This window comes from Enterococcus sp. AZ128, assembly GCF_051714485.1.
In the GTDB taxonomy this organism is placed as follows: Bacteria; Bacillota; Bacilli; order Lactobacillales; family Enterococcaceae; genus Enterococcus_A.
In genome coordinates, this window is the sequence record NZ_JBIORZ010000002.1 from 1,437,169 (window position 1) to 1,478,036 (window position 40,868).

Here is a 40,868-nt window from a genome sequence, read left to right on the forward strand (position 1 = left end):
TTGCCAATACTATTCGCAAATTCAGCGTCTAATGTAATAGTTTCTTCCATTTTTTACTTTCCCTTCTTTTTATTTTTTCACTCCTTCCTTAAAAACCGTCATGATCCTACTAATCCTGCTAACGGTTTTTTGATGAATTGTGTATATAGTCTTTCAAGCTTTTCAGCGATATATGTTTTTACTGGGAATAATTTAAGCGATAATAAACGCCACTCCTTTTTCTCAAAGTACTCAGCGAAATATAAATAATAGCGACGCAACGCAGAGTTTGATCTCGTTTTCAAGAATATATGTTGGACTAACTCCTTAAGCATAAAAGAAAAATCGGCTTCACATAATTCTTCCCGCACCTGAAGGGTGATCAACATTTCGATGGCGGCCTTTCCATCATTTGTTTCAGAAAAAAAATTACGGATACGCTTTTCCAAAGTTCGTCGTGTTAATCCAAATAATTGTTCCCTGCTTAATCCATACTCTTTCAATGTCTTTTCTCCTTTCAATTTTGATTTTATTCATTCTTATTTGAGATATCTACAACAACAAAATACCTCTTTTGTCACCACATTCACACTCCAAATAATTTATATTAAATTAAGCATAATGATTTTCGGAGGATGTTTGCGATCATACCAACGATTATCCGGTCATTAAATAATGAATACCCTTTCAAAAAGTTTGATATATTCTATTTTTTTATTGATCCGAAATGTACTCATCATTTTTTTATAGAGTGAAAGTACTCTAGTTTTAATATGAGACCATATTTGTAAAGTGCTTCGTGAGTGTATGACAAGGTGTTTTCAGAAACGAGTGTTATAATTAAGCTAAAATATAGTCATTAATGGAGGATGTTATGAAAAATAAGTGTTTTAGGTTGTTCGGTATACTCATATCTGTCCTATTTTTCTTTTTTATTGCTGGTTCAGCAACTGTATTTGCTGCGGATGATCCCTTTCAATATGAATCAACGAATGCTGGTAATTATGTGAATAATGGGATTGCTAACGGCGATACTTACAATTATGGGTACGCCAATACAGCAAACATACCGGTGGATTCAGAAGGATTCATCAATTATCAAGATCAAGCCTACCTTAAGAAAACGGTCAAAGCCGATTCGCAAAAGCAAGGCTTGTTCGATGTTACTCTGGATATCAAGGGAAATCAGCTTCCTCACCCGCCTTTAGATATTGTTCTAGTGATCGACTATTCTTCATCAATGCAGGGTGAAAAATTGACTAATACATTGGAAGGGTTAAAGGATTTTGGTACAGAATTGGGTGATTCCTTGTCTAATGGCGTTGTTCAAATCGGTATCGTTGCCTATAACAGAAATGTTTATACCACAAATGGTTTAACTAACGATATAACTCAATTACAGGATTTCTTAACCAACACGGCTGAAAGTCATTCAGGTACATTTGTCCAAAAAGGTCTGATTGCTGGTCAAGATCTTCTAACAACTCATGGACGACCAGATGCCGAGAAAATCTTGATTCATATTGGCGATGGCAGTGCAAACCGCAGCTACTTGCCTGCTGAAAATGCGCAAACTTATCAAAATAATGGTGAAATTACGGACTACAATGGTCTTCATACCGCTGTTTATAACAAAGATTTTCAAACGACTTCAGAAAAATTTAATACGAGTGATACGATTTCTGACCCGAATGCTACCAAGGTTGATAAAACGGTTGTCACTGACGCTACACTGGGAACAATCGTCGCATTAAAGGAAACGAACATTGCTACCTACTCCATCGGAACGGCTCCCACAGATAGAGGAGAATATATCGCACGAAATATTGCGGACAAAGAGAGTCATTACCGTTCCATCGATGAAAATCTCCTTGGATTAGGTGATGCGCTAAAACTCATTATCAACTCGGTTACTAAGACTATTCCAAACGGACTCGTAACAGATCCAATGGGAAATGATATTCTGCTGCAAGGCAGCGGAAACTTTTCTGACGCCTACTATACATTGTCTGGTTGGAGAAAGAATTCTGAGGGTAACTGGGAACCCGCCAAGGATTTAGTAAATAGTTTGAGCGTCTCTGAGCAAAATCAAGTAATCACCCTTTCAAATTTCGTATTAGGTGAGAACGAACGAATTACTTTGACTTATCAGATTCGCTTGAATACTGAAGCTACTGATTTTAGAGGGGAATTTTGGTATTTATGTAATCAACAAACCACTCTAGATCCGGCAAGTGAGAATTCACTGCTAGATTTTCCAATTCCGTCTATCAAGGCTCCGACAGTGAATCTTAGCCTAGAGAAGCAATGGAAAAATGCCCCCGAATCGGTAATTCCAGATAAGGTAGATTATCAGGTTAACAGAACACCTTTAGTCAATCCGAATTCGTGGACAACCTCAGATACCTTGTCATTAACCAAGGAAAAGAACTTCAAGGCTACTGTATCGACAGTTCCAGTATTGGGCGTCAATAATGATTTGCCTTTGTACAATAATGCCGGAGATACCATCATTTATCGTGTCAATGAAGTAGCTATTCCAGCGGATTTTGATTTTTCAGTTAGTCAGGAAAACAATTACTTTACCTTGATCAACACGTATAAAAAGACAGCGCCTAGCAGTACAGATTCAACAAGTTCTCAAAGTACAACAGAAAGTTCAACCAGCACTACACAATCAAGAAGTTCTCAGAACTCAACAGAAAGTTCAACAACAGATTCAACTACGATTGAAACAAGTAGTTCGTCACAGAAGCAGACAATTATAAAGAGTGCCAGTTCTCCAAATAAACGTTATCCAAAAACAAATGACAAGCAAAGTAGCGCCATTTGGCTTCTTTTGGGAACAAGTCTATTCAGTTTTTCAATCTATCTTTTGAAGAAAATGAACTAAGTAAAAACGTCCAATCAATCGATTGGACGTTTTTTATGCGTTGATCATGAAGCGTCAGTCTTTTTCTGTGTCGCTTTTTTCTTCCAACCAAGCAATCAACCGTTGTGCCACCTGTTGATTTTGATCGTCGATCTCAGATTTGCCATCGCCCTTTTGTGGACCATAGGAACCAAAGCCAGCGTGATTTCCACCCGCTATTTCTTGATAATCCGTATTTTTTGGTAAATCTTGTTTGGCTTTCTGATAAGCCGCTTTGTTCAACACTTGATCATTACCCGCCGTCAGAGACAAGACGGGAACATTTTTATTCGCCAAGCTTCCCTTTTCGTCTGGATAACTAGCCAAGAAAAAGACACCTTTCAGATTTTCTCCATGTTTTTGCGCAAAACGACTAGCCATTACGCCGCCTAAAGAATGCCCGCCAATGATATATTTACGATTCGGCAGTTGAGAAAGAACTTTCTCTGCCTGATTCGGTGCCAAAACTGCTAAATCCAAAGGCATTTTCATTATATAAACGGGGTACCCAGCTGTTGCTACAATTTGTGCCCACGAGCTATAGCTTTCTGGTTCAACGAGTGCTCCAGGATAAAAAATAATTACTGGCTTTGATTTATCTTCGGAAGGAAAATAGAGCGAATCATTGCTATTTTTCGCTTTATCAGCAATCTGCTGCGCGTTATTTGTAGGCGAATAGGTTTGAGTTTTTAAATAGGCGAATCCGCCAGCAAATACAACAGCAAGTCCGATAACAACCATCAGAAGGATTTTTTTCCATTTTTTCACTTCAATCGTTCCTTTCTTTCGTTGCTATCATACCATTTTCTTCATAGTAGGAAAAACATCGCAGCTTTTTTTACACCGGCACCTTCCACCTTTCATCGTTCCCTACTCCTTTTGCAGCGTGTGCTTCAATTCCTGTATAAAATATTCCGCCAGCTGCGTTTGTTTACGCATCCTGTTGGTAATTACTACTAAAGAATGAATATCAGCATCTTTCAACGGACGCAGAACGATCCGATCTTTCGTTAGGCCTTTAATAATTCCCAAGCCAGATGCGTAAGCGTCTGTTCCCGCAAGTAAATTCATCAAGGTTCCTCGGTCATTTGTATAGTAATTGGCCTGTTCCTTAGAAATGCCGATGGGGTCTTCATCTAAATAGCTCGCACCATGATCCTCTTGAATAAACCGGACTTGCGGATAAACAGACAGCTCTTCTTTTGATATATTCTCTCTTGCAGCAAGCGGATGATGCGCGCCTAAATAGATGTGTGTCGAGAAATTACCCAACACTTCAAAATTCAAACTTTCTTGGCTGAAATACCGTTCAAGCATCCGCTTGCTTTGGGGATTCAGGTAGATAATCCCTAGTTCGCTTTCAAAGTCTCGAATACTTTCAAGTATTCTTTTTGTCGTTGTTTCATTTAAATAAAAATTTTGACAAACGCCTTGGAATTTTTCCGTGACCTTCATAAAAGGCTCGTAAAGAAAATCATAATGTTGAGAACTTACAGTAAAGCTCTTTTTAGTTCCCAGCAAAAAATGTTTCTCCATCTCCTCCACCTGCGTTAAGATTCTTTTAGCATAAATCAAGAAGTCGCTGCCGGCTTCGGTTAGACAGGTTCCAGATTTTGATCGATGGAAAAGCTGAACATCCAGTTCATTTTCCAGCTCCTTAATCGAACTGGAAAGACTTGGTTGCGTAACGAAAAGCTCTTTGGCCGCCTGACTGAAGCTTCCGATCTTAGCAATAGTTTGAACATAACGATATTGCTGTAAGTTCATGTTCCTTCCTCCTTTAATTCAGTGAGCGCTTTTAGCTTTGCTAAATCCTTGTGCTAAATCCGTCAACAAGTCATCGCTATCCTCGATGCCGATGGAAAGGCGCAGCAAGTTATCCGTCAACCCATAAGATTCTCGAATGTTTCTAGGAATATCCGCATGTGTTTGGGTAGTTGGATAAGTGATCAGTGTTTCCACTCCGCCTAAACTTTCCGCAAACGTAATTAATTCTAGTTTTGATAAAAACTCGGGGATTTTAGTTGCGTCCTTAACATAAAAACTGATCATTCCCCCGATTCCAGGATAAAGTACTTTTTCGATCTCCGAGAATGCCTTTAATTTTTTTGCGAGCTCCTGTGCATTGCGTTCTTGCTGTTCAAAACGAAGCTTTAACGTTTTTAAACTGCGAATGAACAGCCAACTGTCAAAGCTGGATAATGTTGGACCGGTCGTATTACTTAACCAGGTTAATTGTTCGCCTAACTCGTGCTCTTTTGCCACAACAACGCCCGCTAATAAGTCATTGTGTCCGCTCAAAAATTTTGTGCCAGAATGAATGACGATGTCCGCGCCCTCCTTCAGTGGCTGTTGTCTTAAAGGAGTTAAAAAAGTATTATCCACGATTAGACAGGCGCCGTAGTTGTGGGCAAGGTTAGCCGTATCAGTGATTGAGACTTCCTGCATTAGAGGATTGGTTGGAGTTTCCAAAAATACCGCATCAATTTTTTCTGTCAGTTGATTTTCCAAACTTTCAAAATCATCAAAATAATGAAAAACAGATCCGTTTTGACGTTCCAGTTCTTAAAAATAGCGGTAGCTTCCACCATAAAGATCGCGAGAAACTAAAAATTCACTCGTTGCTGAAAAATAATTAAAGACTAGTTGGATCGCGCTCATTCCTGAACTAGTTACGATTCCTTGGCTTCCCCCTTCTAATTTTGCTAACGCCTCTTCTAAAATATCTCTTGTCGGATTTTTTGTTCGCGTATAGTCATAACCGGTACTCTGGCCCAATCCTGGATGAGAAAAAGTCGTTGATAAATAGATTGGTGCAGACACCGCTCCTGTTCGGTCATCTTGATGATTCCCGATTTGAGCCAATTCTGTCGCTGTATGATACCTCATGCTAATTTCCTCCTTTGATTTTATGGTCCAGTTCCAGTAACTGATTTATCGCTGTTTGAATATTTTCAGGCCTTGTTGCCAAATTGATCCGAATGAATCCCTTATTTTCAGGCGAGAACCACTCTCCATAGTCGATAGCTAGTCCTGCTTCGTCTTGAATAAAATGTTTCGTATCTAAACTGGGAAGCCACTCTCTTAAATCGAGCCAAGCTAAATAGGTTCCTTGAAGCTCACTGATTCTAATTTGAGGAATGTGCTGAATCAATTGCTGTTTTAGCAATTGATTATTTTCTGCCACAACGCCAAGTAATCCTTCTAACCACTCATCGCCAGTTTCATAGGCTGCTTGAGCGGCTATTTGTCCGATCAAACTATTTCCTGTATGATGGTGCTTGTTTTCCCAGCTTTGATATTTTTTTCGTAATTCCTCATTTGGCAGCCAAATATGCGCATTCAGTAAGGAGGCCAAGTTAAAACTTTTGGATGGTGCATTGCATACGATCAAATGATCCAAAAAGTTCAATTCGGCAGCGATCGTTATGGCCGAGACAAACGTATTTCCCGGTAAAATCAAATCAGAATGAATTTCATCTGAAATCACCAACACATCGTACCTTTGACATAGAGCCAGAACTTCCAGCAGTTCCTTACTTTTCCAGACTCGACCAACTGGATTATGCGGCGAACAAAGGATAAACAATTTGATATCATTTTCCATCAACTGCTGCTCAAAGTTTTTAATATCCATTTGATACCCTGTGGTGGTTTCAATCAGTTCAGAAGTAATCAATTGACGATTCTGATTCTTCACCACATCGAAAAAAGGATAGTAGACTGGCGGCTGAATAATGATTTGATCCCCTTCGTTTGTAAAGCAATGAATCAAATCATAGATTCCTTGAACCACTCCCGAGGTAAAATGCAGCCATTCTTCCTGAAACTTGGTCCGTTCATGGCGATTTTGCCAGTTTTGATACGTAGAAAAATAATTTTTAGGAGTTAATGAATACCCGAAGACACCATGAGCGATTCTTTCAGTAACTGTTGTTTGAACAGCTTCAGGTCCAGAAAAATCCATGTCCGCTACCCAAAGCGGCAATAAATATTTATCGCCATAGCGTTCTTGCAGGGCATCCCATTTTAAAGAATAGCTCCCTTTCCTTTTTCGATAATAATTTTGAATAAATTCTGCTGATTTCATCTGCTCACTCCTTCAATTCATTTCAGTTAAAACAAAAAAAGCCCCTTTGTCATTCGACAAAGGGACGGATCAGACCGTGTTACCACCCAAATTCGTATTAGAAATAATACCTCGACAGTTCCAAATGAAACTCGGTGAGGTAACGGTCACTGCCGTCTAACGAGCGTTAACCCATTAGAAAACTCAGAGCTCATCTTCATTGAGTTTGCGATGTCCTCTTTCTCACCAGCCGAGGTCTCTGTATCATGCAGCGTCAATTACTCTTCTCTTCAACGTTCTATTATTTAAATTAATCTAATTATAATCATTATGCCATCAATGTCAAATGATAAGTGGGAATTATCCCGCTTTGATTTCGCCATTCAATACATTCTTTGTATTGTGGCAGATATGCTTGGCCACCTCAGCATTGTTCATTGTATAAAGATGAATTCCGGAAACATCCTGTGTTGTCAAATCCACGATTTGGTCAATGGCATACGCTAATCCCGCCTCTCTAAGGGCGATTGGATCATGTTCGTATTTTTCTAAGATCGCCAGAAATTTTCGCGGCAGCTTAGTATTGGTGGTTTTAATCAAACGCAGTGCTTGATTGCGATTAATAATCGGCATGATTCCAGCTAAAATCGGAACTTTAATGTCTGCTAAATAGCAGGATTCTTGAAATTGGTAAAATAACTCGTTGTCAAAAAAAAGTTGGGTGATCAACTGTTCGCAACCAACAGCAACTTTATGTTTTAAATTTTTGATATCTTCTATTCGATTTCTTGATTCCGGATGTGTTTCAGGGTAACAAGCTCCACTAACATGAAAATGTGGGGCTTCTTTTTTGACATATTCAATCAGATCGCTGGCATAGACAAACTCTTTTTTAGGCGGCAGATCTGGAAGGATATCTCCTCGCAAAGCGAGGATTTGATCAATTCCGATTTTATCTAATTGTCTTACTAGATCAGCTAACTGTTCTCGACTCAAGTAAGTTGCTGGCAAGTGAGCGATCGTTGGAACATTTAGTTCTTTATGAATATAATCGGCCACTTTTAGTGTCGTTTCTTCGATCGATTGCCGATTATTGCTGCAGGTGACACTGATAAAATCAGGCTGCAGCTGTTGCAGTTCCTTCAAGGTTTTAAAAAGTTTTTCAGAGCCAATCTGTGTGTTTGGCGGAAAAACTTCAAAGGATAATGTACTGGACATAGGCTACAATTCCTTTCTGACTTGCTTCACCGCGTCTGTCATGTTGGTCAAACTTGCGGTTGTCTCAGGAATTCCTCGCGTTTTCAAACCACAATCGGGATTGATCCAAACTTTTTCTAAAGGGACTTTTGCTAAAATCTTACTGATCGTTTGCTTGATCTCGTTAACTGATGGAACCCGCGGTGAATGTATGTCATACACTCCAGGGCCGACAGCTGTTCGGAAATTTTTCTGCTTCAACTCATCTAATATTGCCAGATTTGAACGAGAGGCTTCGAAGGAGATCACATCGGCGTCCATTTGATCAATCGCTGGAATAATGTCGGTGAACTCGCTATAGCACATATGTGTATGAATTTGGGTTGTAGCTTGTACTTTGCTGTGAACCAAACGGAAAGCCGGAATAGACCAATCTAGATATTCAGAGTACCAGTCGGTTTTTCTAAGGGGCAATTTTTCTCGTAGCGCGGCTTCATCAATTTGGATTACTCGAATTCCGTTCTTTTCTAAATCCAATACCTCTTCTTGGATTGCCAAAGCGATTTGTAAAGTAGAATCTTTTAAACTGATATCCTCACGTGGAAATGACCAATTCAAAATAGTAACAGGGCCTGTCAGCATCCCCTTCACGATTTTATCTGTTTGTTGTTGCGCATAGGTCGACCATTTTACCGTGATTGGCTTTTCACGAGCGACATCCCCCCAAATGATCGGTGGTTTCACACCACGAGTCCCATATGATTGGACCCAGCCATTCTTGCTGAATAAATAGCCGGATAAATTCTGCCCAAAATATTCCACCATGTCGTTTCGCTCGAATTCCCCATGGACTAGCACATCCAAACCAATCTTCTCCTGCCACTCCAGCCATTCATTGATTTGCTGGGCAATAAATTGATCGTAGGCTTCCTCACTGATTTCCCGCCGTTTGTGTTTTGCTCGTGTCACTTTTACTTCTCTTGTTTGCGGGAAGGAACCGATGGTGGTCGTCGGCAGCACTGGGTAATCAAAAGCTGCTTTCTGCAGGATTTCTCGTTGTTCAAAAGTAGGTTCTCGCGTGCAATCACTCTCAGTTAACGCGTTGATTTTTCTCTGGACTGTCAGATTTTCTGTAAAGCGGCTTTCAGCAAACAACGCTTGATTTATCGAGATAGCATCCGTTGTTCCAGCAAAAATGGCTGCCAGATCTACGAGCTCGACTAACTTTTCCTTTGCAAAAGCGAAATGCTGTTTGATATCTGATGGAAAAGTTTCGTTCGCGGTAGTAAATGGTACGTGTAAAAGAGAGCACGATGTTGTTAACACCAGCTTTTCTTGTTTGAATTGCTTAAGAAGCTCAATCGTTTGCTGGTAGTTGTTCCGCCAAATATTTTTTCCGTTAACAACACCGGCAAACAATACTTTGTCTTGCGGAAAACCTTGTTTGACTAATTCTGCTGTTTTGCGACCTTCGACAAAATCCAATCCCACTCCGGCAAAAGGCAGTGAGAGAACTGTTTCATAGGCATCACGAATATCGCCAAAATAGGTTTGCAGCAAAACGTTTATGTTTTGATCAGTCAGTAATAATTCATAAATCCCTTGGAATTCAGCTAATTCTTCTGTTGTTAGATCCTTCACTAAGCTTGGTTCGTCTAATTGTATCCATTCGGCGCCTGAATTCTCCAATTTTTCAAGAATCTCTTTATAGGCGATGATCAAATCGGCGGTGATTTTTTTACGATCTGTTCCCTGTTCGAATTCGCTGAGCTGCAGCAGTGTAAACGGGCCAATAAGCACTGGGCGTGTTTCAATTCCTAGAGTTTTTGCTTCGTGGTATTCCTTGAAGATCTTATCACCGTTAACAGAAATAATGGTTTCCTTTTCAAATTTTGGCACGATGTAATGATAATTTGTGTTGAACCATTTTTTCATCGGTCGCGCTTTGACATCCCCTTTTTCCCCTTGATAACCGCGGGCCAAGGCAAAATATTTTTCGTTTTCTGTTAAACTCATCGTCGCTAATTCCTGCGGAACGATATTCAATAGGCAGGCTGTATCTAAGGTTGTGTCGTAAAAGGAAAAATCATTGCTGGGAATCCCCTCGATGCCGCTTTCTTGCACCAACTCCCAATGCTTTTGTCTTAACTCTTTCGCGAAAGCCTCTAGCTCCTCAATCGTCAACTCGCCTTTAAAATATTTTTCTGTCGCAAATTTTAATTCTCTATTTTCGCCAATTCTTGGAAATCCGATAATTGCTGTCTTCATATCTTTTCCTCCTCCAGTTGTATTACGGTACACAATAGCACGCTTCTTTTTACTTGAATAACTGAAAAAAGTAATAACTAGTTATAGCCAATAACTATAACCTTCGCTATACTCTATAAAAAAGAGGTGAAACGATGCGCTTGCAACAACTGATTTATTTTGAAAAAATTGTCGAAAAAGGATCGATCAACGAAGCGGCAAAAGCCCTGTTCTTAACCCAACCGAGCTTATCAAATGCCCTAAAAGAACTGGAAAGCGAAATGAATGTGCAGCTACTGGTTCGAAATAAGCAAGGGATCATTCCAACCTCTGAAGGCCGTGAATTTTTGATTTACTGCCGCCAAATCCTGGATCAGGTCAATCTGCTGGAGGAAAAATTTAAAAACGAACCGCTGCGTAAACAGAACTTTTCAGTTTCAGCGCAGCATTATGCCTTTGTGGTTCATGCTTTTGTCGAATTACTGCGGACAGTCAATGCTGATGAGTACAATTTCACTTTACGAGAAACAGAAACTGAGAATATTTTTGATGATCTAGCCAGCTTCAAAAGTGAATTGGGGATTTTATACTTGAACGCCTTTAATCGGCAAGTCATGACCAAGCTGTTCAAAGAAAAAGGACTGACATTCACACCGTTGTTTGATGCAAAACCGCATGTCTTTGTCAGCCGCAATAATCCCTTAGTCGCGAAAAAATCGTTAAAATTGTCCGATCTTGTGGACTATCCGTATCTTTCCTACGAACAAGGTGAAACGAATTCATTTTACTTTTCTGAAGAAATTCTTAGTACTTGGGATCGTAAAAAGAACATCAAGGTCAGTGATCGTGCGACGATTTTTAATCTTATGGTCGGACTAGACGGCTACACGATCAGCTCTGGAATCATCAGCAGCGAATTGAATGATGATAAAATCGTAGCGATTCCTTTAGAATACGATGATGTGATCACATTAGGCTGGATCAAACAACAACAATTAGAGCTCAGCCCTTTGGCTCAGAAGTATTTGGAATTATTAAAAGAGCACATTCGCGGATACGGCTTTGAAATTATTCAGTGAATAAGAAAACGTACTGGTATTTCTCATCGGACAAAGAGAAATTCAGTACGTTTTTTTAGGAGTATCAAATTATTTTCCTCAGACTGCTTAAAAATGCAGTTGAAAAACAGAGATTTCTGGCGGAACACCCAGTCGAGCATGAATGGACGTCGTGCCTAAACCTGTATTGACGTATAACTTCGTGTGGTCGCTAAGTTCATAAAGACCGCGAGTATATTTTTTTGCTAGAACATTTTTCACTTCGTAAAAGGGCAAACGAATTTGACCGCCGTGACTATGTCCCGCTAAAACTAATTGTGTATTGGTTCCGATAAATCCATCTGCTACATCCGGCTCATGAGTCAGTAAAACAGAGTAGTCATATCTTTGCCGATAGCTCAAGGTTTCTTCGATTGATGGAGCGCCTAACAAGGAATCGTCCAACCCGCCAATAAACACCTTTTTCCCATTCGCTAAAGAAATCGTTTCGCCTGCATTTTTCAACACTTCGAAATTCGCGGCATTCATTACTCTTTCATAGATTCTTGCTGCTCCGCCGCCATAATCGTGATTGCCCCAAACGGCATATTTTCCAATGGTCGCCTTTAGTTCACCAAGCCTCTCAATAATTTCCTGTTCATGATTGTATTGAGTGTAATTGTCGAAAAGATCACCGGTAAACACAATGATATCCGGATTTTCTTGATTGACTTTACGAATGACTTGATCTAAGCGTTTTGTTGTATAACTTTCAGAAACTTGAATGTCTGAAAGTTGAAGAACGTTTAATGCCTCCGGTTTTGATTTGTCTCCCAAACGAATACGATGAACCACCGCCAAATTGGGTTCGATTTTAAACGCATAGAGTGGAATAAGCAATAATACTAGTACTATTCCCAATAAGATTTTTTTGATCATCGTTCCCTGCCTTCTTTTAGTTTGTTAATAAATTTTTAGTCTATTGTTAGTGATTATTGATGACGAGCTGTCGAATGGCTCAATTGCTATTTTTTTTGCTTTTATTGTCATCATCGCCAATGCTCCGCCTGTCACCAGTAGTGCGATGGCTAATAATCCAATAATCACTTTTCTTTTTGTTTGATTGGTCATCAATTCCCCTCCTTGCAGAAAAAGAATATAAAACAATTATGCAAAACTTGTGCAAGAGAAAATTGACGAATTCTAAAGTATTTTTGAAAAAAACATTAGAAAACGAAAGCGAACGATCAAATAACTTTAACTTTCGAAAGTCATTTGATCGTTCTGCTTTACTTTATTTTGATTGGCTGTGTTACTCAATGGGGAGAATAACAGTCGCTACGAAACGATGGTCTTTCTGTTGAATCGTCAATGCCCCGCCAATTAATTTGAGCGTTTCTTCAACAATCGAAAGACCTAAACCGGTCCCCGATAGATGACTGTTCCGTGATTCTTCGCCAACTACAAACGGTTCAGTCAACTTTGAAAGCTGCTTACAAGACAGCTCAATAGATTGGTTCTCAAAAGTCAGCTGATAGTGTTGAATGGTCCGTTTGCCGGTAATTCTCATTTGCTTATCTAAACTGTATTTCAGACCATTGGTCAATAAGTTCGACAGCACCATCCTCATTAGCTGTTCGTTTGTGTTGAGCAGACATGCCTCTACTTCAAGCTTCATTTGAAACTCTGGATCAATAAGTTCCTGCTGTGCCGCTTCCTTTCCAACTAACGCTTTAATCGCTACTTTTTCAAACTGAATCGCATCTTTCATTTGCTGGCTGTAGGACAAGAGATTCGCTACTAAATCATTCATATTGACTAATTGCTGATCAATATCTTCAAAAAAGCTTGGATTCTCCAAACCTAGCTGTTCCCCATCGACTAGCAGCTGCATAACAGATAATGGGGTTTTTAATTCATGAGCTAAATTTGAAGAAAAGGCCTTTAGTTGATCATTGCGTTCCAGCATATCCATTTCATGCTGCTGGAGCGAGTGTTTCATCTGACTGATTGATTGACTCAAATTGCCTAACTCATTCTCTTCCTGAATGTCAGAGTCGCCAAAATTCAATTTGGAAATATTTCGGGTGGCTTGTTCTAGACGACTGATCGGTTCAATGATCTGTTTTCGCACTAGCAGCACAATCAAAGCGAACAGCAAAACTAAAAATAATATCGTGGCTGCGAGCAAAATAGGAAATAGGGTTTGAATTGCAGCCTGAAAGTCCGGAATGCTGGTACCAACTAAATAGAAAGTCTCCCCCTTAACAAAGAAAACAGTATAAAAATCATTTTTTTGCCGATTTTGGTTATAGAGACGTTGAACAGATTTCCCCTTTTTTGCAGCTTGAAGGGTTGTTTTATCTACCCAAAAGCGGTTGAGCGAAATGGCCTCTTTGTTCAAGCGAAGAGTCATTTCACTAGTAAGCTCTTCCTCTGAAGCAGAGAGTTTATTGTCCACCGCGATGACTACCAAATCAGTAGCGAGCTGAGTCTTTTGTCCGTTTTGAATTAGTTTTTGAGCTTCTTTAACCGGCTGTTCCATTTTCCAGTAGTAATATGTTGGAAAAATCCAGCGATAAAAGATCGCTACGAGCAAAAGAACGAAGATAAAAATGATGGAAACACGTTGAATAAAAACACGAGTCAGACTATTTTTTCGATAGTTCAAGGCGATACCCTATACCATAAACAGTTTGTATGCGTTCTTTTCCCACTTTTTCTCGCAAAATGCGAATAAAACTGTCAACGGTCCTCTCATCGTTTTCGTGATCTAAGCCCCAAACGGCTAAAAGTATCTGCTCGCGCGTTAGCGGCAGTCCGCGATTTTGATAAAGATAATACAGCATGTCATACTCTCTATTGGTCAAATTCAACTGCGCTCCTTCAAGTAAAACACGCCGCTCATTAGGAAGGAAAACCAGTGGCTGATGCATGTCTTGATGAATCACACCCAACAATTTGGCGACCCGAGTTAAAAGAACTTGAGCGTGGAACGGTTTCGCCAAATAATCATCCACACCTGTCAACAATGCCTCCACTTCATCTTCTGGCAGGTTCTTGGCCGTTAGCATCAAAATTTTGATATTGTGCTCGCGTTTCATTCTTTTCGCTACTTCCAAACCGTTCATTTTTGGCATCATCCAATCCAAAATAACCAAGTCAAAGGTTTCCTCATAGAAAAAATCTAGCGCTAGTTCGCCATCACTAGCTTCCACTACGGTATATCCTTCTTTTTCAAAGAATTTCTTCAGTAATTCCCGCATTTTATCTTCATCTTCACCTAATAAGATCTTCAATTTCACTAAATCCCTTCTCGTTATCAGAAATTACAATAGCCTTAAGCACTCCGGATTTCAAACATTTTGAAGGGAAACTCCATCAATCTTATGAATAAATTAGCAATAAAAAAAGTGATCCAGCTCGCTTAAGAGCAGATCACTTCAGTTATTAAAGTTCCATTTTTACGACTTCACAGGAAAGATCATCTGTATGCTGCCGAATCAATTCCTGAATGATTGGTTCAAGGCTGGTTTCCGAACGCCACGATATACCGCAGCCTGCTGATAATTTACGAGGGATCGGTAATAACCGCCCCTCTATTTTCCCTTGTTTGCACAGGTTAGAAAATTGTAAAGCATCATACTCTGTTTCGAAAGTTACAATGAGCCATTCTTTTGACAACACCAATCTCTCCTTCGTCAACTATTTTGCGGAAGCCGCTGTTTTTTTGTTTAAATTCGTAATTGCAATAATAAAAAGTAAAGCGATGGATAGAAGGATGGCGATACGACCGAAATCAGTCGTTCCTTCCGCAGAAGACGCTAGTCCGAAGTTATGAGCAAAAGCCGCGCCAACAAGCATTCCGATCACAGTCACACCAGCATCAGACGAGCCTTGACCAGTTAAAATTAACTGTCTTAGCGGACAACCACTAAGCAACACACCTGCAAAACCAACTACGTATAAACCTAAAATATTCCAAAGATGCTCTGTATGAGCGATCGGCTGATTTGCAAAGCTTAAGTTGAAATTCCCAGTAGCAAGATTATAAATCAAAACAACCACAAAAAGTGTCAGTACGCCGGTGATTCGATTAAAATTTTTCATCAAGAAGATGTCGCGGATGCTCCCAGAAAAACAAATCGCTGATAATTGTGCTAAACCACCAAAGATCAAACCGCCAATCAACGAGATCATTACTGGTGCATGGAAACTTCCGGGACCTTCCTTACTCATCACAAACAATGAGGGAACAATTAAAAATAATACAAACAGTGCTAAGAAGAATCCTGGTACCATAAATCCGCTAGTTGCCTTTGTATCCTGCGGTTTTCCTAATGTGTAGCCTTGTTTCAAGAAAAGACTACCAGTAAATACTCCACCGACGAAGCCGATCAATCCGACATACGCATTTAAGTCCCCGCCGCTCATCCGTAAAACCATTCGTAAAGGACAACCGAGAAATACCAAAGCTCCGATCATCATCATAAATCCTAATAAAAACCTTGTTCCAGTGGAGGAGCCGCTTCTTGCTTTGAACTCTTTACGAGGGATCGCCATCAGCATCGCACCGAAAATGATCCCAATAATTTCTGGTCGCAAATATTGAACTGGCAGAGCGCTGTGAAGTTTCGTCGCGCCTGCAATATCTCGAATAAAACAAGCAACACAGATCGCCATATTTGCTGGATTCCCAAAATATGCCAGTAAAATCGCTACTAAGCCAAAACCTACCCCTACTGATAAATACATTTTCTTATTTGCCATTAATTATTACCCCTTTTGACTAATTTTTTGCAAAGCCTTAATCGCTTTCCAAATCTCAATCTCTGTCGTAAAGGAGGAAAAACTAAATCGAACAACTCCCTGTTCCTTCGTTCCTAATGCTTCATGCATTAACGGTGCACAGTGTCCGCCAGACCGAGTGGCGATCTCAAACTCATAAGACAATAAGTCGCTAATCTCTGCAGAGTCTCTTTGTCCAAGGTTCACCGACACAATCGGACAGCGATCATCGCTTGAAAAGTCACCATATGTGATTACCTCATCGATCTTTGAGACCTCCTGATAAAAAAGTTTGGTGAGTGCATTGGTCTTCTGACGCAATTGATCCAGTGTATGATCAAGCAGGTAATCGACACCAGCCCCTAACCCAGCAATCCCGTGACCATTCATTGTCCCAGCCTCCAAGGCTGTAGGCATAACAGTTGGATGGTACGGATTGAAGGTGTCAATCCCACTTCCACCAACTTTCAACGGTCGCAAAGTAAGACCTGGGCGCACATATAATCCGCCAGTTCCTTGCGGTCCATAGAGACTTTTATGGCCAGTAAAGCATAAAAGATCAATTTTTGACGCTTGAACATCAATGGGTATAATCCCAGCAGATTGCGAAGCATCTACAATCAAATAAAGCCCGTGCTTTTGACAAACAGCGCTAATTTTTTTCAAATCAACGACATTCCCTGTCACATTGGACGCATGTGTAACGACAATTGATTTCGTATTCTCTTGAATTGCTGCTTCAAAATCAGCATAGTTCACTCGGCCTTTTTTATCCGCAGGAAGGATCGTCAAGTCTAATCCTTTTTCTTTTCTCATTCGATACAGCGGCCGCAATACAGAATTATGCTCAAGCGCGGTGGTAATCACATGATCCGTTCCGGTATGCAGTCCCTCAATCGCCAAAGTCAAACTCTCGGTCGCGCCAGCTGTAAAAACAATTTGCCGTGCTTGTTCACCATTGAATAGTTGACATAACGATTGCCGTGCTTGAAAAATCACTGAAGAAGATTTCAAAGAATCCTCATGTACGCCTCGACCGGAATTGCCTAATTGATTTAACGCAGAGGTGACTGCTTGAATCACAATTGCTGGTTTTTTTAATGTTGTTGCGGAGTTGTCTAAATAGATCATTGTTCATTTCTCCTCTTAAGCGTAAACAGCTCCCATTCAGCATGGGAACGACTAGATTGAACAGAAAACATAAAGTGCTTCTTAGAAACTTCTAAGTATGAGTTCCCTCACATTCAAGTAAAAGCAGTTTTCCCATTCTGCATCATTCCCACCCCCTAACATTTCATATTAATATCGTTCAATAAATCACAATATTAGTGTAGCGGATAGTCATTCATAAAGTAAAGGTGAAATCTAGTATTTCTACTATTGGTATATGTAATAATTTATCGTCAATTCGTAAAGCTTAGGAATTTATTTCGTGCAATTCGTTACAACGTGATTTGTCTACTCGTTTTCAATACTTTTCACATTTCTAGTGATTTTATTTTTATTAGTTGATACACTAAATGAAAAAGACCTTGGAGGAATCCTTTTGGAAAAAATGAAAAAAACTTTGCCGATAGATTTTTTATGGTTGGCATTATATGCTTTTGCGGGGTTTAGTTTGGAATTGATATTGGGTATGCTGACAAATGGATTGAGTCTAGTTATGAATGCTGCTTTAACCGCTGTCCTGTGGTCAGGCGTCTCATTCTTTTTGGTTCACTATGCAAAGAGACGCTTTGATTTTGATGTTTTCAGTATTTCTCAGCCTCTTGATAAGAAAAAACTTATCCCGATTATCGGGCTGATAGTTGCTGTGATTATCGTCACTACGTTAGGTTTTGGCGGGTTCAAACCGGTGGTTGAATTCAATGGTGAATTGGGAAAAAGTTCGCCTGCATTCATTTTTAGAACACTTTACTATTTAGCGGAATGTAGTTTAATCGTGTTAGTGATCGCTTTTGGCCAAAAGTTTTTTGAAGCGCAGTTCGGCTTATCGGACCATTTCCCCAGCGGCGGGTTATTACTAGCCATTACTTGGGGAGTGATTCATTTTCTGTTACAGGGATTCAGCGGGGGATTGTATACGATCTTCTTCTCGGTCGTGGCCGGGATTCTCTTTCTTCTTTGTAAAAAGGATTTGCGCTGGACATATCTTTTTATCGCGATTGCTTTTATTTTTTAGTCATTTTTAGTTAAATAAGAAAATTTATTGTGTGTATGTTATAAGCCGTGTGATCTAAATAGTATAGATGGAGGTGTTTATTTGGCTAGTATCGTGTTAGCAATTCGATTTTTGCTTGAGTTGACCACTGTTGTTGGTCTGTTCAGCGGTCTATTCATAAAAAAGCAGTGGACTCAAAGAATTCTTTTTGCGGTGTTGGCCGTGATCGTAACCTTGGTTTGGGCAAAGTACGGCGCACCAAAATCTCCAACTGTTTTGACTGGACAGTCGAAATTATTCCTAGAGTTAGCCGTTTATTCCGTTGGTACGTTTGGCTTCTTCTTTCTATTTGGCAGCAGAGCTGGTCTATTTTATCTATTGATTGCCGCTCTCGATTTATGGCTGATGTATCAATTAAACCTACAAGGACATTAGCTGTCCTTTTTTTGATAATTTTTGATTAAAATTTTCATGAGATTTACGTTGGCATCTACTCATAATTGAGATATAATTCTACTATTAAAGACCTTTTACAAAGGCTTTGAAAAAATGATGAAGGAGTTGTTTCCCTTGAGAATATTTGAAGGATCTGGTGTTGCTTTAGTTACACCCATGAAAGCCGATGGTGCCGTTGATTACAAGAAGTTAGAGGAACTTGTTGAGTGGCAAATCAGCGAAGGAACCGATGCAATTATTGCTTGCGGAACTACCGGCGAGGCTTCTACCCTGGCCAATGACGAACATATTGCTGTAATCGAGGCAGTCGTCAAGAAGGTCAATGGTCGAATTCCCGTTATCGCAGGAACAGGTGTAAACGACACCCAACATGCCATCGAATTATCTACCGGTGCTGAAAAAGTTGGTGCTGATGCACTATTGATCGTGACCCCTTACTATAATAAAGCATCAGACGAAGGCTTGTTTTTACATTATCAAAAAATCGCTCAAAGCGTGAAATTACCGATTATCTTATACTCTGTAGCTTCACGAACGAATATGAATATCGCTCCGCAAATGGTAAAACGATTAGCTGGAATTCCTAACGTAGTAGCGATCAAAGAGGCTAGCGGTGATTTATCGCAGATTGCTGAGATTGCTCGCATCATGCCTGATGATTTCACGATCTATTCTGGCAATGATGATCAAGTATTGCCAATCATGGCCTTTGGAGGCAAAGGTTCAATCTCAACGATAGCTAATATCGCTCCACGTCAAACCCACGAATTGACCCAAGCATTATTAGACGGCGATTTCCTATTAGCCAAAGAATTGCAATTGGCGCAGTTACCTTTGATCCATGCGATCTTCTGTGAAGTAAATCCAATTCCAGTAAAAACGGGTGTCAGCTTGTTAGGAAAAATCGAACCGAACTTCCGTCTCCCTCTTTCAGCTGCTAAAGCAGAAACTGTAGAAGGCTTGAAAAAAGAAATGACGGCTTATGGTTTGGAGGTCGCTAATTAGATGATCGATATTATTTTAAGCGGCGCCAATGGCCGGATGGGGCAAGTTCTGCAGACAATGATTTCTCAGCAGCCTGAAATGCAAGTAGTTGCTGGAATTGATCGGGAAGAATTTGAAGCGGACTTTCCGACTTATCAAGCCATCACTGATTGCCAAGTAGCCGCTGATGTAATCATTGACTTTTCCCATTATTCCGCTGTTCCGGCGGTGTTAGAATATTCCGCGGCAAAAAAGGTTCCAGTGGTCATCGCTACCACAGGCTTGACTGATGACGTGAAGGAACAGATAGTGAAAACAGCCGAACAAACCGCTGTATTCTTTTCTGCTAACATGTCTCTCGGAATCAATCTATTAGCCAAAGCGATTCGCGAGATCACTCCTGTCTTGGAAGAAGAATTCAATATCGAAATCGTCGAAAAACACCATAATCAGAAAAAAGATTCCCCTAGCGGAACGGCTCTTCTTTTGGCAGATGCCGTAAATGATGCTGTTGAAGAAAAGAAAACCTACATTTACGGACGTCATGGCAATGATTTAGAGAACCCTTTATCTGAGTTAGGTATCCACGCAGTTCGCGGCGGGACCATTCCTGGAGAACATACGGTGATCTACGCTGGACCTGACGAGGTGATTGAGTTGAATCATTTGGCTTTATCACGTAACATCTTTGCTAGTGGCGCAGTAAAAGCCGCAAAATATGTAAGTGATAAAAGTACAGGCCTATACGATATGGAAAAATTGATAGACGAGAGTTAAACTACCTGAATTTTGGTTAGTTTTAATGTCTTACTTTTTTAGTAGAATGATATACGTGGCGAAAATAAGTACTTTATTACGAGATAGGAGCAGATTCAATGACTTTAACCGATCCTTATGAAATTGCAAAATATATCAAGAATGCTGAAAAAATGACGCCTGTTAAAGCGTATGTCCAAGGAGACTTAACAGGTCTTTCCAAAGAAAAAGTTCAGTTTTTCGGACAAGATAAGACCTGGATCTTAATTGGTGAAAGTCAGGCCGTACAAGAAGTGTTACATGAACAACAAGCAAAAATCAATGAAGTACATGTTGAAAATGATCGCAGAAATTCGGCGATTCCTATGCTGGATATCTCCACCGTTAACGCGCGAATTGAACCAGGTGCCTTTATTCGTGAACGTGTAGAAATTGGTGATAAGGCAGTCATCATGATGGGGGCGATCATCAATATTGGTGCTTCAATCGGTGAAAGTACAATGATCGACATGGGAGCCATCCTAGGTGCCCGTGCAACCGTTGGAAAACACGCCCATATTGGCGCCGGTGCCGTGTTGGCGGGTGTCCTTGAGCCGCCTAGTGCCTCACCGGTTATTGTTGAGGATAATGTTTTAATTGGTGCTAATGCCGTTATTTTGGAAGGTGTTCATATTGGAAAAGATGCGGTCGTTGCAGCTGGTGCAGTCGTTACTAAGGACGTCCCTGAAGGAGCGGTTGTTGCAGGCACTCCTGCTAAAATCATTAAGATGAAAGACGAAATCGATCCCGGGAAAACTGAATTCTTGGATGATCTGCGTTAATTCTAAACCCTTATCACCTTTTCCTTAGGCTGATAAGGGTTATTTTAATTGCTCTACTTGCAACCCGCCATCTCTGATTTCAGAAAGGCATTACTTGAGAGGCCCAAGTCGCTTGTAAAGAGACTATTTTCTGTCATTCTATTCAAAAATTTTCTTTTTTTTGAATCAAATAACATCTTTTACCTTATTCCTAATGCATTTGTTTCGAAGTATGCTATAATACAATCGGATTAGAACAATTCTTAAAAGAAAGCGACTGAATGATACTCGTGAATTTAAAAAGTATTAAAAAATCAATCAAAATTCGTAACAAACAAATCAGCAGAACATTTGCTCAAGTGGAAGAAACGCTTGCGAATCACGTCCATAGTGACGTAAAAATTTATTTTGACAAGGCAACTCCTCACCAAATTCATCTTGAGGAAAAAACGCCTGACGGTAAAACGCGTCATATCCAGAGTGCGGAACATGATCACTCATTCAAAGAACTAGTCGATGCACATATTCAAAAACCCCATACGGACACATTGAACCAATTGACCAACAGCATCTATAATCTGTGGTCAGAAAGTTTCAAATCGACAACACCTGCAGCTGAGAATGAAGACACAGATAAAGCAGCTGAACTTGCCCAAGATATTTTGGCTGATGTTGTCAAAGAACCAGTCACTATTGGTGTGACAGCTGAACAAGCGGAAGCTTTGAATCAATCATTGAAAACTAAAACAAACTATTCTGCGGAATGGTCTGATGCGGACAAATCAATCGAAGTATTCTATAATCCGCCTAAAAAAGACCGTCAGTTATTAGCGACGATCGCAGCAGATCAAACAATTACTTACACGGATGCGTTAGCAACAAAACGTGTGATGAAAAAAGAATTACCAGACATGATCGCGTCAATCTTAGCGTAATAAAAAACCAACCATTCCTAAAAATGGTTGGTTTTTTTGATTAATTCAATACACCATAGAAGAAAAGTTGCACGGATTGCTTCAAGTTTTCTTTTCGCCTCTCTTCTGGTGAGTCAAGATAGGCCGAGATCAGAATAAATAATTGACGAACCGCAAATTCAGAATCCACTGAGATCCTGATCTGCTTTTCATTGGCAAAAACATCCAGAAACGGCTTTTTGTAGGAATCACTCCAAAGTGTAAACATTTTTTCGGCTGTTTCAGGATTGAGCGTGTGCTGAATATCGTGCATCATCATAAACAAACTGAATGGATGTCTTTGCTGGAGATAGAAAGCCATCGCTAAGATCTTTTCTTCAAAGCTCGTGGCTTTAGCGGAAAGCTCTGTCAGATTCTTACCGACTTCATTTGATAACCGCCGCATGACTTGATAATAAATCGTTTCTTTATTTTTAAAATGATAATAGATATTTGGTTGCGTAATTCCAAGAATCTTCGCGATTTGCCGAGTAGATGTGTCACTATACCCTTGCTTCATAAAAAGTTCTTCGGCAACATCTAAAATCTCTTCATACATCGAATCGCCTCATTTTTTCTTTGGTACCATCATTATACGCTAACTGATTGTTTTTCGTCCTCAGAAACTGATTTTTCTTTTAGTTCGCCGTCCTTCATTTCTAGAATCCGGTCACAGAATTTCACCAAACGGGTATCATGGGTCACCATGATCGTCGCTTTATTTTTTTCTTTGGTTTCCTTCGCCAAAATCTTAACAACTTCGTAGGCCTTTTCGGAATCCAAGCTGGCAGTAGGTTCATCTGCTAAAATAATCGTTGGATCGTGATACAAAGCTCGAGCGATAGCTACACGCTGCCGTTCTCCGCCAGAAAGTTCTTCAGGATATTTATTTTCTAGGCTGGCAATGCCCAGCTGTTCAAACAATTTTTTTGCCATTTCTGAGTTATCATTTCTGCTGACCTTGTCGACTAGCTTTAACTGCTTTTTAACGGTTAAAAATGGAACGAGATTGGACGCCTGTAAAATAAAGCCGATTTCTTTAAAGCGTAATTTTGCCCGCTCTTTTTCTTTCTTTTCACTGAAGTCTTCATCATTGATTAGTACTTCTCCCGATGATGGTGCCTGGAGTCCGCCTGCGATTGTCAGAAAGGTACTTTTTCCGGAACCAGAAGGACCGATGATCGCGACAAATTCCCCTTTTTCTACAGAAAAATTTGTCTCCTTCAACGCTTCAATCGTTGAGTCGCCATCTTTAAATGTTTTTTCTACTTGTTTAAATTCAATTGCACTCATGTCTTTTCCCCCTATCCGATCGCTTTCAATGGATCGATCTTAACGATGGTTCGCACTGAGAAGAACGCGCCGATCAATGCGACTAGAATCATCAAAATGCTGATACCGCCAAAAAACAGCATATTTACTTGGAACGGTACCGCATCCGGCAATACCAGAGCTGTTCCTAACGTAGCGGCTAATCCAATGACCACGCCTACTGTGGCAAGCAAAAAGGTTTGAGCAATCACTGAATTGGAAATGTAGCGGCTGGATATTCCTTGAGCCTTCATCACACCAAAAATTTCAGCCTTCTGCATCGTCAATACGTAAATAAATATACCGATCACGATTGCCGCGATCACGATCAAGAAACCGATCATAAATCCGAAGGTTAATACTTGCGCGCTATATCCCGGCAAATCATTGATAAAACTCTTGATACTGGTTTTATCCAAATCATCTGGTACTGATTGAACATTTCCACGTGTAATGATTGCATTGATTCGTGTATTTTCATTCGTTCCTTGTGTTTCAAAACGGATTTCCTGATACGCACCAATCGTTGTATAAAGAACAGGCGCTACATTAAATTTTGCATTATCCGTAAACCCGACGATTTTCAACGTTTTGTCGTTGCCAGCCATTTTAACTGTTTCACCAATTTTTAAATTGTACTGATCTTTTAATGAAATATCCGCTACTGTTTCATCATCAGAAGAGAACATTTTCCCGCTAGTCAGCTTAGGAGCTAAAAATTGATCCTTATCGATCCCGAAAAAGCTGACATCAATTTTTTCTCCGCTGTCGCCTTTTATGACACCAGCTGTTTGCGCAAGATACGCTTTTTCATCCGCCTTCACCTCGTCAAAGGTTTTCAAAGGAATCATCGACATATTTAAATTATTGTTCGCCTCTTCTGTTAAAAGAATAGTATCAGCGTTCCATTTATCGACCGCAGTCCGATTATCCTGCGCCAGCCCATAGGCCAGACCTGTCAAAAAGAACACCAGATAGGCGATCAAAAACATCACACCCATCACCAACGTATAACGCAGCTTAGAATGTTTGATTTCATTTATCGCTAAAAACATATACAAGACCTCCACTTATCACTTGATAAATTTACCCTAACACGATTATTTTTTGAAGGAAAATAATCTGCTTATCAAACGATCAGTAAAAAACACACAGCTTCAAATCCATATTCCCTCTTGTGAGAAAAATCAATTTATTAAAAAATAGAAACTAGACATCCTTTGTCAAGATTTGTATTGTACACTGGAATCAAAGGAGGTCAGAGAATGACTATTAAACAGGAAATTGAAAAGTATCTTGCTGAAGATACCGAGATTTATTTAAACAATATTGAGATAGATCCAAAATCCATCAAAGCAATAATGATCAATGAGGTAGTCCCTGCTTACCCAGAAAATGATTTTTACGGCTCTGAAGATGCTGCTTACATGGAAACCACCATTCCCCTATTTCAAAAAGCAGGAATCAACGTCACAAGTATTCAAGAAATTTTGGATCATGGGATCTATCTAACCAATGCGATAAAGACGCCTAAGACAGAGACTACGGTTGATAATGCTAGTATCGAAAAAAGTCTGCCTTATTTGGAAAGAGAATTAGCCCTTTTTCCAAATGTTCAGGTCATTATGCTGATGGGTGATGTCGCCAAGAAATGTTTTAACAGACTGACTAAAAAAGCGACAAAGAAAAATGCGGTCCCGGCTATCTCCACTTATAAATTACGAAAGAGTGAGGTATATTATCAGAATATCCGAATCATGCCTTCTTATATCATGACTGGAAAGAACATTCTCATCGAAAAATCCAAAGTCCAAATGGCATCAGAGGATCTTGCCGAAATGTTCAAAATCATTTCTGAATAGTAAAAAGCCAAAGGGTCTTCTACTTTCAAAATTGAAAGTAGAAGACCCTTTGGCTTTCGTTTTATAAAGTTTTATCCCAAAAAACGTTAAAAATTAAATATTTTAGCCTTTCACACGCCTCAATAATTTTCTCGTAAAAAGGTCTTCATATCCATTGGCGCATGTCCCGTGATCGTTTCGAAATCATTCGTAACCTCACTTAACATTCCTAGTGCCCCGCCATGATACATCGAAGCTAACTCTTTGCCATCGTTCTTATAAATTTTCGCAAACTCTGTTAAACTGACTGGCTGATAACCGATTTCTTCACTAGTGACTGCACTCATAATTTTCCCAAGTTCTGCCATGGAATAGTTTTCTTCCTGACTCAGTAGATAAGTCTGCCCGCTATCTCTAAGTGCTGGATCAACAGCCAACTTAGCAAGCGCTTCTGCACTATTGTCTAAAGAAATAAACGACAATGTTTCTTCTCCGATTGGGTAAATGATTTTTTTGCGTTTAATCAACTCAGGCAAATAAGGAACCAATGGATCAGCATATAGTGCATTTTTGACTATTGTATACTCAAACTCTGACCCGGCCAAACGTCTTGGTGCATAGCCATAATAAGGAGACATGGTAAAAGGATTCTTTTCCTGATCCGCAATGAAACTGACAAAAATTATTTTTTTAACCTTTGCCTTACACATTGCGGTTAACGTATTTTCTAATTCTAATACTCGTTGAACGACGTCATACGTTTTACTCGGAATATAAATGACTAAATCAATTCCCTTTAATGCCTCAATCATACTAGCAACATCTGAATAATCGCCCTGTCTCACTGTAATAGCTTGATCCTGTAATTTCTTTGCTTTTGCCATTGTGTGTACAAGCGCAACGATCTCTTCATTATTTACCAATGTGCTAAGTGCCTGCACAACACGACTGCCTAAATTTCTCGTTGCGCCACTCACAGCATATCTCATCATCTTCACTCTTTCTATTTTAAGCCAACAGCTCTTTAAACCCTGCTTCCAAACTAATCAGCGGTCTGCCTAATGCTTTTTCAAAATCATCAGAAACAACATCCAGCTGATTGTTCTTAATGTCATATTGGAAGCTTAAGAACATCTCCGCTACTGATTGAGGCATTCCATTGGCGACTAAATTATTAATAAAACTTGGATCATCTGAAGGTATCACTTCAAAATCTTTTCCTGTTGCTTTTTTAAGAGCATCCGCCAAAACATCATAGCTTACCGGTGTTCCAGAGAGTTCTAAAATGGCTGGGTAATCAGTTCCCAATAGCGCCTTTGCCGCTACCTCTGCATATTCCCTTTTCATAGCCCACCCGGTTTTTCCATTGCCGGCCGCATAAACAAATTTCCCGCCATTTAATGCCGCATCCGCTAACGGCATTTCATTTTCCAAATACCAATTATTCCGTAAGAAAGTATGCGAGATCCCTGATTCTTCAATCAGGTTTTCCGTAAAAATATGATCCGCTGCTAAAGGACTGGTTGCTTTATCCGCACCAGCAAAACTTGTATAAGCGATATAAGAAACGCCTGCCTCTTTGGCTGCATTCACCACATTCGCGTGTTCTTCTTGTCGATTACCTGGTGCTCCAGAAACTAATAATAAACGGTCGATTCCCGCCAACGCCCTTTTCATTGAAGCTTTGTCCCCGTAATCACCAATCCGTACCTTTACGCCTGCTTCTTTTAGAGCTAAACCCTTTTCTTCACTACGAACCAATGCGAAAAGCTCAGTATTTGAAATACTTTTTTTCAAAAATTCTAACGCATAGTTGCCAAAACCACCAGTTGCTCCTGTTACTAAATACTTCATGTTAATCCGCTCCTTCTTCTTGCTGTATATTTATAATTTACACCTTTAATCATAAGTAGTATGATAAGATATGTCAAGAGAGAGATTTTGAAAGGAGCAAGGAACATGAAATATTCGATCCAATTTAGCGATGCCATCCATATACTTGCATATATCGAAATCTACCAGGGAACGGATGCGTTATCTAGTGAAATGATCGCTAGAAGCGTGGAAACCAACCCTGCAAATGTTCGGAAAATCATGAGTCAGTTAAGAAAAGCTGGTTTGATTGTCACGCAAATTGGCAAGCCTAACCCTACCCTTGCGAAACAGCCTGAAGAGATTACGCTATTAGACATCTACAGGAGCATTGAAGGAAACACAAACCTGATTCAAGTTGATCCGAAAACCAATCCAAATTGTATTGTCGGTGCGAATATTCAGGACGTTTTAAATGAAAAATACGATGAATTGCAGAAAAAAGTGGAAGCAGAAATGAACAGGATTACACTTGATACCTTAGTCCATAAGATCGCAAAACTGGAAATGGAAAAAAGGCCTGAAAATAAGCAGATTATCCAAGCGTTTCTTTAGACAGAGCTAAAAAAGTGCGGTTCCTAAAAAAGGGAATCGCACTTTTTTTAAATCGGTTTGAATCTTCAATGGATTAACTAATCATCACTCAAATGATCTTGTCTCTTTTCTTTTTCTGAACTTCACCAAAATAATAATCGAAAGCACCAACAGACACACCTTCGTTACTGGAATACTCCCTATCGCGAAGAGAACGATATTTTGTACAAGGTACGAATTCATTTTTCCAAAGATGCCAATCATAGGAAGCGCTAGAGCAAGGATTTCTATCATATAAACGATCAACGAAATAAGAACAAGCCTCTTTTTTGCTGGATAATCCTTGTTTATTCGAAAACAAATAATCTCACAAACAAAACCGACGATGTGCATAAAGCCAATGAAGAAGGGCAGCCCAATGAAGGGTGTCAAAATAATCGCCCCTCGTGAAGCGATCGTAAAGACGCCGAAACTAATCAGTAGTATAAAACTGACGATCGCATACACAATCGTGTAAATGGCAGTAACTTTTGTAAAATTTATCATACTTGCCTCCTCGTTAAACACATGCATTTTCATAAAATAAGTATACGCTAAAATGACAGAGTTATATATATTAACCATAATTAGAAGCGCTAAACCTCTAATCCAGATGAATTTTTGCCTCCTACTTACCTCTTTTGAATTTACTTCATTCTCGCTTCGTCCACTTGATAAATTCTGGCAGAAATGGGCGGCAGAATGAAAATCGGGTCGGACCATTTATAAAAATCACGATTACTCGATACTACGCTTTTCGAAGCTTGCCTTTAAATTCAGCGAATTATCAATAAAAAAAGAACAAGTCACGTTCAACTTGCTCCGTTTTTCTAATATCGTTGTTAGTCTATGATAAAAATTTTGTTTATGCTGTCATTTTCCGTCTTTATTGCTTACGGATAGACAACTAAGGGCGTCAACTTCTAAATTACTCGTCTTTTTCTATCCTTATAAATAATCCCTATCAGCAATACAAACAGTGCCACACTGGCAACTAAAATGATTGCTGTCTTATGATTTCCCTTAAACAGAGCATCCCCGCCAAAGGCATACAATATTGAACTTGGTGCCACACCGATCACTACAACCAGCAACAATTGTCTCGCCTTTAAGTTCAGCGAATTAACAGTATAGTTAACGACAATCGAAGGAATTACAGGAATCACATAGCCCAGCATTACGCCGATTCTCGGATGATTCATTTGAGAAATCGCTCTGACCCACCGATTAGACGCATTCGTTTTATCTAAAAAATTAAGTCTATGAATCAGATAGATTGATAATAAATTCCCAAGTGAATTCCCAATAAGATTCATCACGCTTCCAATCAACGGCCCATAACAAAGCCCAATCAAAACCCCGACAACAGAAGTCGGCAAGCTTGGTACAGCACACATTACACTTGTTAAAGCGATTAAAATAATCGCTGTTCTTATACCATGCGAACGGACACTTTTAAGTACAAGCTCACGGCTTGCTTTAGGTGAAAAATATAGTTGGATATCCTGATAATACTCGACATACAACCAATAACACAAAGCACCCAGAAGAATCAGCGCACCAAGCAATAAAAAAAGCTTTATTTTCTTTTTCATTTGTTCTCCTTATCAATAAGTTCTTGTTTCATTATAACAAAACCTTAACGATAAAAATAAGATGAACTCTTCATTAGGCTACTCATCTTATTCATGCATCTTCATATTATTGCAACTCTAACTATTCATGCTTTTTTAGCACAGGACTACTGAGATTCTCAGCTAGTTCCCCCAACGCCTCGAAATCATGAATTACGTAAAAATTCTTCTTTTTTTCTAGTATATTCGCTTCACGAAAATTAGTGATCGTTCGTAAAAGGTGTCGGTAGCTGACATTTAAAATAGATGCACAAGTCGTCAGACGAAATGAGAATCGTTCATCTTCATGATGGGTCAGAATGAATTTCGCCAAGCGAGTCTCCACGGGCTCAGTTAATGAATTGGCTAGATTGATTCCCGAATTTAGTCGATAGCTTAACAACTGACAAATATTCTGTAAAAAGCGAACATCCTGTTGCAATTGCGATCGATATGTATTCAATGGAATGCTGACACAGATACAATTTGATACAGCCTTCACACTGCTTTTTGGTAATAGCCCCCATAATGAAGAGGCCTCACCAAGGGGTGTAGCGGGTTTGGCGTAATCAATACAAATATTCTGAGTATCTGAAGGATAAGAATAAACCATCACGGTTCCCTCTACTAGAAAGTAAAGATAATCAGAAATCGTTCCTGTTTGAATAAGGTGCTCTTCCTTTTCGAAATAGTGCAGAGAAGCCATCGTTAAAAGATCTGAATCCATATAATCTAGCAAGTTATGCCTTTCAACGAAGGTTGCTAATTGCTCCGCGTCTTGAATTTTTTTCATGAAAAAAGTCACCTCTAAAGTGTTTTTCTTTATTATAGCCTAGAATGTTTTTAGGCTCAATACGAACGATCTAATATATTTGTTTGTAAATTGTATGTAAAAATCGTGTAAAATAGGACGTGCGTCACTTCATTATTTTTAATTCCCTGCTATGATTTAGACGTATTAGAAATTACATCCAACAGGAGGAGAAAAATGCAGTTCAAACAGTTAGCAAAAGGGTTTCTCGGAGTCATGTTACTTACAGCTTTAGCGGGTTGCGGATCTGGTAGCACCAGCAGCAGTTCAGAAAAGGAAAGTAAAGAAAAATTGGTCGTTCAATTTGTACCAACAAATAACGACGGCAGTATGGAAGCAAAGGCAAAACCCTTTGCTAAATATCTATCTAAGAAATTAGACCGTGATGTAGAGGTTACTCTAGCTACTGACTACTCAACCATCGTTGAAGCCATGTCCTCAGGTCAAGTCGATATCGGCATCATGCCTCCTGCCGCTTATGTTCAAGCGAAAGATGCAAATGCGGCTGAAGCGATTTTAACTTCTCAATTAGGCGATTACGATCAAAAAACGGGTTTGCCGCTAAAAGATAAACTGACGAATACCTTTAAAGGTGAAGTTTTGGTTCGTGCTGACAGTGATATGACCAAATTGACTGATCTTAAAGGAAAAAATATTGCAACTTTAAGTCCAAACTCAGCCAGCGGATATATTTATCCTGTTGCTGAACTTAAAGACGCAGGTATTGATCCAACGACAGACACAAAAATGACGACAGTTAATGATATTCCAAGTGAGATCACAGCAGTATTAAACAAACAAATGGATGCCGCTTTTGTCTTTGAAGGTGCGCGTAACGTGTTCGCTTCAAACTTCTCGGATAATGATTTATTTAAAGATTTGAAAGTATTGTATTTAACTGAAGGCGACATTCCAAACGATGCCATCGCTGTTCAACCGGATATGTCAAAGGAATTAAAAGCAGAAATCAAGAAGACATTCCTTGGCATGAAGGATGACAAAGACGGTGAAGAAGCGATGTCTTTATGGGGACACCAAGGTTACGAAGAAGCTGCTGACTCTGCCTACGATACAATCAGAGACTACACTAAAAAAGCAGCAGAATAATATCAGTAAGTGTCAGCAAGCTTCTTTGCTGACACTTAAAAAAATGGAGAACGATAATGATAATTTTTGACAATGTTTCGAAGGTTTATCCAAATGGTGTTGTTGGTCTTAAGGATATCAATCTAACAATTGAAGACGGTGAATTTGTTTCCATTATTGGTTTGAGCGGTGCTGGAAAAAGCACTCTTTTACGTAGTATCAATCGTTTAGTTGGTACGACTAAGGGAGACATTCGTATCAATGGGACCTCGATCACAAAAGCAAACAAGAAAGAACTACGTACGATTCGCCGCCAAATCGGATTGATCTCGCAAAGCTTTAATCTTGTGAAGCGCAGCACCGTTCAGAAAAATGTTTTATCTGGGAGATTAGGCTATTATTCAACTTGGAAAAGTGTTTTCGGTCTCTTCACCAAAGAGGATTATCAACAAACAAAGGAAGCCCTAGAAACAGTTGGTCTCTCCGATAAATTGCAAACACGCAGCGATGAACTTAGCGGTGGCCAGCAACAGCGGGTTTCGATCGCTCGAGCATTGGTTCAGCAAGCGCCAATAATTTTAGCGGATGAGCCTGTCGCTTCGCTAGACCCAATCACTACCCAAAAAGTTATGGAAGATCTGAAAAACATCAATCAAACGATGGATAAAACAGTTATTGTCAACCTCCATTCAGTACCGCTGGCTCGTGAATTTTCAACTCGAGTAATCGCTCTGAATGCCGGTCAGGTAGTATTTGACGGATCACCAGAAGCGTTGACAGATGAACGATTGAATCAGATTTACGGTAAAGCAATTTTTGAAGAAAAGGCAGGCGAAATCGATGAGCTTGAAAGAAACAGTTCACTTTAAGTGGTATAAACACCTGCTTATTGTTTTATTTTTGTTCGCCTGTTTTCAAGGAAGTGTTTGGATCACTTCAGCGGAATTTTCGCAGGTTTTTCAAAATTCTAGTCAAATGACGGCCTTCCTCTCAAGGTTTATTCATCCAGATTTTAGTTACCTGCCTAAGCTGCTGGAACCAATGATCAAAACGTTGCAGATGTCCTTGCTAGGAACAGTTATTGGGTTGGTTTTTGCGATCCCTGTCAGTTTTTTGGCAACAACTGTTGTAACTGAAAATCGATGGGTATCTACGTTTTTTCGTTTTCTATTAGGCTTGGTTCGCACGATCCCTACCCTGCTTTTAGCTGCACTTTTTGTTGCTGTTTTTGGAATTGGTGAAGCGACGGGTGTGTTAACAATCGCTGTATTTACCTTTGGTATGGTCTCGCAATTAATGTTCCAAGCAATCGAAACGATCGATTTCGGACCCATTGAAGCCGCATCTGCAGTTGGAGCCAATAAAATGCAAATCGCTATTTGGTCGATCGCTCCGCAAGTATTAAGTCAATTTGCCAGTTATGCCTTTTACGCGTTTGAAGTCAATGTTCGTGCATCAACCGTGCTGGGCTATGTAGGCGCTGGGGGGATTGGCGTCATTTTGAATTCCTCATCAGCCTTGCTGAATTATGAGCGTGTATCCATTATTATTCTGACGATTCTGCTTACTGTAGCGATCGTTGATAAATTGAGTGAACGTGTTAGGAGGTCTCTGTTATGATGCTGCGGGAGATGAGTAAAAAAACAATGATTTCACTGATCACACTAGCCATTCTTGTGGTGTTATCAGCGACGACGTTAGATTACTCTGGATTAAGAACCTTCTCGCCCTCTATGGGTATGGACGTTTTACGTGGACTAGGTCAACCCGACTGGGGCTTTCTTTACGATGGCAGCGGTGAAGATTTGCTGAGTCTGCTTTTACTGACGATCGGTATCGCTTGTTTAGGAACAATGATCGCGACCGTTTTAGCTGTTCCGATCACCTTGATCAGCGCTGTGAATTTATGGCCAGCGCATCCATGGGTAACGAAGCTCGGAAAATTTATTTGTAATGTGCTACGTGCATTTCCTGAACTCGTTTTTGCTATTATCTTTGTTAAGGTAGTGGGTCCAGGTCCATTCGCCGGTGTTATGGCGATTGGTGTTCATCAAATCGGAATGTTAGGAAAATTATTTACTGAAGAGATGGAAGCGATGGATGAACGGTTAGTAGAAGAAATGCAGGCTGTCGGTGCAAATTTTTGGCAGACAATTTTTTACGTCCGTATCCCCTACCTCATGCCGATCTATTGTTCACTCGCGTTGAACCATTTTGAAATTGCTGTCCGCAGCGCCGCTACACTTGGTTTAGTTGGTGCAGGCGGAATCGGCGCACCACTGATTTTTGCGATTCAAACACGTTCGTGGAGCAAAGTTAGTATTATTTTGATCGGTGTTGTTGTTACCGTGTTTATTTTAGATCAAATAACCGGAATCATAAGAAAGAAATTGAGATAAAGATGAATATATTGCATATATCAGATATACATTTTCGTAGAAAGTATGAGGCCTGCGATGAAGGCTATAAAGGCATGCTGGCAAAGATGCAAAGCCCGCTTATTCCACTAGAAAAGTGCTTGAATCACCTTCTTCAGCAAAGCACGATTGATTTAGTGATCATTAGCGGAGATTTGACCGAAGATGGCGAGATCGATGATTACCGCTACTTAAAAAACTGGTTGAAAAATAGTTTAGGCAGTACGAATATCATTGTAACTTTAGGAAACCATGATATCAAAGAGCATTTTCGCGTCGGCTGGTGCAACGAATCGGCTTCTTCTACGCCTTACAATCAAGTGGTCAATTTCCCAGAGTTTACCGTCATTTCCTTTGACAATTCAAGTCATGGGTATGCTGATGGAATCGTTGATGGGCAACAATTTGAATGGTTAGAACAAGCTTTGGAACAAGAGAAAAATCAACCGATCGTCTTAGTAACACATCACCATTTATTGCCACAACAAAGCAGTATTCAAAAATGGCCGGGAACAGAACAATTTCTAAAATTGATCGCTCCGTATAATATCAGCTGTATTTTGAATGGTCACACCCATCATACGTTTAACGATGAAATTAATGGTATCCCCTATTTTACGGTGTCCAGTATGTCTTTTGTTGGCGAAGATGAAGGAGATGGCGTCGTACGATTTGAAGAACGTCACGGGTACAACTTTTATCGTCTTGAACATGGACGCGTGACTCAACAAACAACAGAGAACTTTATTTCTGGACACGTCCTGAAAACTCTTGATATGAGTAAATAACCAAGAAAAAAGGAGACCGACCAGCGAATACCGCTTCGGTCTCTTCTATATAATTAAGGAGGGTACGAATGAACATTACGTTTCTTGAAACGAGTGATATTCACGGTTATGTTTATCCCACAGATTATTCAGGTAAGAATGGCTTGCCCTTTGGCGCCGCTAAAGTAGCTGCAAAATTGAAAGAGCTGCGTACAAAAGCTGATGGTCCGGTAATTACGATCGAAAATGGCGACTTCATTCAAGGCTCCCCATTGAGTTATTACCTTGCAAAAGAAAAGCGCTCGATACAGGAATTAACTAATTTGATCAATCTGATGGATTATGACGCTCAAGTGATTGGAAATCACGAGTTTAACTACGGCATTGATTATCTAAAACAAGCCTTACAGAACTATACAGCACCGGTTCTGGCCGCAAATATTTTGGATAAGGATGGGCAGCCTTATTTCGGCAAGGCCTATACAATTATCGAGAAGTCTGGAATAAAAGTCGCTGTTTTAGGATTAACCACCCAGTACGTCCCCCACTGGGAAAAACCAGAAACGCTTGAAGGACTGACTTTTGAAAGCATCATCGAAACAGCAAAAAAATATGTTCCTCTCTTGAAAAAAAAAGCGGATTTAGTAGTCGTCAGTTATCATGGCGGTTTTGAAAGAATGTTGACGACTGGAGAAGCAACAGAAGCATTAACTGGAGAGAATGAAGGCTACAAACTTCAACAGGAAGTCGATGGGATCGATGCGCTGTTCACGGGGCATCAGCACCGATTGATTGCCGATAAAATCAACGATGTTCCGATTGTCCAGCCAGGATATCGCGGAAATCAGATTGGCGAAATTCAGTTGACAGTAGAACAAATGGACGATCAAGTTATTGTCACCGATAGCTATGCTGTATTGCACTCTGTTGAAGATGCCATTCCTGATCCGCAAGTTATTTCAGCTATTGAACCAATGGAAACAGAATTGGAAAACTGGTTAGATCAAACATTGGGGAAAGTGGATGGTGACATGCGAATCGCTGATCCGATGCAAGCACGTTTGGTGGAACATCCTTATATAGAATTTATCAATCGTGTCCAATTATTTTCCAGTGGAGCAAAGATCTCTGTAACCGCACTCTTTAACAACGATGGAAAAGGCTTCGATCAGACAATTACGATGCGAGATGTCATTACGAATTACATCTATCCAAACACATTGGCCGTCATAAAAGTTAATGGTGCAGATTTGCGTGCTGCCTTGGAACAAACGGCTAATTATCTGGCCGTAAAAGATAGCAAGATCATCTTTAACCCCGCTTATATTCAGCCAAAACCACAATATTATAACTATGATATGTACGAGGGGATTCAATACACGATCGATATGAATCACCCTCCTGGACAGCGAATCACCGAACTAAATTTTCAAGATCTCCCTATTACTCCTGACCAAGAACTCGAAGTAGTGACGAATCAATACCGCGCAATCGGCGGTGGAAATTACACGATGTTTAGTGCCGATAAAATCATTCGAGAAATCCAGATTGACATGACAGAATTGATCGCTGACTATTTGAAAAAGTATCCCATTATAAAAGCTGAAACCGATCATAATTTCCAAGTGATTTTATAAAAGCAAAAAAGCTGCCGCTGTAAACCTTCCGTGAGGTTTACAGCTGGCAGTTTTATTTTCGAAATTGTGCATCGTATAAATTGCGATACGCGCCGCCTTTTCCCATCAATTCCTCATGAGTCCCTTCCTCAAGGATTCCCTCAGAACTAACAACAACAATACGAGTCGCATGTTTGATTGAAGCCAAGCGATGAGCAATAATAAGTGTTGTCCGCCCTTTTGCTAATATGTTCAGCGATTCTTGAATAACTTGTTCTGTTTCAGTATCTAAAGCAGAAGTTGCCTCATCTAAAATCAAAATTGGTGGATTTTTTAAGAACATACGAGCAATTGCTACCCGCTGTTTTTGCCCCCCGGAAAGCTTAACTCCCCGCTCACCAATTTGAGTGTCAATTCCATCAGGCATTTGTTCTAAAACACCATCAAGGTGAGCCAGCTTAGCTGCCTGCAAAATCTCTTCTTCACTCGCATCTAAACGGCCATAAGCGATGTTTTCTCGGATACTTCCCGGAAATAGAAACACGTCCTGCTGAACGATTCCGATTTGATTTCGCAAAGATGTGAGCGTCATCTCGTCAATAGCAATATGATCAATGGTGATTTGACCATCTGATACTTCGTAAAAACGCGGCAGCAAATTGCACAATGTTGTTTTTCCTGATCCGCTTTGCCCCACGAAAGCCACTGTTTCTCCTTGATTAATCGTAAGGTTTATATGATTCAAAACTTTTTTTCCATCAGCATAAGAGAATGACACATCGTCATAGTTGATATCTCCTGACAAATGACTCACATTCAACGCATTTGGTTGGTCAATAATCGTTGGTTTTTTGTCCAATTCTTCTGTTAGGCGCTTAAATCCAGCGATCCCCTTTGGATAACTTTCAATCATAGTGTTGATTTTTTCAATTGGACGAACGAAAACATTGGCAAGAAGAATAAATCCGACAAATTGCCCATTCGTTAATTCGCCCTGAATCACATAATAAGAACCGAAAATCAAAGTAAATAAATTAATTAAGCGAATCAATAGGTAGTTATACGCCGAACTGACAGCCATCACTCGATAAAAAAGAATTTTTGATTTGCGATACGCTTCGCTCAATCCGCCAAACCGATGATATTCGTGTTCTTCATTGGCAAAGGATTGCGTTACCCGAATCCCGCTGACAGAGGCTTCGACACCAGCATTGAATTCACCCAAATCTTCATAAATACGAGTATTCACATGAGTCATCTTTTTGTTGAAGAACACTAACGCGATTGTAATCAGCGGCAATACAGCAAAAGTCGCAAGCGCTAATTTCACATGTGTACTGAGCATTAGCAAGAAAGCGCCGATTAGTGTCATAATCGTGATAAAAACATCCTCCGGTCCGTGGTGAGCCACCTCAGAGATTTCAAACAAAGAGTTATGTTGTACATTAAAAATTTATATTCATTTCCCCCCCCACCGCTCAGCCAGTCTGGGCGGTTTTTCTGCACACAAAAACCCCACTCCTCGGATGGATGAGAAGTAGGGGATATTTTCATATTTGCGATAATTTTTTTATATAGACTAATAAACCAGCCTCTGACTGGAAACCATTAAGTAAACTAAATCCATTCTTTTCATAAAATTTTCTTACTTTTGGTATATCCTCACACTCTAACCAGAGTATTTTACCGCCCAACATTCGATATACTTGTTTAATTGTTCCGTAAGCAATTGCCAGAATATCTCTCCCAGTGATTTTGAGGTCTTCGTGATTAGTGTAGTTCTTCCCTAGTTGTCCCAAAAGCATGGACGAAGCTGAATAATTATTTTTATTCGTTCTGTGCCCGCTACCAAGTAGCGTTCTCTTTTGAGAGTTTGATAATTTTTCGAAATTCTTTTTTGTTACATTTAGCGATTTGTTAGCTATTGAAAAATATCCTGCAAAAAAAGGAACAGTTTCACTATCATCTTGCGTATAAAACACTAAATATGTTCTAGAGATTCCAGCATCTTCGAATTGTATTGCTTTACTATGCAAAAAAGACTCTACATCTTTTGACTTTGACGAAAAAGTAAGGAGGAGCTTTTTGGCATCCTCCTTACTTGTAGATTCGATTAACTCACAGAGACTAACATTTACTAACGTCATACTTATTTATCCTTTATCATCCGTTTTACAAGGCTGTTTATTGCACTTCTATCATGAATAGACTTAGTTTTATGGTTTGATTCTATGTCTACTCTTTTCGAACTAGCTAATGCTCCAATCAAATTTTCTGCACTTTTGGTAGTTAGCGTGAATTCTTTCGTAAATGTCTTAGTAGCCATAAAAATCACTCCTTTATCTATTAGCTAACTATAATATAACATTAGCTAATAAACTAAGCAACTAAAAGCTCGTGAAAACTGTTAATAAAACAGAGTATTATACACAAAACGTGTAATTTTCTGTTGATAAACCGCAATAATTTGGGTGTAAGCGTAATTGTTAACGCAAATTTAAATAACAAAAAACCCCACTCCTCGGATGGATGAGAAGTGGGGAAACGAAATGCAAGAGTATGCTCTCTATGTTGGTAGTATACCATATTTTTATCAAGTAGCAATAAAATAGCCTAGCGGATTCTTCAAGTTGTCTTACTACATTTGAGGTTCCTGTGTCCACTCAACTATACGCAACATCCGCTAGGCCGTTCAGTTAATAAGGGATTCTTCAAACTCCCACGTTCCTTTCGTGTCGATTCTCACCGACAGGTTCACTATTTGTTTGCCATTTCTGACAATCTATCGGGAATTCTCTATCCCTTACACCTATTTTATACCACTTTTCGGAAACGTTTACAAATAGTTTGCTTGAAAAAAACCTTAGCTCTCGCTAGGGTAAAGATTATGGTAGAGTTAAATTGATAGTAAGTTTAATTCTAAAATACTATTGTTAAGATTATTTATATAAAGTATCATATAGAAAGAAAGGTGGTAAAAGTGTTGGCAAAGTACGAGTTTTCCGTAAGATATGCAGGAGAAGCCTTAGTTGATGGTAGGATTCCGATTAGAGACTTGGCCCCTTCTTTGTTAGCTCTTTCTGAGGCCTTTCAAGAAATACAAAAAATTTCTCATCCATATCAACAGCCTGTTTCACTGGATATTAAAGCATCTGAAAAGGGCTCATTCATAGTTGATTTGATTCTGGCAAATGGAAACGATTTGTTGTCTCATGCTATTGATTTGCTAAACGGAAATGAATCAGAGGCTTTACGTAATTTAATCGAGTTGACTACCGGTTTTACAGCAGCTGTTATTTTTATTTCTAAAGTTGGAAAAAAGAAAATTAAGAGAAAAAAGGAATTACCTGAAGGAAAAGTGAACATTACTTTAGACGATGAAACTTCAATCACCGTTTCTAAAGAAACTTTTGAAGCATACCGAAACATCGAATTTAGAAAAACGACTAAAGAGTTCGTTCGCCCTCTAGAATCAGATGGAATTGATGCAATAGAATTTTCTACAGAGAAGGACACTTCTGTCTCAATATCTAAGCAAGATGTCTCTGCTTTTGAGGTTCCAGAAGTTGAAGATAAAGAATTCCCATCAACTGAAAGCACAGTATATTTACAAATAATCAACATATCATTTGCAAATGAAAAGTGGAAACTAACTGATGGAAACAAACCTTTTTGGGCAAAAATTGAAGATAAAGCATTCCTTGCTTCTATTGAAAATAATCAACAACAGTTTGGTGCTAGTGACGCTCTAAAAGTTATATTGGAAACACAGCAAAAGTTCACTGATAATGGTTTGAAGACCGAATATTCCGTAAAGAAGGTAATTGAACACATTAAAGGTCCTAAGCAATTAAAATTAGACTTTGAAGAATAGCCATATTTTCTGCGCGCCTTCTCTTTTAGAGAAGGTTTTTATCTACCCCATAGGACTCGAACCTACGACCGACGGATTATGAGTCCGTTGCTCTAACCAACTGAGCTAAGGGTACGAAAAAGCCATCTCCCGATAAGAGATGGTCTTAGTTGATGAGCGATTGAAGGTGCTCATCGATTAGCTATTGGCATGGATTAGTATATACCTTTTGAGAACCATTATCAATTAATTCGCTTCGCCCTGTTGTGAATCCTTCAACACAGTGTTACCATAAAAAAAGAGTCGCAGAATTTCCCCCAGAGACACTTCCCCAAGTTCCCTGATTCTGCGGCTCTCTTTTTTAGCACGTTCGGCTGATTATACCAAATTGATGTATTTATAGCAAAGAAAATGACAGGTAAATCGAATTAAGTAAAAAATAGACCGGCCTATTACCTGGGATGGTAGGCCGGTCTTTAGCATGCATCGACGAGGGACGCCCATCAATAGAATAAAATTACCATTTGGCTCATCGTAAGTCAATAAAAACAAAGAGCCACTTCGCGATAAAGTGGCTCAATGCTTTAAGGATACTACAAGGATTGAAAAGGAATTTCATATCCATTTATAAGGAGCTAATCTTATAAGGCGTGCCTAATTTTTATATTAGGCTATTTATAATATACTTAACGTTAAATTATTTGTCAACGATAAACTAATACTTAAACCCTTTAATGTGCGCTGGATTAATACCGACATCCTTCACTTTA

At 39.6% G+C, this 40,868-nt stretch carries 42 protein-coding genes, 1 tRNA gene, 1 pseudogene and 1 other annotated feature (1 of these 45 running past the window's edge); of the genes and pseudogenes, 17 read left to right on the plus strand and 27 right to left on the minus strand.

Translation table 11 applies throughout. From position 1 onward, the window contains the following. Together IGI38_RS18615 and IGI38_RS18620 are read right to left on the minus strand one after the other, a co-directional pair. Positions 1 to 50, minus strand: the 5' portion of a protein-coding gene (locus IGI38_RS18615; RefSeq protein WP_438733313.1) for a DUF2922 family protein. 619 nt of this gene lie to the left of the window's left edge; only the first 50 of its 669 coding nucleotides appear in the window; it begins with the start codon at positions 48 to 50; its stop codon lies off the left edge, out of view. A 48-nt stretch (positions 51 to 98) separates the two neighbouring features. Beyond that, complete coding sequence (locus IGI38_RS18620; protein ID WP_438733314.1) at positions 99 to 482, minus strand: hypothetical protein; 384 nt, start codon at positions 480 to 482, stop codon at positions 99 to 101. A 371-nt stretch (positions 483 to 853) separates the two neighbouring features. Between IGI38_RS18620 and IGI38_RS18625 the strand changes: the two genes are divergently transcribed. Beyond that, positions 854 to 2,872: a VWA domain-containing protein gene (locus IGI38_RS18625; RefSeq protein WP_438733315.1), complete on the plus strand. Its 2,019-nt coding sequence runs from the start codon at positions 854 to 856 to the stop codon at positions 2,870 to 2,872. Between the two features lie 54 nt (positions 2,873 to 2,926). On the opposite strand, the gene IGI38_RS18630 is transcribed toward IGI38_RS18625, so the two are convergent. The 6 genes and pseudogenes from IGI38_RS18630 to metE form a co-directional block, all read right to left on the minus strand. Further along, on the minus strand, positions 2,927 to 3,658 hold the full coding sequence (locus IGI38_RS18630) for an alpha/beta fold hydrolase (protein ID WP_438733316.1): 732 nt from the start codon (positions 3,656 to 3,658) through the stop codon (positions 2,927 to 2,929). 102 nt (positions 3,659 to 3,760) lie between these two features. Then, entirely contained in the window at positions 3,761 to 4,657 is an 897-nt protein-coding gene (locus IGI38_RS18635) for a LysR family transcriptional regulator (RefSeq protein ID WP_438733317.1), read from the minus strand. Between the two features lie 18 nt (positions 4,658 to 4,675). Beyond that, positions 4,676 to 5,779, minus strand: a pseudogene (locus IGI38_RS18640) (PLP-dependent transferase). Position 5,780: 1 nt separating this feature from the next. Beyond that, the gene (locus IGI38_RS18645) at positions 5,781 to 6,980 is read right to left on the minus strand and encodes a MalY/PatB family protein (RefSeq protein ID WP_438733318.1); all 1,200 of its coding nucleotides are present in this window, start codon (positions 6,978 to 6,980) and stop codon (positions 5,781 to 5,783) included. A 57-nt stretch (positions 6,981 to 7,037) separates the two neighbouring features. After that, positions 7,038 to 7,262 (minus strand) — a binding site (T-box leader). A gap of 57 nt (positions 7,263 to 7,319) precedes the next feature. Next, a complete protein-coding gene (gene metF, locus IGI38_RS18650) occupies positions 7,320 to 8,177 on the minus strand; it encodes a methylenetetrahydrofolate reductase [NAD(P)H] (protein ID WP_438733320.1) in 858 nt (285 codons plus the stop codon). Between the two features lie 3 nt (positions 8,178 to 8,180). After that, positions 8,181 to 10,424: a 5-methyltetrahydropteroyltriglutamate--homocysteine S-methyltransferase gene (metE, locus tag IGI38_RS18655; RefSeq protein WP_438733322.1), complete on the minus strand. Its 2,244-nt coding sequence runs from the start codon at positions 10,422 to 10,424 to the stop codon at positions 8,181 to 8,183. Between the two features lie 134 nt (positions 10,425 to 10,558). Between metE and IGI38_RS18660 the strand changes: the two genes are divergently transcribed. Further along, positions 10,559 to 11,482: a LysR family transcriptional regulator gene (locus IGI38_RS18660; protein ID WP_438733324.1), complete on the plus strand. Its 924-nt coding sequence runs from the start codon at positions 10,559 to 10,561 to the stop codon at positions 11,480 to 11,482. 87 nt (positions 11,483 to 11,569) lie between these two features. Here the strand turns inward: IGI38_RS18660 and IGI38_RS18665 are convergent, their stop codons facing one another. The 7 genes from IGI38_RS18665 to IGI38_RS18695 all read right to left on the minus strand — a co-directional run bounded on the left by IGI38_RS18665 (position 11,570) and on the right by IGI38_RS18695 (position 17,359). Further along, positions 11,570 to 12,379, minus strand: coding sequence for a metallophosphoesterase (locus IGI38_RS18665; RefSeq protein WP_438733326.1), 810 nt, complete (start codon positions 12,377 to 12,379; stop codon positions 11,570 to 11,572). Positions 12,380 to 12,403: 24 nt separating this feature from the next. After that, positions 12,404 to 12,571, minus strand: a complete 168-nt coding sequence (locus IGI38_RS18670) for a hypothetical protein (RefSeq protein WP_438733328.1) — start codon at positions 12,569 to 12,571, stop codon at positions 12,404 to 12,406. Positions 12,572 to 12,752: 181 nt separating this feature from the next. Next, positions 12,753 to 14,111: an ATP-binding protein gene (locus IGI38_RS18675; RefSeq protein ID WP_438733330.1), complete on the minus strand. Its 1,359-nt coding sequence runs from the start codon at positions 14,109 to 14,111 to the stop codon at positions 12,753 to 12,755. After that, positions 14,092 to 14,745, minus strand: a complete 654-nt coding sequence (locus tag IGI38_RS18680; RefSeq protein WP_438733332.1) for a response regulator transcription factor — start codon at positions 14,743 to 14,745, stop codon at positions 14,092 to 14,094. Before IGI38_RS18680 ends, IGI38_RS18675 begins: the two co-directional genes overlap by 20 nt. A 145-nt stretch (positions 14,746 to 14,890) precedes the next feature. Beyond that, entirely contained in the window at positions 14,891 to 15,124 is a 234-nt protein-coding gene (locus IGI38_RS18685) for a DUF3343 domain-containing protein (protein ID WP_438733334.1), read from the minus strand. 21 nt (positions 15,125 to 15,145) lie between these two features. Then, positions 15,146 to 16,210 (minus strand): YedE family putative selenium transporter, encoded by a 1,065-nt coding sequence (gene yedE / locus IGI38_RS18690; protein WP_438733336.1) that lies wholly within the window; start codon positions 16,208 to 16,210, stop codon positions 15,146 to 15,148. Between the two features lie 6 nt (positions 16,211 to 16,216). Next, the gene (locus IGI38_RS18695; RefSeq protein WP_438733338.1) at positions 16,217 to 17,359 is read right to left on the minus strand and encodes an aminotransferase class V-fold PLP-dependent enzyme; all 1,143 of its coding nucleotides are present in this window, start codon (positions 17,357 to 17,359) and stop codon (positions 16,217 to 16,219) included. 424 nt (positions 17,360 to 17,783) lie between these two features. On the opposite strand from IGI38_RS18695, the gene IGI38_RS18700 reads away from it, so the two are divergent. The 6 genes from IGI38_RS18700 (at position 17,784) to IGI38_RS18725 (ending at position 22,320) form a co-directional block, all read left to right on the plus strand. Then, complete coding sequence (locus IGI38_RS18700; protein WP_438733405.1) at positions 17,784 to 18,410, plus strand: hypothetical protein; 627 nt, start codon at positions 17,784 to 17,786, stop codon at positions 18,408 to 18,410. 81 nt (positions 18,411 to 18,491) lie between these two features. Then, a complete protein-coding gene (locus IGI38_RS18705) occupies positions 18,492 to 18,824 on the plus strand; it encodes a DUF2568 domain-containing protein (protein ID WP_438733340.1) in 333 nt (110 codons plus the stop codon). Between the two features lie 135 nt (positions 18,825 to 18,959). Beyond that, positions 18,960 to 19,850: a 4-hydroxy-tetrahydrodipicolinate synthase gene (gene dapA, locus IGI38_RS18710; protein ID WP_438733342.1), complete on the plus strand. Its 891-nt coding sequence runs from the start codon at positions 18,960 to 18,962 to the stop codon at positions 19,848 to 19,850. Continuing rightward, on the plus strand, positions 19,851 to 20,606 hold the full coding sequence (gene dapB, locus IGI38_RS18715; protein ID WP_438733343.1) for a 4-hydroxy-tetrahydrodipicolinate reductase: 756 nt from the start codon (positions 19,851 to 19,853) through the stop codon (positions 20,604 to 20,606). Positions 20,607 to 20,704: 98 nt separating this feature from the next. Further along, positions 20,705 to 21,406, plus strand: coding sequence for a 2,3,4,5-tetrahydropyridine-2,6-dicarboxylate N-acetyltransferase (dapD, locus tag IGI38_RS18720; RefSeq protein ID WP_438733344.1), 702 nt, complete (start codon positions 20,705 to 20,707; stop codon positions 21,404 to 21,406). Positions 21,407 to 21,666: 260 nt separating this feature from the next. Next, a complete protein-coding gene (locus tag IGI38_RS18725; RefSeq protein WP_438733345.1) occupies positions 21,667 to 22,320 on the plus strand; it encodes a hypothetical protein in 654 nt (217 codons plus the stop codon). Between the two features lie 40 nt (positions 22,321 to 22,360). On the opposite strand, the gene IGI38_RS18730 is transcribed toward IGI38_RS18725, so the two are convergent. From IGI38_RS18730 to IGI38_RS18740, 3 genes are read right to left on the minus strand one after another with little or no spacing between them, the layout of a single operon-like run. Next, positions 22,361 to 22,897, minus strand: coding sequence for a TetR/AcrR family transcriptional regulator (locus IGI38_RS18730; protein WP_438733346.1), 537 nt, complete (start codon positions 22,895 to 22,897; stop codon positions 22,361 to 22,363). Between the two features lie 32 nt (positions 22,898 to 22,929). Continuing rightward, positions 22,930 to 23,631 (minus strand): ABC transporter ATP-binding protein, encoded by a 702-nt coding sequence (locus IGI38_RS18735; protein WP_438733347.1) that lies wholly within the window; start codon positions 23,629 to 23,631, stop codon positions 22,930 to 22,932. A gap of 11 nt (positions 23,632 to 23,642) precedes the next feature. After that, positions 23,643 to 24,704 carry an ABC transporter permease gene (locus IGI38_RS18740; RefSeq protein WP_438733348.1) on the minus strand — a complete coding sequence of 354 codons (1,062 nt, stop codon included), beginning with the start codon at positions 24,702 to 24,704 and terminating at the stop codon, positions 23,643 to 23,645. A 210-nt stretch (positions 24,705 to 24,914) separates the two neighbouring features. Between IGI38_RS18740 and IGI38_RS18745 the strand changes: the two genes are divergently transcribed. Next, on the plus strand, positions 24,915 to 25,511 hold the full coding sequence (locus tag IGI38_RS18745; RefSeq protein WP_438733349.1) for a uracil-DNA glycosylase family protein: 597 nt from the start codon (positions 24,915 to 24,917) through the stop codon (positions 25,509 to 25,511). Positions 25,512 to 25,630: 119 nt separating this feature from the next. On the opposite strand, the gene IGI38_RS18750 is transcribed toward IGI38_RS18745, so the two are convergent. Beyond that, a complete protein-coding gene (locus IGI38_RS18750; RefSeq protein ID WP_438733406.1) occupies positions 25,631 to 26,479 on the minus strand; it encodes an NAD(P)H-binding protein in 849 nt (282 codons plus the stop codon). A gap of 19 nt (positions 26,480 to 26,498) precedes the next feature. Then, positions 26,499 to 27,344: an SDR family oxidoreductase gene (locus IGI38_RS18755; RefSeq protein WP_438733350.1), complete on the minus strand. Its 846-nt coding sequence runs from the start codon at positions 27,342 to 27,344 to the stop codon at positions 26,499 to 26,501. Between the two features lie 105 nt (positions 27,345 to 27,449). On the opposite strand from IGI38_RS18755, the gene IGI38_RS18760 reads away from it, so the two are divergent. Continuing rightward, entirely contained in the window at positions 27,450 to 27,917 is a 468-nt protein-coding gene (locus IGI38_RS18760) for an Rrf2 family transcriptional regulator (RefSeq protein ID WP_438733351.1), read from the plus strand. Positions 27,918 to 28,001: 84 nt separating this feature from the next. On the opposite strand, the gene IGI38_RS18765 is transcribed toward IGI38_RS18760, so the two are convergent. From IGI38_RS18765 to IGI38_RS18775, 3 genes are all read right to left on the minus strand, one after another. Beyond that, positions 28,002 to 28,442, minus strand: a complete 441-nt coding sequence (locus IGI38_RS18765) for a hypothetical protein (protein ID WP_438733352.1) — start codon at positions 28,440 to 28,442, stop codon at positions 28,002 to 28,004. 416 nt (positions 28,443 to 28,858) lie between these two features. Beyond that, entirely contained in the window at positions 28,859 to 29,530 is a 672-nt protein-coding gene (locus IGI38_RS18770) for a TVP38/TMEM64 family protein (protein ID WP_438733353.1), read from the minus strand. A gap of 121 nt (positions 29,531 to 29,651) precedes the next feature. Continuing rightward, positions 29,652 to 30,341: a cyclic nucleotide-binding domain-containing protein gene (locus tag IGI38_RS18775; RefSeq protein ID WP_438733354.1), complete on the minus strand. Its 690-nt coding sequence runs from the start codon at positions 30,339 to 30,341 to the stop codon at positions 29,652 to 29,654. A 195-nt stretch (positions 30,342 to 30,536) separates the two neighbouring features. On the opposite strand from IGI38_RS18775, the gene IGI38_RS18780 reads away from it, so the two are divergent. The 6 genes from IGI38_RS18780 to IGI38_RS18805 all read left to right on the plus strand — a co-directional run bounded on the left by IGI38_RS18780 (position 30,537) and on the right by IGI38_RS18805 (position 36,266). Further along, positions 30,537 to 31,466, plus strand: coding sequence for a phosphate/phosphite/phosphonate ABC transporter substrate-binding protein (locus IGI38_RS18780; RefSeq protein ID WP_438733355.1), 930 nt, complete (start codon positions 30,537 to 30,539; stop codon positions 31,464 to 31,466). A gap of 56 nt (positions 31,467 to 31,522) precedes the next feature. Further along, complete coding sequence (gene phnC, locus IGI38_RS18785) at positions 31,523 to 32,314, plus strand: phosphonate ABC transporter ATP-binding protein (protein ID WP_438733356.1); 792 nt, start codon at positions 31,523 to 31,525, stop codon at positions 32,312 to 32,314. After that, complete coding sequence (gene phnE / locus IGI38_RS18790; RefSeq protein ID WP_438733357.1) at positions 32,286 to 33,065, plus strand: phosphonate ABC transporter, permease protein PhnE; 780 nt, start codon at positions 32,286 to 32,288, stop codon at positions 33,063 to 33,065. Before phnC ends, phnE (IGI38_RS18790) begins: the two co-directional genes overlap by 29 nt. Next, positions 33,062 to 33,844 carry a phosphonate ABC transporter, permease protein PhnE gene (gene phnE, locus IGI38_RS18795; RefSeq protein WP_438733358.1) on the plus strand — a complete coding sequence of 261 codons (783 nt, stop codon included), beginning with the start codon at positions 33,062 to 33,064 and terminating at the stop codon, positions 33,842 to 33,844. Before phnE (IGI38_RS18790) ends, phnE (IGI38_RS18795) begins: the two co-directional genes overlap by 4 nt. A 2-nt stretch (positions 33,845 to 33,846) precedes the next feature. Next, positions 33,847 to 34,650 carry a metallophosphoesterase family protein gene (locus tag IGI38_RS18800; protein ID WP_438733359.1) on the plus strand — a complete coding sequence of 268 codons (804 nt, stop codon included), beginning with the start codon at positions 33,847 to 33,849 and terminating at the stop codon, positions 34,648 to 34,650. A 68-nt stretch (positions 34,651 to 34,718) separates the two neighbouring features. After that, positions 34,719 to 36,266, plus strand: coding sequence for a bifunctional metallophosphatase/5'-nucleotidase (locus tag IGI38_RS18805; RefSeq protein WP_438733360.1), 1,548 nt, complete (start codon positions 34,719 to 34,721; stop codon positions 36,264 to 36,266). A gap of 52 nt (positions 36,267 to 36,318) precedes the next feature. Here the strand turns inward: IGI38_RS18805 and IGI38_RS18810 are convergent, their stop codons facing one another. The 3 genes from IGI38_RS18810 to IGI38_RS18820 all read right to left on the minus strand — a co-directional run bounded on the left by IGI38_RS18810 (position 36,319) and on the right by IGI38_RS18820 (position 38,571). Then, the gene (locus tag IGI38_RS18810; protein ID WP_438733361.1) at positions 36,319 to 37,674 is read right to left on the minus strand and encodes an ABC transporter ATP-binding protein; all 1,356 of its coding nucleotides are present in this window, start codon (positions 37,672 to 37,674) and stop codon (positions 36,319 to 36,321) included. Between the two features lie 121 nt (positions 37,675 to 37,795). Next, positions 37,796 to 38,392 (minus strand): GNAT family acetyltransferase, encoded by a 597-nt coding sequence (locus IGI38_RS18815; protein WP_438733362.1) that lies wholly within the window; start codon positions 38,390 to 38,392, stop codon positions 37,796 to 37,798. A gap of 2 nt (positions 38,393 to 38,394) precedes the next feature. Then, positions 38,395 to 38,571 (minus strand): hypothetical protein, encoded by a 177-nt coding sequence (locus IGI38_RS18820; RefSeq protein ID WP_438733363.1) that lies wholly within the window; start codon positions 38,569 to 38,571, stop codon positions 38,395 to 38,397. A gap of 657 nt (positions 38,572 to 39,228) precedes the next feature. Here IGI38_RS18820 and IGI38_RS18825 point away from each other — a divergent pair. Further along, positions 39,229 to 40,119 carry a hypothetical protein gene (locus tag IGI38_RS18825; RefSeq protein ID WP_438733364.1) on the plus strand — a complete coding sequence of 297 codons (891 nt, stop codon included), beginning with the start codon at positions 39,229 to 39,231 and terminating at the stop codon, positions 40,117 to 40,119. A gap of 41 nt (positions 40,120 to 40,160) precedes the next feature. Here IGI38_RS18825 and IGI38_RS18830 read toward each other — a convergent pair. Next, positions 40,161 to 40,234: transfer RNA gene (locus IGI38_RS18830), tRNA-Ile, on the minus strand. Positions 40,235 to 40,868: the final 634 nt, after the last annotated feature.

Bases quoted from the DNA above. Each gene is read 5' to 3' on its own strand.
- IGI38_RS18625 (WP_438733315.1), top strand. From the start codon at position 854: ATGAAAAATAAGTGTTTTAGGTTGTTCGGTATACTCATATCTGTCCTA.
- IGI38_RS18635 (WP_438733317.1), bottom strand. From the start codon at position 4,657: ATGAACTTACAGCAATATCGTTATGTTCAAACTATTGCTAAGATCGGA.
- IGI38_RS18645 (WP_438733318.1), bottom strand. From the start codon at position 6,980: ATGAAATCAGCAGAATTTATTCAAAATTATTATCGAAAAAGGAAAGGG.
- metF (WP_438733320.1), bottom strand. From the start codon at position 8,177: ATGTCCAGTACATTATCCTTTGAAGTTTTTCCGCCAAACACACAGATT.
- metE (WP_438733322.1), bottom strand. From the start codon at position 10,424: ATGAAGACAGCAATTATCGGATTTCCAAGAATTGGCGAAAATAGAGAA.
- IGI38_RS18660 (WP_438733324.1), top strand. From the start codon at position 10,559: ATGCGCTTGCAACAACTGATTTATTTTGAAAAAATTGTCGAAAAAGGA.
- IGI38_RS18665 (WP_438733326.1), bottom strand. From the start codon at position 12,379: ATGATCAAAAAAATCTTATTGGGAATAGTACTAGTATTATTGCTTATT.
- IGI38_RS18670 (WP_438733328.1), bottom strand. From the start codon at position 12,571: ATGACCAATCAAACAAAAAGAAAAGTGATTATTGGATTATTAGCCATC.
- yedE (WP_438733336.1), bottom strand. From the start codon at position 16,210: ATGGCAAATAAGAAAATGTATTTATCAGTAGGGGTAGGTTTTGGCTTA.
- IGI38_RS18695 (WP_438733338.1), bottom strand. From the start codon at position 17,359: ATGATCTATTTAGACAACTCCGCAACAACATTAAAAAAACCAGCAATT.
- IGI38_RS18700 (WP_438733405.1), top strand. From the start codon at position 17,784: ATGAAAAAAACTTTGCCGATAGATTTTTTATGGTTGGCATTATATGCT.
- dapB (WP_438733343.1), top strand. From the start codon at position 19,851: ATGATCGATATTATTTTAAGCGGCGCCAATGGCCGGATGGGGCAAGTT.
- dapD (WP_438733344.1), top strand. From the start codon at position 20,705: ATGACTTTAACCGATCCTTATGAAATTGCAAAATATATCAAGAATGCT.
- IGI38_RS18725 (WP_438733345.1), top strand. From the start codon at position 21,667: ATGATACTCGTGAATTTAAAAAGTATTAAAAAATCAATCAAAATTCGT.
- IGI38_RS18730 (WP_438733346.1), bottom strand. From the start codon at position 22,897: ATGTATGAAGAGATTTTAGATGTTGCCGAAGAACTTTTTATGAAGCAA.
- IGI38_RS18735 (WP_438733347.1), bottom strand. From the start codon at position 23,631: ATGAGTGCAATTGAATTTAAACAAGTAGAAAAAACATTTAAAGATGGC.
- IGI38_RS18740 (WP_438733348.1), bottom strand. From the start codon at position 24,704: ATGTTTTTAGCGATAAATGAAATCAAACATTCTAAGCTGCGTTATACG.
- IGI38_RS18745 (WP_438733349.1), top strand. From the start codon at position 24,915: ATGACTATTAAACAGGAAATTGAAAAGTATCTTGCTGAAGATACCGAG.
- IGI38_RS18750 (WP_438733406.1), bottom strand. From the start codon at position 26,479: ATGAGATATGCTGTGAGTGGCGCAACGAGAAATTTAGGCAGTCGTGTT.
- IGI38_RS18755 (WP_438733350.1), bottom strand. From the start codon at position 27,344: ATGAAGTATTTAGTAACAGGAGCAACTGGTGGTTTTGGCAACTATGCG.
- IGI38_RS18760 (WP_438733351.1), top strand. From the start codon at position 27,450: ATGAAATATTCGATCCAATTTAGCGATGCCATCCATATACTTGCATAT.
- IGI38_RS18765 (WP_438733352.1), bottom strand. From the start codon at position 28,442: ATGATAAATTTTACAAAAGTTACTGCCATTTACACGATTGTGTATGCG.
- IGI38_RS18770 (WP_438733353.1), bottom strand. From the start codon at position 29,530: ATGAAAAAGAAAATAAAGCTTTTTTTATTGCTTGGTGCGCTGATTCTT.
- IGI38_RS18775 (WP_438733354.1), bottom strand. From the start codon at position 30,341: ATGAAAAAAATTCAAGACGCGGAGCAATTAGCAACCTTCGTTGAAAGG.
- IGI38_RS18780 (WP_438733355.1), top strand. From the start codon at position 30,537: ATGCAGTTCAAACAGTTAGCAAAAGGGTTTCTCGGAGTCATGTTACTT.
- phnC (WP_438733356.1), top strand. From the start codon at position 31,523: ATGATAATTTTTGACAATGTTTCGAAGGTTTATCCAAATGGTGTTGTT.
- phnE (WP_438733357.1), top strand. From the start codon at position 32,286: ATGAGCTTGAAAGAAACAGTTCACTTTAAGTGGTATAAACACCTGCTT.
- phnE (WP_438733358.1), top strand. From the start codon at position 33,062: ATGATGCTGCGGGAGATGAGTAAAAAAACAATGATTTCACTGATCACA.
- IGI38_RS18800 (WP_438733359.1), top strand. From the start codon at position 33,847: ATGAATATATTGCATATATCAGATATACATTTTCGTAGAAAGTATGAG.
- IGI38_RS18805 (WP_438733360.1), top strand. From the start codon at position 34,719: ATGAACATTACGTTTCTTGAAACGAGTGATATTCACGGTTATGTTTAT.
- IGI38_RS18815 (WP_438733362.1), bottom strand. From the start codon at position 38,392: ATGACGTTAGTAAATGTTAGTCTCTGTGAGTTAATCGAATCTACAAGT.
- IGI38_RS18820 (WP_438733363.1), bottom strand. From the start codon at position 38,571: ATGGCTACTAAGACATTTACGAAAGAATTCACGCTAACTACCAAAAGT.